The sequence below is a fragment of the Dyella sp. genome (assembly GCF_036384435.1).
GTDB lineage: Bacteria > Pseudomonadota > Gammaproteobacteria > Xanthomonadales > Rhodanobacteraceae > GSA-30.
This window is the reverse complement of record NZ_DASVMI010000030.1, coordinates 1-56,539: the sequence shown is the minus strand read 5'-3', so window position 1 is coordinate 56,539 and position 56,539 is coordinate 1. Positions and strand designations below refer to the sequence as shown.

Genomic DNA, 56,539 nt, shown 5'->3' with positions numbered 1-56,539 from the left:
GCCGAAGCTATCAGGGACGGCCATATCGCCATCGTGCCGAAGATCGCGCTGGGCAGCGGCGATGCCGGCAACACCGGTGGACTGTCGTCGCTGATCCAGTTGGCCAGCTCACTGTTGGCGGAGAAGGCTGACGCCAGCTTGCCCGATGAGTCGTCACGCGCGCTGCAACAGGGATAAGTGCGCGTGTAACCGGGTGCTGCGGCCAGGGATGGCCCGATACCGCCAGGAGGGCGGTGTCGATCCGGTGAGGAGGTGGCATGCCAGGGATGGTTTGCAGGGAGCAACTAAGCCCCGCTTCGGCGGGGCTTTTTCTTGGGGCGCATGAGATCACATAAGTACGGCCGAACCAGGGAAACACTCAGGCAGACTATCTGTCCGCTCCAAGGAGCGTGGCGACATGGGCGCAGTGGCCCATGCATGGAGCGCGTGTGATCATGCCGCCGGGTACTTGTTGAACCAGTCGCAGCGCAGGCGCGGTTGCGCCAATGCCAGCTTGCGGAATTGAGCGGCGTTGTAGAAATCAGCACAGTGCAGGGCTTTCAGCTGTTTCAGGCCGTGCAACGGTTCGAGTGACTTGTCGGCCACGCGCAGGTTGGTCAGGAACACGTATTCCAGGGCGTGCAGGGCTGCCAACGGTTGCAGAGAGGCAATACGCATCGGCGTCCACATGCTGCCTTCAATCGCCACGGCGCGCAGTTGGGGCAGGCTGGATAGGGCGTCAACGCTTTCGATGCGTTTAAGGTTTTCGAGGGCGAGCGCACGCAGTGTCGGCGTCCGGGGTAGCCAATCGAGCGTGGTGAGTTTGGTGGCGTCGATGACACTAAGCGATTGGAGCTTTGGCATGTCCCGTAATGCCGAAAGGTCGGTGGCGGTCACGCGTGTCATGTAGAGCGACTCCAGGTCGCGCAATGGCGTGATTTCGTCCAGATAGGCCTGGTCGACGTTATGCGCCCAGAGGCGGCGGATTTGCGGTTGTCCGGCGATGCCTTTATGCGAACGCTTGATACGTAGCAAGACCACGTCGGTTGCACCGGGCGGGATGTCCGCCGCCGTGTGCGCAGCAGTTGGGAGCTTGTCCCACACAAAACCCAATCCGGAGTCTATGCGTTCGCGATGGTTAACCGAAAGCTCAGTCATGGGTGGTCATCTCCTGGATCTTGCAGAATACATGTCGAGATGGCGCAGACAAGAAAAAACCCGCCGAAGCGGGTTTTTCTTGTCTGGCTGACCGCAACGGCTCAGTCGATGTCCAGGAACGAGCGCAGTTGCTCCGAACGGCTCGGGTGACGCAGCTTGCGCAGGGCCTTGGCTTCGATCTGACGGATGCGCTCGCGGGTGACGTCGAACTGCTTGCCGACTTCTTCCAGCGTGTGATCGGTGTTCATGTCGATGCCGAAGCGCATGCGCAGCACCTTGGCCTCTCGCGGGGTAAGGCCGGCAAGCACGTCGCGCACGGTTTCCATCAAGCCGGTTTCGGTGGCCGACTCGACCGGCGAGGACGCGTTGGTGTCCTCGATGAAGTCGCCCAAGTGCGAATCTTCATCGTCGCCGATCGGGGTTTCCATCGAGATCGGCTCTTTGGCGATCTTCAACACCTTGCGGATCTTGTCCTCGGGCATTTCCATTTCCTTGGCCAGTTCTTCCGGCGTCGGCTCGCGGCCGAACTGCTGCAGCATCTGGCGGGAAATGCGGTTCAACTTGTTGATCGTCTCGATCATGTGCACCGGGATACGGATGGTGCGCGCCTGGTCGGCGATCGAGCGGGTGATGGCCTGGCGAATCCACCATGTGGCGTACGTGGAGAACTTGTAGCCACGGCGATATTCGAACTTGTCCACCGCCTTCATCAGGCCGATGTTGCCTTCCTGGATCAGGTCGAGGAATTGCAGGCCGCGGTTGGTGTACTTCTTGGCGATGGAGATGACCAGGCGCAGGTTGGCCTCGACCATTTCCTTCTTGGCGCGGCGAGCCTTGGCCTCACCCACCGACATGGTGCGGTTGATTTCCTTGATGTCGGTCAGCGGCAGGAACAACTGGCGCTCGATGGCGCCGAGTTTTTCCTGCTCGGCATCGATGGCGTCCTTGAAGTTCTTGATGTTCGGCGACCACTTCTGGCGCTTGCGTCCCAGTTCGTTCGCCCATTCGAGGTTGCCCTCGTTGCTGGGGAAGGTCTTGATGAACTCGGCCTTGGGCATCTTCACCTGCTTGACGAAGATATCCATCAGCGCGCGCTCGTGGTGGCGGATGTCGCCGACCACTTCGCGCAGCTTGCGCACAAAACTGTCGATCAATGCCGAAGGCAGCTTGAGCTTGAGGAATTCCTCGGCCATTTCCTGGCGCAGCTTGGCGACCTTCTTGTCGCCCAGGTCCGTGGTCTTGGGCGCGGCCTTCTGAAACTTGCCGTAGAAGTCGCGCAGCAACTCCATGCGGCGCTTGACCTCTTCCGGATCCGGACCGCTCGGGCCCTCGTCCTCGTCACTGCTGCCGTCGCCGGATTCTTCTTCGTCGTCGTCGGACTCGACGTCGGCGTCGGAGACTTCTTCGGCCAGGGCAGCCTGGGCGGCGTCGGCGGCTTCTTCCAGGTCGGCGAAGCCGGCAAGGATTTCGCTCAGGCGGCGCTTGCCGTCCAGATGCTGGTCGTATTCCTCAAGCAGCAGCTGGATGGTCAGCGGGAAGCTGGCCAGCGCGGTCTGCACCTGGCTGAGGCCTTCCTCGATGCGCTTGGCGATGGCGATTTCGCCCTCGCGGGTCAGCAGTTCGACGGTGCCCATCTCACGCATGTACATGCGGACCGGATCGGTGGTGCGACCCACTTCGGAATCGACAGCCGACAGCAGGGCCACGGCTTCTTCGGCCGCGGCTTCGTCGTCGGTGCCGCCACCGCTGTTCTCGGCCAGCGGATCGGAGTCCGGAGCGGCGTCATGCACCTCGATGCCGACGCCCTTGAGCACCGCCATGATGTCTTCGATCTGCTCCGGATCGACGACGTCGTCGGGCAGGTGATCGTTGATCTCGGCGTAAGTCAGATAGCCCTGCTCCAGACCCTTGGAGATCAGTGCTTTAATTTCGGACTGTTGCTCAGGAGCTTTACTATTCATACCTACCGCCGCGTATGCAGGAACCGATCAGTATACCGATGTGGCGCTTTTTTGACCAGTTTTCAAGGAAAAGTTCGCGCGACCGGAACACGCAAAAATCGCGCCAAACAAGCGCTTGCGAGTGATATCGGCGAAACCGTGGGATGTTTTGAGGGCCGTATGGCTACCCGGCGCGATTCAGGGAACTTCGAGCCAGAAAGTGACCGGTCCATCATTGACCAGGTGCACTTCCATATGGGCACCGAACTGCCCGATTTCCACCCCCGGGTGCGCCGCGCGCGCCAGTTCGACCAGTCGATCGAACCATTTCCTACCCTGCTCGGGGGCGGCGGCCGACGTAAAACTCGGCCGCATGCCCGAGCGGGTGTCGGCGGCCAGGGTGAATTGGCTGACCAGCAGCAGCCCGCCGCCGGTATCGGTCAGGCTGCGGTTCATCCGACCCTGGTCGTCGCCAAAGACGCGGTACCCAAGCAGGCGCTCAAGCATGCGCCGAACCTGCGGCTCGCCATCACCGGGTTGCACCCCCACGAGGGCCAGCAGGCCAGGCCCGATGGCCCCGACGGTTTGCCCGGCGACATCGACGCGGGCGGATTGGACACGTTGGATGAGGGAGATCATTTTGCGTCAGGAGTGAGGCCGGCCGTTGCACGGCCTGTGAGGAGTAAGGGGGCAGAGTTACGCGGATATGTGGCTTCTGTTTTTACTTTATAGCCCTTCATGCCTCACCCCCAACTCGTCACGTCGCGTACCATCTCGCTTTTGCGCCTCACTCCTCACCCCTCACAGGCCGCGCAGCGGCCGGCCTACCCCCTAATGCGCCCCGACATCTACCTGCTTTACCTGCTTCTTCGCCTGTTCGGTCTGTTGCCCTTGCGTGCCCTGCATGCGATGGGTGGATGGATCGGCAAAGTGTCGCTGTGGCGGCAGGCGCGGTCGGTGCGGCATACGGCGACCAATTTGCGCATCGTGCGGCCCGACCTGGGTGCGCAGGCGCAGGCGGCGTTGTTGCGCGAGGTGATGATCGACAGTGGCAGGTCGATTACCGAGATCGCCAAGATCTGGGGTAGTGATGCCATGCGCGCCCTGGCGCTGGTGCGTGAGGTGCGTGGCGAGGCGTTGTTCGATGAAGCCCTGGCTGCGGGCAAGGGCGTGATCATCGCCGCACCGCACCTGGGTTGCTGGGAGTTGCTCAACTACTGGCTGTGCCGCAAGACGACCATGGCGATCCTGTATCGCCCGCCACGTATCGCCGCTGTCGAAGCCTTGCTGCGCAAGGCGCGCGGTGCACTGGCGCCTGAGCAGGTGCGTGCCGAGGGCGCTGGAGTGCGCACACTCTACAAGCGACTGGCCGCTGGTGGCACGGTGGGTATCCTGCCCGACCAGAAGCCGCGCTCGGGCGAGGGACAGCTCGCGCCCTTCTTCGGTCGCGATGCGGAAACCATGGTGCTACTGCCGCGCCTTGCCGCGCGCACCGGCGCCACCGTGCTGTTCGCCTTTGCCGAGCGCCTGCCACGCGGCGAAGGTTTTCGCATACACCTGATTCCCGCGCCCGAAGGCTTGGCCGACGATGACCTGGCCACCGCCTGCACCGCGCTCAATCGTGGCGTCGAGCAATGCGTGGAACTGGCATTCACGCAGTATCAATGGCATTACAAGCGATACACACGCAGCGACCGACCGAGTCCTTATTGAGGGAGGCCGGTTGCTTTGCGACCTGCGAAGTCGGTTGCTGCGCAACCAGTGAAGAGGGCAGAGCGGCGACGGCTTTTACGCTTTACCTTTAACAGCGGCCGCAGGCGCGTCTTTACAGCTCGCGCAGCGAGCGATTTCACCCGTTACCGAGTCTACGCAGGAAAACAGCCATCTCCTTCTCCGCCTGCTTGTCGCCGTGTTTGGCAGCGGCGGTGATGCCGCGTTGCCAGGCGTCGCGGGCGGTGGGGGCGTCGTCGAGGGCGAGGGCCGCTTTGCCCAGGAGCTTCCAGGCGGCGGTGTAGTGAGGGTCGAACGTCACGGCGCGGCGCAGTTCTTCGGCGGCACCGGCCGGGTCGCCAGCGCCGAGCAATGCATTGCCCAGCGCGAAGCGCAACAGGGCGCCGTCGCGTGGGCCGCCGCATTGATGGCGCAGATTGGCGATCAGCGCTTCGTTCACGGCAGATTGCGGTTGCGCCAGTCGGTGGCTTGGTAGATTCGCGTGGGCTGGGTCGGCTCCGGCGGAACCTGGCCCGCCCGCAACAGCGCCAGGGAGGTAGCCGGCCACGCGATCAACCATGACGAGCGGAATGGTTGGGCCATGATCGGGTAGCGCAGCGCATCGGCGTCGAGATGGTTTGCCGGCGTCAGAATCAGGCCGTTGGGGTGTGCGGCGGCGAAGGCCTGCACGTCCTGGTCGTCGCGCAACTCGTGGATCGGCCGGGTCAGGCGCGCGGCGAAGTTGAACTGGCCTTCGTAATTGCCCAGGTAGGCCACGTCGCGATGGTCGGCATCAGCGGCGGCGAGCAGGCGCGCGGTCGGGTTGAGATCGTACTTGGGCCAAAGCGTCAGGGTGAACAACGAATTCAGTGCCAGCGTGCCGATCAGGCCGGCGATGGCCATGCGACGTGTTTCGCCACGGCCACGTACCAGCAGCAAGGCGCCCAGCAGGACGAAGACGATGCTGAAGGCGCGGCTGTGTGAAGCTGCGCCATCGAACCATTCGCCGTGCAGGTGATTGCCATTCACCAGATTGGGTAGCACGAACAGGAAGATGGCCAGCGCGATACCGCCCACGCCGAGTATCCAGGTGCCCAGCCACGCATGATTGGCAAGATTGGGATGCTTCTCGCGCAGCACCGCGATGGCGCCGGCCAACAGCAGCGCCACGCAGGCAAACTCGGGTAGCGGGTAATACAGCTGCTTGCCGCTGATCAGCGAGAATACGATGAACGTGGGTATCAGCCAGCACAGCGCGAAGCGCAGGCCCGATTCCAGCGGCTTGCGCAGCATGCACAACGCGACCACTGTGCGCGGCCATGCGGCCAGCGGGAAGGTGAGCACCGGGATCCACATCAGGTACCACCACAGCGGTCGTGCATGGCTTTGTAGCGGTTCGGCATGTTGCAGGCCGTTGACCACGCGCCCGGCGGTCTGGGTGAAAAATAGTCGCTGGCGATAGGCCTCGCCGCCGCTGAAGCCGGCAGGCAGGGCCCAGGCCAGCAGGATGGCCAGTCCCAGCACGACGGCCAGCACGCCGCGGCCGTACCAGCGGCCACGATGCTGTGCCGCCCAGTCGTTCCACAGGGGGCCGAGCAACCAGGGGAATACCACGTGCACCAGCATCACCGGGCCCTTGGTCAGCAGGCCCAGGCCGATGCACACGCCGAACAACAGCCAGCGCGGCTCATCGCGGCCGGGCTTGGGCACCAGACACACCAGCGCGGCCAACGCCCAGACAGCCAGCAGCACGTCATACATGATCTGCAAGCCGAACAGAAACGCATAGCTGAGCGCCATCAGCATCCATGGCGCGGCGCGTGCGACCCAGGCGCGCGAGGGAAACAGGCGGCGTGCCAGGGTGGCCAGCAGCATCAGCTCGAAAGCGCCGAAAGCTACCTCCAATACGCGCGGCCAGACATCGTTGACGCCAAACACGAACCAGCCGGCGTGGATCATCCAGAACAGCAGCGGCACCTTCTCGCTATAGGGCTCGCCGTTGATATGCGGCACCAACCAGTGATGCTGGCTCCACATTTCCCAAGCTACGGCCAGGGTGCGCGTGGAATACAGTGGCATCGGGCCATGGGAAAACATGGCTATCAGCGCGACGACGATCCATAGCGGCAGCCAGGGCCAGAGGGCTCTGAGGTGTTCGGTACGGCTGTATGCGCTTGATGACACGGGTCGACTCTTCCAGGAGATGACGGGATTTTAACCCCAGGGAATTCGGTTATACCTGCAACGCGCGAGTCTGCGTACAGGTTGAGTGGACGAATCAATGACTTGGCAGGCTTTTTAGCCGCCGCGGTTTGGCTGGGGTTAGGGTTGGAGAGCCGGTCAGGCCGGTCGCCAGGCGGCCTTTAAGGAGCGGGGCGTCAGGCCCCACGAAACGACATGCAACGTATTCGGGCGCGTGCGGGCATTCGTCCTCGCCGCTTGCCCTTGCGCCTGCGATATTCAGTAGCTCGCTCGTCCCCAATACCCGATCCGCTTGCGCAGCTTGAACTTGCGCCACCAGTTCCCCGGCTTGCGCTTGCGGTTGCGGCCGCCGCGCGCGATGAAGGTGTCGATGGCGTCCAGCACCCGCTCGCTCGAATGTCCGTCGCGGTACGGGTGGATGGCGTTGCTGAAATCGGCGATGGCCTGCATCAGTTCCGGCGGGCGTGACAAGGCGCGCTCAATGGCCGGTTCGAACTGGGCCGGATCATCGATGTCGATAAGCTGCGGCCCTGGTCGCCGGTTCTTGAACGTCACCACGGGTTTGCCGGTCAACAGGAATTCGCTCAGCGCCGAGGAGGTATCCGAGCACATCATGTCGACCTGGGGAAACAGATCGAGGATGTTGTCGTTCTCGGCGAAGGTCAGGTAATCGTTTTGTAGCGCCAGGTATTTCTCGCGCGTTTGCGCGTTCATCTTGGGATGGAAGGTGACTATCCAGTGCCAGCGGCCATCGCGCGACAGTCGCTTGACCTCTTCGTATAGCGTTTCGGCTGCGCTCCAGGAGGGCGAGAATGTGGAGTGATACAGGATCACCGGCGGTTTGCGCACGGGGGGCAGGTCGCCGGCGATTTCCTTCATGAAGGGATCGAGCTTGGGCCAGCCGGTTTCGATCACGCTGAAATGCCCCAGCTCGTCGGCCAATGCCTGGAATTGCGCGGTATCGCGCGGCCCCGTGGTGCAATACAGATCGAAGAAACCGCGGATATAGATGTGCCTGGGCTTGCCGGCATCGAAGCCGTGGAAAGTTTCCACCTTGACGCCGGGAAAGAAGTGCGGCAAGTGATTGGATGAAGTAATGCAGGCGATGGGCTTCCACGCGCGAACTTCATCGACGGTGAGCAATCGTTCGCCGTCGACCAGGTCTTCTGCGCCAGGGCCGTCGAAGAACCAGGCCGCGTCGTGTCCGCGTGCGCGAATGGCCTCTTGTATCGGGCGCAAGATGGCCAGCGCGTAACGCTCCGAACCGTAGAGGAGGTAGTGCTTCTTGGTGTCGGGCATGGCTCAGCGATCGATCTTGTGGCGGGTGAGGGCAGTACGGGCAAGCGTGACCGAATCGGGATTGTGGCGCATTTCGTAGTAACGCATGCGTTTGTACAGCGCGTAGCTGGCCGCCGTCTGCGCGATCATGAAACCGCGCCAGCCATCGAGAAACGCCAGGCGCAGCCAGTAGTCCTTGACGAAGGCGAGGAAGAATACGAATGGGGCCTGCCACATGCGCACGGGCTTGCCCTTGTCCAGCCAGTCCAGGCACTTGAGCTCGGAATAACGCAACACCTTGAGCTGCTTATGCACCAGAGTGGGGTTGTTGGCGTGGTTGAAAGGTGCCTTCAGTATCGGGGCCTGGCCTTCATAGCGCAGCGATTCATGGACCCGCACGTCAGCCCAGCGCGCGCGTCCACGGTGATACAGGCGTGCCATTTTTTCGCCCATGGCAGGCCGATACCAGCGCATCGGGCGACCCATGTAGATGGTGCTGCGGCGTAGCACCACGGCGGGTGCCTGGCCAGCCATCAGCGCCGGCCATTGCTCGACCAGCTCGGCAGCCAGCTCTGGTGAGAGGTACTCGTCGGCATCCAGTGCCAGGATCCAGTCGTGGCTGCACTGGGTAGAGGCAAAGTTGCGCTGCGGGCCAAAGCCCAGCCATGCCTGATGCACCACGCGTGCGCCATGGGCCTGTGCCACGGCCACGGTATCGTCCTCGCTGCCGCTGTCGACGACCAGCTTTTCAGCGGCGAACGGCACGCTGTCCAGGCAGCGTGCGATGTTTTCGGCCTCGTTGTGCGTGATGACGACGAGTGTGATGGGGAGCGTGAGCATGCTGTGAATTCTATCCGCAGGTATGCCGAATGGTGATGTGGCGCGTTCAATCAACCGACAAGGGTAGCGCGGTCGGCTGATTTTCAGGTGGCTTCCCGCAGTATCCACGCAAGTTGGTCCCCAATAAATGAAACAATGTCCGGCCGGTGCCGGATGCCAGGATGTGGTGCACGAATGAGCGAACGGGTGCTGTTGCCGCAGGGAAGCCAGGGCGGATTGCTGGAGGCCTCGGTCGGCAAGTCATTGTCGCGACGCTCGGCGGTGCTGGCCCTGTGGCAGGCCTCGGTCGGGCAGCGCGAGACATGGCGCTACGTGCTGGGCGTGGGCATCCTCTGGATGCTCTGGGGCATGGTGGTCATGCCATCGAGCATTTCGTTCAACCCGAGCAAGACCTACCAAGCGATCCTGGTGTTGCTGATGTACCTGCCGGCCTTGTGCCTGGCGTTCGCCCAGCGTGGCAGGCTTTGGCGCGAGCTCTGGTCGCTGCCACAGTTTCGTGTGTTTCTGGCGCTGCTCGCCTGGGCGACCTTGTCTTTGGTGTGGGCGCATCTAAGGCGGCCTGGTGACGAGTTGGGCCGCCTGCTCAGCGTCATGACCTTCATCCTGGCGTGGCAATTATGGGATGCCGATGGCGAGGACTACGTCGGCATGCTGCTGTTCATCGGTGGTATGGGCGTAGCGGCCTGCGCTGCGTTTTACTGCCTTCTATTTGCCTTTCACCCCGATACGTCCGATCGCATTGCTGGCGAGGGCATCATTGCTACCACCAACTATGCCGCGGCCTTGATGGGGGCTGTCGCCATCTGGATGACCCAACTGCGCCTGCGCACGCGCCGCATGGCGCTGCTGCGATGGGGCAGCATCGTGCTGTTGCTGACTTTCGTGGCGCTGACGCAGACGCGCGGCGTATGGCTGGCGCTTGGCGTCTGCCTGGCCCTGGCGCCGCTATGGCATGGCATCGGCTGGAAGCCCTGGGCGATGGCCATGGCAGTGATGCTGCTTGCCACGGCCATCGCCCTTCCGATGCATCTGTTGACCGAGCGCGGCATGTCCTGGCGCCCCGAGCTCTTCATGCAGTCCATGCACCAGATTTACAGCCACCCGTGGCTGGGCCAGGGGCAGGGCGCACCGATCGCGCTACTGGTGGGCGGGGTGGCCTATACCCACACGCACAATTTGCTGACCCAGGTGACCATGGAGCTGGGCATCCCCGGTCTGCTGCTGACTGTAATGATGTGGTTGATGGTCGGCTGGCAGGGCTGGCGCCATCGTGACAGCATGCGTGGACGCATCCTGCTCGGGTTGTGGCTGTATGCCTCGATCGTGCTGCAACTGGACATGCCGCAGCTGCTGGACAGCCCTCGCCCCGGCTGGATCCTGATCTGGCTGCCATTCTCGCTGGCCATTGCGCTGGGGATTCGCGAGCGCGCCGGGCGGCTCGCGTTGGACATTACTGTCGAAACCCGCTGACCCAGCTTTTTAAGTCACGCGTAACTGACTGTATGATTCACCGATAACCAAGTTTTTAGCCCGCCCGTGCGATCCACGGGTTCGTAGGGGACGGTGAATGAGCAGAGTGTTGGTGACGGGCGGTGCGGGTTTTCTGGGATCGCATCTTTGCGACAGGCTGATCCGCGACGGTCATGACGTGTTGTGCCTGGACAATTTCTACACCGGCAGCAAGCAGAACATCCTGCACCTGCTCGATCACCGGTATTTCGAGTTGATGCGCCATGACGTCACCTTTCCGCTTTACGTGGAAGTGGACCGCATCTTCAACCTGGCCTGCCCGGCTTCGCCGGTGCATTACCAGCATGATCCGGTGCAGACCACCAAGACCAGCGTGCATGGCGCGATCAACATGCTCGGTCTGGCCAAGCGCTTGCGTGCGCGCATCCTGCAAGCATCGACCAGCGAAGTGTATGGTGACCCGGAAGTCCATCCGCAGCGTGAGGAATACTGGGGCCGTGTGAACCCGATCGGTATCCGAAGCTGCTACGACGAAGGCAAGCGCTGTGCCGAGACGCTGTTCTTCGACTATCACCGCCAGCACGCGCTGGATGTCAAAGTGGTGCGCATCTTCAATACCTACGGCCCGCGCATGCATCCCAATGATGGGCGCGTGGTGAGTAATTTCATCGTGCAGGCACTGCGTGGCGAAGACATCACCATCTATGGCGATGGTCAGCAGACGCGCAGTTTCTGCTACGTCGACGACCTGATCGAAGCCATGGTGCGTACGATGGAAACAGGCCCGGACTTCACCGGGCCGGTGAATATCGGCAATCCGCACGAACACACCATCCGCGAGCTGGCCGAGAAGATCATCGGCATGGTCGGAGGCAGTTCAAAGCTGGTGTTCAAGCCACTGCCACAGGATGACCCGCGCCAACGCCAGCCGGATATCTCCCTGGCCAAGGAAAAGCTGGGGTGGGAGCCGCAAGTACACGTGGACGACGGCTTGCGCGAGACGATCGCCTATTTCCGGCGATTGTTGGGCAAGTGACATGACTGGCCTGACATTCTCGGTCGTCGTCACCAATTACAACTACCGCGAATTCGTGGTCGAGGCCGTGGACAGCGCGCTGGCGCAAGGCCATCTGCCGATGGAAGTCATCGTCGTCGATGATGGCTCGACGGACGGGTCGCTGGAGCTGCTGCGGGAGCGCTATGGCGGCGATGGGCGCGTGAACCTGGTGACCGGTCCCAATGGTGGGCAGTTGACGGCATTCCAGCGTGGCCTGGCGCAGGCCTCCGGTGATGTGGTGTGCTTTCTCGATGCCGATGATCGTTGGGGCGCAGATTACCTCAGGTCATTGGCCGAGGTGTTTGCGGCGCGCGGCGATATCGATTTCGTCTTCTCCGACGTGCAACTGATCGGCAATGAATCGGGCCGGCAGGGGTATGCGACCGAACCGATGGACCTGGGCTATACGGTGCTTGGCACCTGGGTGCGCGCGCATTGGTATGGCGCGCCGACGTCGGCGCTGGCCCTGCGTCGACGCCTGGCTGAGCGGGTGCTGGACCTGCCGCCGGAATTTGTCGCGCAATGGCGTATTTCGGCCGACAACTGTCTGGTCTTCGGGGCTAGTGTGCTGGGTGCGAAGAAATATTTCCTGCCGACAGGGCAAGTCCACTATCGCATTCATGGGCGCAATGGATGGTGGCACGATCAGAAGAAAGCGCGTGAATTCCTCGCGCAGTTTCGTTCGCGTAGCCTGATCAATTTCTACGCGCAACGCATGAACCTGGATATCCACGCGCTGGATCTGGCCAAGCATGAGTTCAAGTCGCGCAGCGCGCCCACTTGGAAAGAGGCCTGCATGTACGCCGATATCGCCATGCGTGGCCCGGCTGTGTGGTGGAAGCGCCTGGAGCGCGCGCTGGCGATCCTGTCGCGCGGTGCGCGCAGCAAACAGAAGTAACGTATGAAAACCAGCCTTGTCGTGCTGACGTACAACTGGCCAGAAGCCTTGCGCCTGGTGTTGCAAAGCATCGCCGCGCAGCGCCGACTGCCCGACGAAGTGATCGTTGCCGATGATGGCTCCACGGAAGCCACCGCTGCCTGCGTGGCGTCGTTTGCCGCTGGTTTTCCCGTGCCGTTGCGCCACGTATGGCAGGAAGACAAAGGGTTTCGCGCCGCGCGTGCACGTAACCGTGGTTTTGCCGCGGCGACGGGTGAGTACATCATCCTGATCGACGGCGATATGGTACTGCACCGGGATTTCGTGGCCGATCACCTGATGCTGGCCGAGCGCGGATACTTCTTGCAGGGCGGTCGAATCAAGTCGACCGCGGAAGAGACCGGGCGATTGCTTGCCGGTGGCCGGCCGGTATTTGCCCCTTGGTCGCGCGCTGATTTCCACGTGTTCGATGGCATGCGGCGCCTGTACGCCTTTCATCAACCCGCGTTGGCGCGATGGAAGGCGAAGGGGCGTAATGGCGGGCGCGTGATGAGCTGCAACATGAGTTTCTGGCGCGATGACCTGCTGCGCGTCAATGGTTTCGACGAGCGCATGGAGGGCTACGGCGCGGAAGACCGCGAGCTGGCAGCACGCCTGGGCAATGCCGGCGTCAAACGGCGACAGTTGAAATGGTGTGCCCTGGCCGTGCACCTGGAGCATGCTTCACGCGCGCAGCCCGACGTCGACGACATGAGCCTGCCCAACAATCGCTTGTTCAAGGCCACGGTGGAACAGAAGATCGTGCGGTGCGAGCTGGGCATGGATCGGCACGCTTGATCTTCCATAAAGCCCTCAGCCGCGTTTCCGTTGGAGCGCTTCGGTGACTCGGTCGGGAAATGCTGCCCGGTTGGTTTCGAACCATGCTCTTGCCGCCTTGCCTAGATCACGGGCTTCCTCGGCGCTCATGGCCACGCAGCGCGTGACGGCGTGTTCCATGGCGATGTCGTCAAACGCATAAAGCGTGGCCAGGTCCTGTGTGCCTGCCGCATGCGCCTTGACCAGTACGCCGCGCTCTGCGGTGACCAGCTCGTTCATCGGTTCGGCATCGAGCGTGACCACCACCGCTCCGCAGCTCATGGCCTCAGCGATGTAATGACCGTATCCCTCGGTCTGCGACGGGCATAGATGAAACAGGTGTTCGTTCTGCATGCGTTGGTAATCGTCGTCATCGAGATGCTCGCGCAGCAAGGTGACGTTAGCCGGCAAGACGTCGATCTCGACGCGTTTGCGCCGCCAGGCAATGGTCAACATGGGCCATTGCGGATGCCTTGCCCACAGACGCAACAGCGCGGCTGTGCCTTTGTTGCCGCTACGCCCCGGGCCGTGGAAAAACGCGTGCTTGCGTGGAATATCAGCCAGCAGACGGTCTTCGCTGTCGAAGCCGATGAAGCGTGTGGTAGCGCCCAATGCGTCGAATAGTCGCTGCGCATGCCGCGTCTTTACCCAGGCCTCGTCCATCCGCGGCAGCGCCGCGCGATCTTCGGGGCGAAAATATTCGGGGTTGGGTATCACGATGTTCCGCCGTGCGGCCGCGATGAATTCCGGGCGAATGCGTTCGAGCATCAGGTTGACATCGAAGGCGGGTGCCTTGCCGCGCAAGCGCCAGCGAGTCAGCCACTGGGCGACGCTGCCGCGATGTGGCAACCCCAGGACATGAGCACCGTTGCCATGTGCGCGTAAGGCCTCGGCCAGCCGCTGCAAATCCCGGCTCAGGCCGGCGCCATTGTCACGTGCGATGAGCTGGCAACGCTTACTGTTCGGCATTTTCCGGGTCCACGGGCAGGTTGTCGTCCTTGGCGGGCATGCAGCCGGGTATCACCGCATCGGTCTTGAACAGCCACCACTGGCGGCGATTGGCATGGCCCAGATCGATAGCCTTGTCGCGTTGCACGCAGTCGCCGATGGCTGCGTCCTGGGCGAACAGCCAGCGCGTGGCCGGTGCCTGTGCCTGCCATTGCACGCCGGCTGCGTATTGCTTGCGCGTGGGTTGCTTGAAGCCGAAGTCGATCGCGGGACGGCCAATCATCAGCAGATTCTGTTCGGTCCAGTCGATCAGGCCAATATCATCGCCAGGTCCAAGCCTGGCGCGCACATCACGCATCAGTCCGGCCGATGAACTGGAATCGTTCAGTAGCGGATAAGCCCAGAAACTCCACACCAGCCACAGTGCCGTCATGCCACCGACCACCGCAAGCGCGGCGCGGCGCATGCCGAACAACGCCACCATCGCCAGCTGCAAGACACCGATCGTCACGCACATCCACCACAGCGCGTTCTCGCCTTCCTCGAATCCGCGCGAGGTCGCCAGGTTCATGGCGAAGCGCGGATGAGCGGCCAGCGCGTAGATGCCAAGCAGCAGCAAGATAGCGCCGAGCAGGCCCGTGAAGGCGAGGCCCGATCGACGCAGCCAGCGCGAGGTCAGTAAATCTTCCAGGAACGGCGCGGTGACCAGGGCGAGCATGGGCACGGCCGGCAGGATGTAGACATCGCGTTTGCCCGGCGAAGCGCTGAAAAACAACAGCAACAGCACCATCCATCCCAGCGGCAGCAGTACGCGCGCGTCCCTGGCCTTCAGTGCGCGCCACCAACGTGGCAGCGTGCCCGGATAGGTCAGCGACAGCGGCAGCCAACTGAACAACAGGATCGGGATGTAATAGACCGGCGAATGCACGTGATGCCACGCATGGGCGTAGCGCCCGGCGGTCTGGTGAAACAGGATGTCGTTGACGTAGGCCATATACGCCGGGTTTTCGCCGCTGCGCGCCTGGGCGGTGAGCAGCATCGGCACCAACCACAGTGCAATGGCCAGCAGGATGGCCGGCAGGCCCAGCAGCCAGCGCCACCACGCGCCTTCGCCCATCGGGGCGACGCCTTGCCAGCGCATGCGTGAGGCAAACGCATAGGGGATGAGCATCAACAGCGCCAGCACACCCACGCCTTTGGTGATGACACCAAGTCCGGCGCAGAAGCAGCCCAGCCAGTACATGCGCCAGTTCGGACCGAGCAGGGTATGTCGCAACAGGCCGTAGTTGGCCGCGGTGATGAAGAACACCACCAGGGGATCGATCTGCGCGCGCTTGACCTGATAGACGAACTGAAAGCACATCAGCAAGGCCATGCCGGCAAAAAAGCCGACACGACGGTTCCATAGCCGCCGCCCGAGGTCATACAACAGCAGCACACAGCCGAGCGCCGCGAGCAGCGACGGCAACAGGAATGCCACCCGCCAGCTGCGCAATACGGTGTAACTGGCCGCTTCCAGCCACATCAGCATCGGCGGCTTGTCCGAATACAGCTCCGAGCCCCGGTGCGGGAACAGCCAGTCGCCACTTTCGACCATCTGCTTGGCCACCAGCGTGAAACGCGGCTCATCCGACGGCCAGGGATCGCGCAGGCCAATACCGGCACCAATCACCACGAAGGCAAACAGCAGCATCAGCCAGAAGAGGCGACGGTCGGCTTGGTCGGTTGAGGTCATGCGAGGCCTTGGGTGATCGTGGCCGGGGGATTATCGCAGGGATGGCTTAGCGAGCGCTTTTGGGGGATTGGAGATGGGGAGCGGGGTCGCTGAAGCCGCGAACCAGCGGCGAGCCTCAAGGCCGCGACGGCGTGCGTTGGCCACGCTTCTAATGGCCGAGGGACACGCGCGGACTTGCGTCCCCTCATCCGCGTCCCCTCTCCGGTCTGGTCCCTCAACCGATCCTTTCCAGTACCGCGTAATACATCCCGTCCAGGTCGCCATCGCCGGGAAGCACCTGCCAGCCGATGGCCGCGGCTTGCCCGACCGGAAGCTCCAGCGACACGACGCGAGCGTCTGTGTGCTCGGCGAGCCAGCCTTGAACAACCGCTTCGTTCTCCGCACGCAACAGTGAGCAGGTGATGTAGACCAGGCGGCCGCCGGGGGCCAGGGTGGGCCACACACCGTCGAGGATGCGCTTTTGCTGCGCGGCCAGCGTGGCTACGTCCGTATCGCGACGATGCAGGCGTACGTCGGGACGGCGGCGCAGCACGCCGGTGGCGGAGCAGGGCGCATCGATCAGGATGCGATCGAACGGCTTGCCATCCCACCAGGCCGAAGGGTCGCCGGCATCGCCAGTGACCAGGCTGGCCTGGAGACCGAGGCGTTCCAGGTTCTGCCGGATGCGTGCGGTGCGCGCGGCGTCGAATTCGACAGCGGTCAATGCGACATCGGCACGTTCGAGCACGTGGCAGGCTTTGCCGCCCGGTGCCGCGCAGGCATCGAGCACACGTTGCCCATGTTGCGCATCCAGGATGTCGGCAGCAATCTGCGCCGCGCCATCCTGCACGGCGAACAGGCCTTCGGCGAAGCCGGGCATGCGGGTGACATCGGTGCTGTGAGGCAGCACGATGCCATCGCGCAGCCATGCATGCGGCTGGGCCTCGTAGCCGGCCGCGCGCAGAGCCTCGATAAGGGCGTCTCGCGTGCCGCGCCGCGCATTGGCGCGCAACATCAGCGGGGGCTCGAGGTTGTCGGCGGCCATCACGGCATCGGCCTGTTCGGGCCAATCCCTGGCGATGGCCCGAGCCAGCCACGCCGGATGCGCATGGCGCGTGCGCGGTTGTGCGTCCAGTGCGGCCAGGTGCTGCTCGCGTTCGCGTTGCCAGCGTCGCAGCACGGCGTTGACCAGTCCGGCCAATTGCGGTCGCTTGAGTTCGCGGGCGGCCTGCACCGTGGCGGCCACGGCGGCGTAAGCTGGCAATTGCAGGATTTCCAGTTGCACCAGGCCCAGCACCAGCAGGGCATGGATACGCGGTTCCTTGTCGCGCAGCGGGCGTTCGAGCAGACGATCGAGCGCGGCGTCGAAACGCAGCCACCAGCGCGAGCCATCGCTGACCAGGGCCATCAGCAGCGCGCGATCACGCGAATCGGCCAGGCGCGGCGCTTGTCGCTCCATCACCTCGCGCAACGAAGCGCCACGCAAGGCCACTTCGGCCAGCGCCTGCGCGGCCAGGGCGCGTGTATCGTTCATGCGCGACTGCGCAGCTCGGGGCGCGCGTTGAGGTAGTCGGTAGCCGTGATGCGTTTGCCGCCAGCGCGCTGCAGCGCGGTGACCCGCAAGGCGCCCTGCCCGCATGCGATGTCGATGCCGTCACGGCTGGCGCCCAGCACTGTGCCCGGCACGGCATCGGGTGAGCCATCCACGGCGTGCGCGGCCCAGATGCGCAACGCTTCGCCTGCGATGGCGCCTTCGGCGACCGGCCATGGATCGAACGCACGCACCTGGTATTCCAACGTCATGGCGGGTTTTGAGAAGTCCAGTTGCGCTTCGGCCTTGTCGAGCTTGTGCGCATAGGTCACGCCTTCTTCCGGCTGTGCCCGTGGCACCAGGACCTCACCCGTCGCGACTCGACGCAGGCCTTCAGCGAGCACGTCGGCACCGAGCGCGGACAGGCGATCGTGCAGGCTGCCGCCGGTGTCCTGGCGCGTGATGGGCGTGCGGCGCTCCAGCAATACCGGGCCCGTATCCAGGCCGGCTTCCATCTGCATCAGGTCCACGCCGCTTTCGTTGTCACCGGCGAGGATGGCGCGCTGGATGGGCGCGGCCCCGCGCCAGCGTGGCAGCAGGCTTGCATGGACGTTCCAGCAGCCAAGGCGCGGCAATGCCAGCACCTTGCGCGGCAAGATCAGGCCATAGGCCACCACCACCATCAGGTCTGCCCGGTAAGCGGCCAACGCTTGCTGGATATCGGCGGACTTGAGCGATTCGGGTTGCTCGACCGGGATGCCGGCAGCCTGCGCGGCGGCCTTGACCGGGCTGGGCGTGAGCTTGCGGCCACGGCCGGCGGGGCGATCGGGCTGGGTATAGACGGCCACGACCTCGGCACCGCTGGTGCGGCAGGCTTCCAGGCAGGGGACGGAGAATTCGGGGGTACCGGCGAAGACGACCCGCAATGGCTGCCCGCTCAAGCGCTGGCAGCCTGCTTGCGTTGCTTTTCCAGTCGCTTGAGCAGCATGGAGCGCTTGAGCGGCGAAAGGTAGTCGACGAAGACCTTGCCGGCCAGGTGATCCATTTCGTGCTGGATGCACACGGCGAGCGGACCCTCGACTTCCACCTCGATCGCTTTACCTTCGACGTCGTTGGCCTTGACCTTCACCTTCAGCGCGCGCGTCACGTCGGCATAGATGCCCGGGAACGACAGGCAGCCTTCCTGGTAGACCTGGGCGCCGTCCTTTTCCACGATCTGCGGGTTGATCAGCACCATCGGCTGGTTGCGCTCGTCGCTCATGTCGGCCACGAGCACGCGCTGGTGCACGTTGACCTGGGTCGCTGCCAGGCCCACGCCATTGGCGGCGTACATCGTTTCGAACATGTCAGCCACGAACTGCTTGAGCTCGGCGTCGAAGACGGTTACCGGCGTAGCGACAGTGCGCAGGCGCGGGTCGGGGAATTCAAGAATGGTCAGCGTCGTCATAAAGTCACCTTGTCGTCCCAAGATGCGGTCACGGGCAGGAAAAGCCAATGCCCGGGGCCATGTGGGGCATCCGGGGTGGGACATGAGAATAGGCTCCCATTGTAGCCCGTAACCCACGGTGTGGCAGGCTATTTTGCCAACTGGCTCCAGTTGCGGAGTCAGTTGGTTCGGTTACACTCGCCCAAAAATGCAGGGGGTTTGGGGGATGATAAGAAAGTCCATAGGGCTGCTGGCCGGCATGCTGGTCACGGTGGCCGTTTATGCTGCGGGAGCCCAATTGCGTGCCGATCACCCGGACACCTACACGGTGCGTCGCGGCGATACGCTCTGGTCGATTTCCTCCCGGTTCCTGTCCAAGCCCTGGCTATGGCCGGAAATCTGGCAGGCCAATCCGCAGGTCCAGAATCCGCACCTGATCTATCCGGGTGACGTGCTGAACCTGTCTTTCATGAACAACGGGCCGCGACTGGGCCTGCAGCCTCGCGTGCACACCGAGGGCGAGCCAATTCCGGCCATTCCGCTGTCGCAGTTGCAGACCTTTCTCAAGGACATGCGCGTGGTGGACTCCAACGTCGTACGCAATGCGCCGTACGTGGTTGGTTTCGAGGAAGCCCGCCTGCGCGGCGCCGTGGGCCAGAACGTCTACGTGCGCAAGCTTGACGCCGAGCCGGGCCAGCATTGGGCGATCGTGCGTCCCACCCACATCTATCGCGAATTTGGCTCCAGCAAGAAGGCAGCCAGTCACGAGGACGACATGACCGCGCATGTGCTCGACAGCGACGTGAGCATGTTCAAGGGGCCCTGGAACGAAGACTCCCGCAACGACGGTCACTATGGTCGCGGCAAGGATCTGGGCGTCGAGGTGTCGGTGATCGGCGAGGTCGAAGTGCTGCGCAAGGGCAAGGATGCCGATACGGTGCTCCTGCTCAATTCGACCCAGGAAATCCGCAAGGGCGATCGCCTGATGCCGGTGGATGACAAGCCCTACGACCCGTACTACTACCCGCACGCGCCCAAGTCGGTGCCGGGCAACGCCCACGTGTTGGCCTTCTCCGGTGCCGATGCGCTGGATGCAGCCGGTCCGACTCAGGTGGTGGCGCTGTCCGTCGGCAAACTGGACGGTGCCGAGAACGGCCAGACCCTGGCCGTCTGGGAGCCGGGCGAAACCATCGCCGACGACGTACGTAGCGACAGCTGGGATCGCGGCACGGGACACAGCGTGGATCTGCCGGAAGAGTTCGTCGGTCACGTGATGATCTTCCGCACCTTCGATCGCGTCAGTTACGGTCTGATCATGGATGGCCTGCGTCCTGTGCACATCCGCGACAACCTGCGGATGCCTGAGTAGGACAGCTGGCTTTATCGGACAAAACGGCGCGGATATTCCGCGCCGTTTTCGTTTGGGGCGCTGCGTACAGTGGCCCCATGGAAAAGCATGACACGGACGATATCGACGCCTGGCTGGTGTTGCTGCGCACGCCCGGCATGGGCGCCGCTGCACTGCGTGACCTGCTTGCCGTGTGCAATTGGGATATCCAGGCCACCCTCGCCACCGTCAAGGCGCGTGTCGATCGCCTGGACGGCGCGGCAGCGGCCTGGTTGAAGCGCCCCGATCGCGAACGCCTGCGTGCCGACCGGACCTGGCTGGACATGCCGGGACATCGGCTGCTGCGTTGCGATGAAGCCGACTTTCCCCCATTGCTGGGCCATATCGACCGTCCGCCCGCAGCCTTGTTCGTTGACGGGGATGCCTCCTTGCTGTTGCGGCCCCAGGTGGCCGTGGTGGGCTCGCGGGCGGCTGATGGCGTCGGCCGCGCGCTCGCCGCCGACTTTGCCCTGGCGCTGGCTGATGCGGGATTCGTGGTAACCAGCGGGATGGCCGATGGCATCGACGGTGCGGCGCATAGGGCGGTGCTCGATGCCGGCCATCCGACCATCGCGGTCGTGGGGACGGGAGCCGACCGGGTCTATCCGGCCAAACACGCCCGGCTGGCGCGGCGAATCGCTGGCGAGGGAGCCCTGCTGAGCGAGTTTCCGCTGGGGACGGGAGCGCGTTCGAGCCATTTTCCGCAGCGCAACCGTATCCTGTCCGGCCTGTCGGTGGGCACTGTGGTGGTTGAGGCGGACTTGAAATCCGGGTCGCTGATCACCGCCCGCCTGGCCGCCGATCAGGGACGGGAGGTATTCGCAGTCCCCGGTTCCGTTCATAATCCGCGGGCCAGGGGCTGTAACAAGCTCATCCGTGACGGCGCCCGTCTGGTCGAGGATGCTGGCGAGGTAGTGGATGTGCTGGCCCCCTTGGCGCGCGCCATGGGCCTGGAGCTGCGTGAGCGCTTGCGGTTGGCCGAGCCCGCCCAGGGTTCGACAGGGCCAGTGTCGACCAGGTTCGATCCCCTCCAGGAGCGACTGCTGGAGGCGTTGGGCCATGTTCCGGTCAGTCTGGACGAGCTGGCCGAGCGCACCGGGCTGGAAGCCGGCCAGGTGGCTTCCGGCCTGCTTCTGCTGGAACTGGATGGGGCCATCGAATCCCTGGCTGGCAACCGGTACCAGCGGCTGCCGGGCGGGTGCCGAATGTGACCGCCTGCCACTGTTTCACACGATCCAGCTTGACAGCCGTCGAGCTGCCGTGGTCTCACTAAATATAAAGCCCGCTGTCCCAGGACGGTGGTGGTCCGATTCCGGAAAAGTTGTTTCATGGCAAAAAACCTGCTCATCGTCGAGTCGCCAGCCAAGGCCAAGACGATCAATAAATACCTTGGCAAGGACTTCCAGGTGCTGGCGTCCTACGGACACGTGCGCGACCTGCGGCCGAAGGAGGGCGCCGTCGATCCGGACCATGGCTTTGCCATGGACTACGAGGTGATCGAGCGCAACGAGAAACACGTCGATGCCATCGCCAAGGCCGCCAGTCAGGCTGACGACATCTACCTGGCGACCGACTTGGATCGCGAAGGCGAGGCGATCTCCTGGCACATCAGCGAGATCCTCAAGCAGCGTGGGCTGACCAAGGGCAAGCACCTGCACCGGGTGGTGTTCTCCGAGATCACCCCGAAGGCGATCAAGGCCGCCGTGGCCCAGCCACGCCAGTTGTCACATGACATGGTCGACGCCCAGCAGGCGCGCCGTGCGCTCGATTACCTGGTGGGCTTCAACCTGTCGCCGGTGCTATGGCGCAAGGTGCAGCGTGGCTTGTCCGCCGGTCGCGTGCAAAGCCCGGCGCTGCGCATGATCGTCGAGCGGGAGGAGGAAATCGAAGCCTTCGTGCCGCGCGAATACTGGACGATCGAGGCGCAGCTGAATCATCCCGAGGCCGATTTCAGCGCCCGGCTGACCAAGCTGTACGGCAAGAAATTCGAGCAGTTCGACCTGACCAACGAGCGCGACGCCCTGGCGGCACGCGAGGCATTGGCCAAGGCCGCCGGCGGCCAGCTGACCGTCAGTGATATCGGTTCGAAGGAGCGCAAGCGCCGCCCTGCGCCGCCGTTCACCACCTCGACGTTGCAGCAGGAGGCCGCGCGCAAGCTCGGATTCTCCACCAGCCGCACGATGAAGATTGCCCAGGGGCTGTATGAGGGCGTTTCGTTGGGCAGCGAGGGCAACGTCGGCCTGATCACCTACATGCGTACCGACTCCACGGCGTTGTCCGAAGATGCCGTGGGCGAACTGCGCCAGCTGATCGCGCGCGACTTTGGCGACAAGTCGCTGCCCGATGGGCCGCAGGTCTATCGAACCAAGTCCAAGAATGCCCAGGAAGCGCACGAGGCGATCCGTCCCACCTCGGCCATGCGCACGCCGCGCGAAGTCGCCTCGTTCCTCAACGACGACCAGCGCAAGCTGTACGAACTGGTCTGGAAGCGCACCGTCGCCTGCCAGATGATCCATGCCACGCTCAACACGGTGTCGGTCGATTTTGCGCTGGCCAACGTGGCCGGCCAGGACGCAGCGTTCCGGTCCACGGGCACCACGGTGGTCGATCCGGGCTTCCTGGCGGTGTACGAGGAAGGCCGCGACCAGAAGAACGCCGATGACGATGATGAAGGTCGTCGCCTGCCCAAGCTGAAAGTTGGCGAGAAAGTGAAGCTGAAGGACATCCTGGCCGACCAGCATTTCACCGAGCCGCCGCCGCGCTATTCCGAAGCCAGTCTGGTCAAGGCGCTGGAGGAATATGGCATCGGCCGTCCGTCGACCTATGCCAGCATCATCCAGGTGCTGCTCAATCGCGAGTACGTATTCCTGGACAGCCGCCGTTTCCGTCCCACTGATGTGGGCCGTGCCGTGGGCAAGTTCCTGGCCCTGCACTTCACCCAGTACGTGGATTACGAGTTCACCGCGCGCCTGGAAGACGAACTCGATGCGGTCAGCCGTGGCGAGGAGGCCTGGGTGCCGCTGATGGAACGTTTCTGGCAGCCCTTCAAGCAGCAGGTGGATGAAAAAACCGAATCGGTCGATCGCAGCGAGGCGACAGGCGCGCGTGAGCTGGGGATCGATCCGAAGTCCGGCAAGCCGGTATCGGTACGCTTGGGGCGCTACGGGCCGTATGCGCAGATCGGCAACAAGGACACCGACGAAAAGTTGCAGTTTGCCTCCCTGCGCCAGGGCCAGAGCATGCACACCATCGCGCTGGAAGAGGCGCTGGAACTGTTCAAGCTGCCGCGTCAGCTCGGTCAGGCCGAGAACGGTGACGAGGTGAGCGTGGGCATTGGTCGCTTCGGACCCTTCGTCAAGCAGGGCAGCACCTATGCGTCGCTCAAGGCGGAAGACGATCCCTACACCATCGAATTGCCGCGTGCCTTGCAGATCGTGCAGGAAAAGCTCGAGATGCTCGCCAATCGCGTGATCAAGGATTTCGGCAACGGCGTGCAGGTGCTCAATGGCCGTTATGGTCCTTACATCACCGATGGCGAGAAGAACGCGCGCATTCCCAAGGATCAGGAGCCCAAGGACCTGACCGAGGCACAGTGCATCGAGTTGCTCGCCGCCGCGCCGGTCAAGAAGGGCCGTGGCGGTGCCAAGAAAGCTGCCGCCAAGAAGGCCGCTCCTGCCGCGAAGAAGGCGGCCACCAAGAAGGCCGCTGCGCCCAAGGCACCGGCCAAGAAGGCGACTGCCAAGAAAACCACCAAGACCGCGACCGGTAAGTCCGCCACCAAGAAGGCGCCAGCGAAGAAAACTGCCGCGAAAAAAGCCACGGCCAGCAAGCGTTCGGCGCGCGGCGAAGCATGACCCGGCATTTCGCCAGCACGAATCTCGATGCCGCCGCCGCGTTGTTGCGCGACGGCGGCGTGCTGGCGTATCCCACTGAGGCGGTTTTCGGACTCGGCTGCGATCCGCACAATCGCGAGGCTTTCGAGCGACTGTTCGCGCTCAAGGGACGCCCGCCTACCCAGGGCGTGCTGCTCATTGCCGCCGATTTCCGGCAGGTCGCGCGTTACATCGACCACGCCGAAGTGCCCGAGGAAACGCTCGACCGCATTCGCGGACAGTGGCCCGGGCCTTATACCTGGATATTCCCGCGCAGCCCGGAAGTGCCGGCGTGGGTGACTGGCGGCCATACCGGCATTGCCTTGCGCATCACCGCCCATGAGCCCGCCGCTGCCCTGTGCCGGGCCTTTGGCGGGCCGCTGGTATCGACCAGCGCCAATCCGCATGGTGAGCCGCCGGCACGCAACGCTGCCCAGGCCGAAGCCTATTTCGGCGACCGGCTCGACGGCGTGCTCAAGGGCGATGTCGGCGGGCAGGCTTCGCCGACAACCATTCGCGACGCGCTGACGGGCGCTATCATTCGCCCCTGACCTGTAGCATGACCAGCGGCGTGCCCACTGCGGTGAGGCGCGGTTCAGTGGCCATCCCGAGGATGGGGAACCTCGCGGGTCCTCGACGGCCATGCGCTGCGAGCCGTTTGCCAGGAACTTGACCGAGCCAGGAGCCGCCCTTGTCGACCGCCCATGACGCCCAGCCACGCAAGCATCCCGCGCACACGTTGCCTTTGCTGGTAGCCCATGACGCCGGCCGTCTGGTGACCTGGCGCGATGGACAGGCCATTGACGCCGCCCGCTTCCTGGCTGACGTGCACCGCGTGGCCAAGGCCTTGCCCGAGGCTGCGGCGGCGGTGAACCTGTGCGAAGACCGTTACGCCTTCCTGGTGGCGTTCGCCGCCATCGTGCTGCGTGGGCAGACCAACCTGTTGCCGTCTTCGCGCGCCCCCCGCGCCGTCGAGGACGTCATGGCCGCGCATCCGGATGGCTATGCCATCGGCGAGCAGGCGCTCGATCCGGCACCGCGTCGTTATGTGGTGCTGCCGGACCTGGACTCCCACGCCGAGGGAGTCGCGTTCGACGTGCCGATGATTCCCGCCGAACAGGTCGTGGCGATCAACTACACCTCCGGTTCCACAGGCATACCCAAGCCCAACGCCAAGACCTGGGCGCAGTTCCATGCCAGTACGGCGGGTATCGTGCGCATGTATCGGCGGCAGGTGGGCGAGCGTTTCTCGGTAGTGGCCACGGTGCCCCCGCAGCACATGTACGGCCTGGAGATGTCGGTGTTACTGCCCCTGCTGGGCGATGTCGCCGTGCATGCCGGTCGGCCGTTCTTTCCGCTGGATGTGGCCCACGCCCTGGCGCAGGTGCCCGAACCGCGCGTGCTGGTGACCACGCCGGTACACCTGCGCGCTGTGGTGGAGTCGGGTGAATCGTTGTCACCGCTGGCGGCAATCGTGTCGGCTACGGCACCCATGCCGCCGGCGTTGGCGGCACGTGCCGAGCAAACCCATGGTGCCCCGTTGCTGGAGATTTTCGGGTCCACCGAAACCTGCGTGATTGCCACGCGTCGGGCGGCATTCGATGAGGCATGGTCGCTATACGAAGGCGTGAGTCTGCATCCGCAACCTGACGGTACCCAGGTTCAGGCACCGCAACTGGATAGCCCGATGATGCTTGCCGACATCGTGGTGCTGGAAGATGGCGGCCGGCGTTTCCGCTTGCGTGGACGTCATGCCGACATGCTCGAAATTGCCGGTAAGCGTGCCTCCCTGGGTGACCTCACGCGCCGAGTGCTCGCGATACCGGGAGTGCACGACGGTGCGGTGATCCAACTGGATGAAGCCGATGCCATCGGTGTGCGCCGCATTGCCGCGCTGGTGGTGGCCCCGGGTATGGATGAACACGAGATCCTCGATCAACTGCGTCAGTCCATCGATCCGGTCTTCCTGCCGCGCCCCCTGCGCATGGTCGATGCATTGCCGCGCAATGAAACAGGCAAATTGCCACGCGCCGCATTGTTGGCATTGCTGGCGGTTTAGCAGGAAGTGGCCTGTAACAGGTAAACGGGAATAGAGACCCTGCAATGTATTGGCTCCTCTTTACCCTCTGCAGGCCCCGAGGTTCGACTTTACAGGCCGCATGGCGGTCGACCTCCTCCTCACGAAGGGCCGCAAAGCGGCCGGGCGCCCGGTACAATGCCTGTCCAGTTCGGTATCAGGAGTACGCATGAAGATCCTCGTCATCGGCAACGGCGGGCGCGAGCACGCGCTGGCTTGGAAGCTCAAGCAGTCGCCGCGGGTGAGCGAGGTGATCGTTGCGCCCGGCAACGCAGGTACCGCGCGTGAGCGTGGGTTGCGCAATGCCGATGTGGCCGTGACGGATATCGACGGGCTGCTCAAGCTGGCCCGGGACGAGAAGATCGAGTTGACCGTGGTCGGCCCGGAAGTCCCTCTGGTGGCTGGCGTGGTCGATCGTTTCCGCAAGGCGAACCTGCGTATCTTCGGGCCGCGTGCGATTGCCGCGCAGCTTGAAGGTAGCAAAGCGTTCGCCAAGGATTTCCTGCTTCGCCACAACATTCCCACCGCTCGCTACGCCGTATTCACCGAGCTCAATCCGGCGCTGGCCTATGTGCGCCAGCATGGCGCGCCTATCGTGATCAAGGCCGATGGCCTGGCAGCCGGCAAGGGTGTGGTCGTTGCCCTGACCTTGGCCGATGCCGAATTGGCACTGCATGACATGCTCGGTGCGCATGCCTTTGGCGATGCGTCCGCACGCGTGGTGATCGAGGAGTTCCTTGAGGGCGAGGAAGCCAGCTACATCGTGATGAGTGACGGCATCCATGCCCTGCCGATGGCCAGCAGCCAGGACCACAAGCGTCGCGACGATGGTGACAACGGCCCCAACACGGGGGGCATGGGCGCGTACTCGCCGGCACCCGTGGTCACGCCGGAGGTGGAAAAGCGCATCCTCAAGGAAGTGATCGAGCCCACCTTGCGCGGCATGGCCGCGGAAGGCGCGCCCTTCATCGGTTTCCTGTATGCGGGTCTGATGATCGACAAGAGCGGCGTGCCGAAAGTCATCGAATTCAACGTGCGCTTGGGTGACCCCGAGACACAGCCGATCATGCTGCGCCTGAAGTCCGACTTCGTGGAGCTGATCGAGGCCGCGCTCGATGGTCGCCTGGCCGATGTGCGGGCCCAGTGGGATCCTCGCCCGTCGCTTGGCGTCGTGCTGGCTGCGGGAGGCTATCCGGGCAAGGTGCGCCAGGGTGATGTCATCGACGGGCTTGATGCTCCGGTTGGCCCGGAGGCAAAGGTATTCCATGCCGGCACGCGGCTGGACGAACAGGGCCGTGCGGTCTCAGCGGGTGGCCGTGTGCTGACCGTCTGTGCGCTGGGCAAGGATATCGCCGCGGCACGCGAAAATGCCTATGCCGCTGCCGCCAAGCTGCGCTTCGAGGGCGTGTTCTATCGCCGCGACATCGCGCACCGCGCGCTTCATCGCAACAAATAATCCGCGATCTGTAAAAGGGGAGTAGGGATGCACTCTGTCATGAATGTCCGTGGCTGGAGGCGCGCTGGCACGCTATGCATGCTGTTGGGGCTGGCGGTTCATGCGCATGCCGCGTCGTTCGACTGCAAGAAAGCGACGACCGATATCGAGCATGCCATTTGTGCCGATGAGGCGGTGGGTAATCTGGACGAACAGATTGGCCGGCACTATCGCGACTTGCTCGATGTCAGCCCCCGGGATCAGGCGGCAACGATTCGCACGACGCAGCGCAACTGGTTGGCTACGCGCGATGTCTGCAAGGACGCGCCCGAGGGTGTGGGCAAGTGCCTGGCTCGTCTTTTTACTGCGCGCAATGATGTCCTGGTCGCCGCGACCACACCGGCCCGTCTCGCGCTAGACCATGTGATCGAGCGTATCCCTCGCGATCCGGCTGGCGCTGCCGAGGCGTTGCGCCAGTACAACGGTCCCCTGGCTTCGGCCTGGCTGGTATACCTGCATCGTTACGAACCCGGCGCTGGTGTGAGCGATGCCGAGGCGAAGTCACGCGAGGCGGCAGCGCTCAAGGGATTGAGCGACGATAGTTTTGCCAGCGACGTCTACAACGACGTCCGCAACGATCCCAGGGGCGACAGCCCATCCCTGACATTGCTGCGCATGGTAATCGAGCGATCCGATTACGATGTGGATGGGGCCCGTCCGTATGTCCATTGTTTTGTCTTTACCCGCCAGGGCGATGCCGCCTACAAGGCATTCGGGCCGCTCTACGGCTCCACGCGCGACAGCTTCGCGCCGGTCTGTGCGCCGACCGGCGATTTGTTCAAGCAGGCGGCCTGGAAAAAGCTCGATGCGGCAATGAAGCCGGCGATCGGTCGTGCCACGGACGTGGCCGGTACCATCCGGTATTCCAGCTTCGTGGCCTGGTCCATCCTGGATTTACGCGCCACCCTGACCCCGCGCGATTTGCTCAAGCCCTTGCCCAAGGAAGATGCAGGTGACGCGGAGAAGGCATTGCGCGAGGGTTACACCGAAAAGACCTGGTCCAAGACCGAGCGCGACACGGTGCTGGCCTCGGTGGCGCCAGCGCGGCAGGCCACCTCTCGGTGGCTGGTCGCCCAGCGCGGTTTTTCACCGGGGGATGCCGATAAGGCCGCGCATAACCTGGTGCAGGCGTGGCTGGCCGAGCGCATCAGCTTCATCGACGACAATATCGATAACGGCGATTGATCAACTCGCCCCGGATTTCACGCTAGGCTATTTCCGTCGCCTCACGCCAGGACCCGCATGAGTCAATTCTCCCTGCTCGGCCATCGTCGATTTGCTCCGTTCTTCTGGACACAGGCGCTGGGGGCATTCAACGACAATGCCTTTCGCAACGCGATGATCATGCTTGTGGCGTTCCAGATGGGCCTGGACGAGCACACCGTGGGGCTCTACACGAATCTGGGGCCGGCGTTGTTCATCCTGCCGTTCTTCCTGTTCTCGGCGATGGCAGGGCAACTCGCCGAAAAATACGAGAAGACGCGGATCATCCGTCTGGTGAAGCTGTTCGAAATCGGCGCCATGATCCTGGCGGCGGTGGGTTTCTATACGCATCACACCAGCTTGTTGCTGGCGGTTTTGTTTCTGATGGGCCTGCACTCGACGGTGTTCGGGCCGATCAAGTACGCCATCCTGCCCCAGGCGCTCAGGCCCGATGAACTGGTCGGTGGCAACGGTCTGGTCGAGATGGGTACGCAATTGGCGATCCTGACCGGCATGATCGCTGGCAGCAGCCTGATGCTGATTGCAGGCGTCGGCCCGATCGCGGCCTCGGTGCTGACCATCGGCGTAGCGGTGCTCGGTTACGTGGTCAGTCGTGCGGTGCCCACGGCGCCGGCCACGGCGCCTGATCTGAAATTCAGTTGGAATCCGTGGACCGAAACGGCGCGGGTGCTCAAGCTCACGCACTCCGATCGCGCGGTATTCAACGCGGTATTGGGTATTTCCTGGTTCTGGTTCTTCGGCGCGGTGTTGGTGGCGCAATTGCCCAACTACACCCAGCACACGCTTGGTGGCGATGGTTCGGTCAATACGCTGATCCTTACGCTGTTCTCGCTGGGCACCGGCCTGGGGGCCTTGTTGTGCGAGAAGCTGTCGGGCCGCAAGGTCGAGATTGGCCTGGTGCCAGTGGGTGCATTCGGGCTGACTGCCTTTGGTATCGACCTGTATTTCGCGCGGCACGGTACCAGTCCGGTGCAGGGGTTGGACTGGAAGGCCTTCATGCATGGCCCGGGCAACTGGCGCGTGATGATGGATCTCGCCTTGCTGGGCGTGTTCTCCGGGTTCTATGTCGTGCCGCTGTTTGCCTATGTGCAGGCACGTACGCCGCGCGCGCAGCTGTCGCGTGTGATTGCCGGCAACAACATCATCAATGCGCTATTTATCGTGCTGGCGTCGGGCTTTGGTCTTGGCTTGTCGATGCTGGGTTTGCAGCCGGCACAGATCTTCCTGGCGGTGGTGCTGCTCAACATCGCGGTGGCTGCATACATCTTTACCCTGGTGCCTGAGTTCATCATGCACTTCCTCACTTGGGCGATCGTCAACACGCTATATCGCACGCGTGTGGACGGCGCCGAGAAGATTCCGGAGGAAGGCGCGGTGTTGCTGGTCTGCAACCACATCAGCTTCATGGACCCGTTGATCCTGATGGGCAGCCTGCGGCGACCGATGCGCTTTGTCATGTATTACAAGATCTTCAATATCCCGGTGCTGCGTTTCGTGTTCCGTACGGCCAGGGCGATCCCGATCGCGGGCTTCAAGGAAGACCCGGCCGTGCTGGACGCCGCGTACGAGGAAATCGATGCCGCGTTGGCGGCTGGCGAAGCCGTGTGCATCTTTCCCGAGGGCGGGCTTACCCGTGATGGTGCCGTTGCGGCGTTTCGCCCTGGCGTGGAGAAGATCCTGGCGCGCCGTCCCGTGCCGGTGGTGCCGCTGGCGCTGCGTGGCCTATGGGGCAGCATGTGGAGCAGGCGCAACACGTTGCGCCTGCCGCGCCGGTTCCGCGCCCGCGTGGAACTGGTGGTCGATGCGATCCGTGCGCCGGAAGTCTCCAGCGCGGCGGAACTCGAGGCACGCGTCAAGGCGTTGCGTGGCGATCTGGCCTGAGCCAGGTCGCTTCAACGCAAGATGCAGGTTATCCGAGCCAGCTGGCCAGTACGACCAGCGCCACCACGCTGAGCCAGGCCAGCAGGGCACGCAGTAACACGCCGCGCAGGCGCAGCAGTTCGGAGAGGGGATCGGTACGGTCCTCGGCATATCCATCCCCCGCCACGATATCGACCAGGATATCCGCTCTTGCCGCGGCGCCAAGAAAACCGGGGCCTTCGCGATACCAGCTCGAAGCCACGGCCTGCTGCTGCCAGCGACGCCATGCACCAAGCACGGCATCCCAGTGACCAACCAGCGCCAGCGTGAATACGAGCAGTTGCGCGGGTAGCCAGTCCAGTACATTGGCCAGCGAAAAGGCCGCGTTCTGCGCATCGGCATCCAGCCCGAGCGTGCGATTGCGGCCGAGGGTCTGCGTCAGGTGATAGAGCAGGGCCCCGGTGGGACCAAGCAGGAAGAACCATAGCAACACGCCGAAGCGGCGGCGCAGCGCGGCGTAGACCACGGCTTCACCCAAGGCTGGCGCGGTCCAGGCGATCGGTCCGCCGTCCTCGCTGAGCACCTGCGCGGCCGCTTCCCGGCTGGGGCCATCCGGTGCCCGCAGGATGGTCTCCAGGTCATGCTCGAAGGCGTGGGGGCCCATGCAGTACAGCAGCACCACCAGGGCGAACAGCATGCGCAGCAGCCCGTCGAATGGCAGCAGGCTCAGTAGCCACTGGATCACCAGGCAGGCCAGCAAGGGAACAAGCAATGTGACCAGCAGGCGCCCGGTGCCGCTGGTGTCGCCTAGTTGCCTCACCCAGGCGCGCAGACCACCGGCGCCGCGCCAGTGCGCCAACTGCGGCAGCACATGCAGCAGGCCGAGCGCGAGAAGGGCGGTAAGCAGACTGACGGCCATCGATGTCTCCGAGGTTCTTTGCCGGTGCGATCGCCGGCATGGCCGCCGATCAGGTTCGCCCTATGGTAGCGGAGGACATGGTGGGGCTTGCTTGCGGCGGGGCGCAGGTCGGGAATTTCCGGTGTGTCGAATTCGAGGCTGGTATGCCGTTGTGGCTCGCCGGCCGGCTCGTGGCGTGAGCGGCTTCAGTCGTGATGCAAGGCGCGAGGGGGCGGGATGGAAATCTAGAGCCCCATCCGCGACTGGATCGCGGATGGCATCGCGATTGAAATCGCTCATATCAGGTGACGCGTTGAGTCAGGGGATCAGCGCGTCGAGTTCGAGATTGGCACGCAGGCGCAGCCAGCTGGCCAGCAACTGGTAGGACACGGACAACTTCGAGGGCACGCCGAAGCTGCCATGCCGAAGGCCATCCACGATCTGCTCAGGCGTAAACCAGCGGGCATCCTCCAGTTCGCGGTCGCGCAGCCGGATGGTCGGGTCGATCGCCTTGGCGGTGAAGCCGACCATCAGCGACGCGGGCATTGGCCAGGGCTGCGAAGAGTGGTAATGCACTTCGCCGACGATGACCCCCGACTCCTCGGCCACCTCGCGGCGCACGGCATCTTCCAGCGACTCGCCCGGCTCGATGAAGCCTGCCAGAGTGGAGTAGCGTCCTGGCGGCCAGCCGGCTTGCCGGCCGAGCAGGCAGGCTCCTTCGTGCTCGACGATCACGATGATGGCCGCATCCGTCCGCGGGAAATGCATGCGCCCACAAACAGTATTCGTGCACTGCGCGCGATGGCCGGACGACACCAGTTGCAACGGCGAGCCGCAATAGGCACAGAAACGCGTTTCGCGCTGCCAGTGCGCCAGGCCTTTGGCATAGGCGAAAAGGCCAGCCTCATCGGCGGGCAGCAACAGGCCGGCCTCGCGCAGGCTCAGTCGGATCGCGCCCAACTGGGTTTCCAGTTCGAGCGCCAAGTCGGCATCGTCGACGGTCAGCAGAAAGTGCGGGCGATCCTGCGCATGGCCCAAAAAGCTGGCGGGCGTATCGGCCAGCAGCTTGCGTTCCTCGGCAGAGAGCCAGCGCAGTGCGTCCCTGCCGGGCAGCAGATAGGTTTCGCCCAGACTGTCGAGCAGGATATAGCGCGCGTCAACGTCAGCGGCCTGTTCGGCCACCCAGTCCAGTTCATCGCGACGCTCGGCCAGTCGATCAAGGATCAAGCTCAGGCCAGAGAAGGTGTTGGTGCGCGGCAGGGTCATCGGAGTGTCCTTGAGTCCATGCCCCAGGCACTCATGTGGAGAATGACGAACCGCAGCCGCAGGTAGTCTTGGCATTGGGATTGCGGATCACGAACTGCGAGCCGCTCAGGCTTTCTGAGTAGTCGATCTCGGCGCCCGTGAGGTATTGCAGCGACAGCGGATCGACCAGCAGCGTGACGCCCTCGCGGCTGAGCGCGAAGTCGTCCTCTGCCTGGGCTTCATCGAAAGTGAAGCCGTACTGGAAACCCGAACAACCGCCGCCGGTGATGTACACGCGCAGTTTCAACTCAGGGTTGCCCTCTTCGAGGATCAACTCATGCACCTTGTGCGCGGCCGCTTCGGTGAAGATCAGCGGCGCGGTTGACTGGCGGTAGTCGGGAATTGAGAGCAGCGTTTCCATGAGGCGGATATGGGGGTGCGTCGAGGCTGACGCAAGCATACCGCGATCAGGCCGGTTCCGGCTCGTGCTGCTGCTCGGCCCGGGGGGAGGGAAGCTCCTGCAACAGGGCAGTGGTCTGGTGCGTGATGCGACCGTTTACCTGCGCGCCAGCGGCCATTTCCAGGGTGTTGTAGTGCACATCGCCGACGATACGCGCCTCCGGGGCCAGTTCCAGGCGGTCGGTGACATGGATGTCACCCTCCACGCGGCCGTTGATCACCGCGTGCGGCACGCGCACCTCACCCTGGATATGGCCATGCTCGCTCAAGGTGAAGACCGCCTCGGCGGTGTCGGCCAACACGGAGCCTTCGATGCGGCCGTCCAGGTGAAGGGCGCCGCTGAAACGCAGGTCGCCCCGGATCACCGTGCCGCGAGCGATCAGGCTGGTGTCGGCGCTGGGCGAGTGCGTGGGGCGCTCCGGGCGCTGCTTGTTACGGTTGAGCATCTTTGTCTCCCTGTACTGCGGTGAGATTGCCGGCCAAGGCATCGTTCCAGCCCACCGCGCGGCTGATGGCCGTGTCGCCGTTGGGCATGACCTTCACGTGCAGGCGCGTGGGCTTGAAGTCGGCCGGCAGCACGAAGGTGGCATGTAATTGTTGAAAGTATTTGAAGCGGAAGGGCAGGCCATCTTTCTGAGCGGCATCGCCGAGTGCCGGCCAATCCAGTTGCACGACCTTTTCGCCGCGCAGGCCATCGACACTGACCTGGAGCTTGCCGGTCACTTCGTCGCCGCGTTTGGCGCTCTGGGTCAGGCTGAGATTGATGTTCCAGGCGGTGGGTGAACCGCTGACCGGTACGATTTTCAGCTCCTGCACGCGCAGGCCCTGCCGTTGGGCATCGCCGCCGATCAGCCGGGAATAGAAACCCAGGTCGGCACGCAGGCCATTGATCTCTTCCTCGCGCTCGGCGAGCGTGCTGCGCACGGATTTGGTGGCAATGTCATTGACCTGCTGGGCCCGTTGCAGGTTGGCAAGCTGCTGCTTGAGATCGTCATTCTGCGCGGTGAGCGCCTTTACCTGGCGTTTGTCTACCACGGCAGGCGCATTATGCCCTGCCAAGGCGGCCACGATCAGCCCGGTGGCAAGCAGGCTTGCAGCCCAGCCACCGGCCAGCCAGTACAGCTTGCGGCGATGGGCGGTGTCGTCATGTTGGCGCACGACGAATCGCGGTGGCGGTCTCGAACCCATGCTGAGCGGTTCCGGGCAAAAGAAGACCGGTATAGCCTCCGCGTGACGCCAGCGTCAAGGAATTGCGTAGAAAACGTGGACGGGATGCACATCCCGTCCACGGATCAGGCTGCCTGGATGCTCGGAGCGATCAGCTTTCGATCTTGCTTTGCAGGTAACGCTCGGCACCAATGTCCTTGATCAGGCTCTGCTGCGTTTCGAGCCAGTCGATGTGCTCTTCCTCGTCGTGCAGGATGCCCTTGAACAGGTCGCGGCTGATGTAGTCGGCGATGCCCTCGCTGTAGGCTATGGCCTCGCGCAGGTCCTTCACTGCCGCCAGTTCAAGGTCCAGGTCGCCTTGCAGGCACTCCAGCGCGTTCTCGCCGATACGCAGCTTGCCCAGATGCTGGAGGTTCGGCAGGCCATCGAGGAACAGGATGCGCTCGATCAGGTGGTCGGCGTGCTTCATTTCCTCGATCGACTCCTTGTACTCGTGCGAAGCCAACTCGCCGTAGCCCCAGTCCTTGAACATGCGGTAATGCAAGAAGTACTGGTTGATGGCAGTCAGCTCGTTGTAGAGCACTTTATTGAGGAATTCGATGACCTTGGCGTCGCCTTTCATGGCGCGTCTCCTGATGGATGGGTGTACGACGGGCGACTATACGCACATGCGCCAGGGCATGCCGGAACGCAAATGGAAATGGTTTTCTGCTGCGAAAACAATAAGCCGCGCCCATGGCGCGGCCTTGCGGTGACTACGGCCCGCTCAAGCGATGGCGATGACCGGCAACGGGTTCAACATCTGGTTGACCGCATGTTCGAGCGTGGCGCGAGCTTCCGATTCACAGCAGCCGCAGCAATCGGAGCAGCCGGTGCGTGCCTGCAGTTGGGCAAAGCTGTGCACCCCATCGGCCGCTGCGCGGCGGATGTCGTGGTCAGTGACGGCATTGCATAGGCAGATATACATGGGTGCGTATAAGAACGCGAATGCGAATGATTGTCAACTAAGAAGCGGACGCTACCGGTTCTGGGGCGTCTGTCGGCATCCCTTAACCGCGTCGCTGTAACCTTTAACCTTGGCATTGGTCGCTAACCCTGTCGCTGGGAGCAGGGAAAGGTTCAAGCCATTGATATTACTAAGGTACTTTTCAAACGATTGGAGACTGAACTCGACATGCCCGATCAGTTCCGCCGAATAGCTGCCATTGCCATTCGCGGTTTCCTTGTGTTTCAAACACGCCGTAGAGCCAACTGCAGATTCCGGCAACCACTGACCATGTTTCCGAAAATCGTTGACACCTCGACGCTAATCGCTGACCAGTGTGTTGGTGCTGACCTGACTGCTGGTACTGACCAGCACGGCAAGTCGGCTGCTGAATGAATCCTCGTCAGATTTTCTCGTTTGCCGTTGCGACGGCAGCGTCGGCTTGAGGCGACTCCACCCGTGCCGACTTCCGATTTCATCCCCCCGCACAATTCTGGCGACGGGACACCTGCGATCCTTCGAGTGTGGCATCTGGTCGGTGGGCATTTCGTCGCAACCGTTCCGATGGGCAATGACGTATAAGGCATAATCCCTAGACCCTGATCCAGGGTTGGGATTCCGGAAACGACTTGCTCCGCAGACGCGCCAAACCGCATCGGGTTGTCGCCTGGTTGGCCATGCTGGCCATGGGCTTGATGTTGTTTGCGCCGTTGGTTTCCAGGGTTCTGGTGATGCTGTCCGTCATGCCAGCCATGACCATGGCCGACGACATGGCCATGCCGGGCATGGCTCAAAGCCACGCCCATCATGCGCCCGACAACTGCAGCCACGGCTCGCCGCATGATCCCGCGTCGCCCTCGACCGATGCCTGCGGCTACTGCTCCCTGCTGTTCCACAGTCCTGCGCTGGCGGTGACGGTCCCCGTCTTGCTTCCGGCGCTTCCCACCGCTACGGCTCTCCCGCAAGCCATGGTTTTCCGTGCCCCGGCCCTCGAACGGCTGGATCGACGCTCCCGCGGGCCGCCCCTGGCCTGATTCAGCCGTACTGCTCGGCAACAGTCGGCTCTCCCTATCGGCAATACGTGGATCCGGGCCTGCGCGACGGCGCGCTAATGGCTGCACCTGTCTCCTGCCCACAACACGGTCGCCGCCATCTCTCTTCAGAGCTCCTGGATACGGCCCGGGCACCCACGTGCTCGCCCGGCAACCGGGCGCCGTGCCTGTTGCCGTCCGCGCCAACAGGCTGATCGCCATTTTTCGGCAGGCACGTCTTGCCTTGAACGCCTCGGAAACCTCATGAAACACCACACTTCCCGCCTGGAATTTTCCATCCCGCGCCGTTTCCTCTGCTGCGCCATCGTCGCCGGATTGGCCGTGACCTGGACCTCCGCCGCTCTGGCCGCCGACAGCACCGACGGCAAGGATCCGGGTGCCCGCAAGGCCCAGACTTTTCCCCCGGTGGTGGTGACGGCCAATTTCCAGCAATCGCCGCTGATCACAGTCATCGACCCCAAGGCCCCGCAGCAGCCGATCCCGGCCAGCGACGGTGCCGATCTGCTGAAAACCGTTCCCGGCTTCTCGGTGATGCGCAAGGGTGGCAGCAACGGCGATCCCGTGTTCCGCGGCATGGCCGGCTCGCGGCTGGCCATTGTTGCCGACGGCACGCAGCTCGCTGGCGGCTGCCCCTCGCGCATGGATCCGCCGACGGCCTACGTCTCGCCGGCGCTTTACGACAAGGTCACCATCGTCAAGGGGCCGGAGTCGGTGATCTACGGCCCGGTCGGCTCGGCCGGTACCGTGCTGTTCCAGCGTGACACGCCGCACTACCTGGAACCCACCGCGTCGCTGGACGCCAGCGCCACGCTGGGGTCCTTCGGCCGCAACGACCAGACGGTCGACTTCAAGGGTGGCACGCCGCAGTTCTACGTCGACGTTGACGGCAACCGCACCCACTCGGACGACTACGAGGACGGACACGGCAACAAGATCCACTCGTTCTACAACCGTTGGAACGCCAACACGGCGATCGGCTGGACGCCGGATTCAGACACGTTGCTGGAACTGTCGGCCGGCACCGGCAACGGCAAGGCCGCCTATGCCTTCAGCGGCATGGACGGCGTGAAGTTCCTGCGCCAGAGCACGGCACTCCGGTTCGAGAAGAAACACCTCACCGAAACCTGGACCAAGCTGGAGGCCAAGGTCTATCGCAACGACATCGACCATGTGATGGACAACTACACGCTGCGCCGCCCGGACCCGGCCAGCATGATGCCGATGCCGATGGCCAGCGACCTGCAGCGCAACACCACCGGCGGACGCGTGGCCGCCACCTTCGACTGGGAAAGTCTGGACCTGGTGGTGGGTGCGGATGCCTCCACCAGCACGCACAACGTGCGAAACGGTGGCCCCGAAGGCAGCCCGATGGGCTACTACAAGGCCCTGCCGCGCGTGCGCGATGCGCGCATGGAAGACCAGGGCGTGTTTGCCCAGGCCACCTGGACCATGGCCGAACGCGACCGCCTCATCGCCGGCACGCGCCTGGACCGTGCCAGCGTACGCGGCTACGGCGTAGCCATGAGCGACAGTGGCGGCGGCATGTCGATGGACCCGATGGACGGCAGCGGGATGTCGATGGGCATGGGGAGCGGAGCCATGACGGAGGATGTGGACCGCCACGCCACCCTGCCCAGCGGTTTCGTGCGGTACGAGCACGACTTGCGCATGCCGGCGACGTTTTACGTGGGACTGGGCCATGCCGAGCGCTTCCCCGATTACTGGGAGCTGTTCGGGCAGCACGTCGACACCACGATGGGCGCGTTCCAGGACCTTCGCCCCGAACGCACCACCCAGTTGGATATCGGCCTGCAATACCACAGCGACCGCCTGAAGGCTTGGGTGTCCGGCTACGCCGGCATCATCGACGACTACATCCTGATCCACTACGGCATGACCAGCGGCTATGCCAGCAATATCGATGCCCACGTCGCCGGTGGCGAGGCGGGCGCCGAATACCGTCTCGGCGGCGACTGGAAGGCTTCCGCGACGCTAGCGTACGCCTGGGGCGAGGACCGCACGGAGCGTCGCCCGCTGCCGCAGATGCCGCCGCTGGAAACCCGGCTCGGACTGGACTGGGACAACGGCACCTGGTCGGCCGGCGCCCTGTGGCGCGTGGTCGAGCGGCAGGGCCGCGTGGCGATCGGCGAGGGCAACATCGTCGGGCAGGACCTGGGCAAGACCGGCGGCTTCGGCGTGTTCTCCCTCCATGGCGGCTGGCGCATCGACCAGCGATGGAGCCTGACCGCGGGCGTGGACAACCTGTTTGACAAGGCCTACGCCGAGCATATCAGCCCGTCCGTCGTCGCCCTGCAGGGCTTCACCACCAGCACCCGCGTGAACGAGCCGGGTCGCGTGGCCTGGATGAAGCTGGCCCTTTCGCTCTAGCCGCGGCATGGCCGGATCACCGACACGCCCGTCGCTGCCCATTCGCCCAGAGAGCCGGCTCTGCGGGCGGTGGCAAACCTTGCCGCTTCGCCCATCGGTCAGCCCGCGGCAGGTGTGCCGGAAGACAACCCTCAAAGCACTGCGCAGTTGGCGCCTACAGTCCAAGAGATCATCAAGCCCATGCCCAACCTCACGGTCAACACACCCAGAACGCGCCTCATGGTCGAACGGACGCTTTTCGCGACCCTGCTGCTTTCGACGTTCGCACCCCTCCACGCGCAAGACACCCCCGAACGCAGCGCAAAACAAGAGCGTCCAGAGATGAAAACCGCGGCGGCGGAAAACTCCGTATCTGCGGTAAAAGACCCCGTGCGCGCAGCGACTCTGCCCGCGGTCAAGGTCACCGGTACCACGCCATACACCGCGCTCGATTCCGATTCGGCGACCCGCACCGACACGCCGTTGATCGAAGTGCCGCAGTCGGTCCAGGTCATCACCCGTTCGCTGATCGAGGATCAGGACCGCCAGACGTTGGGCGATGCCCTCGTCAACGTCTCGGGTGTGATCCCCACGCGCCCGGACGAGATCCTGTTCATCCCGCCGATCGTGCGCGGATTTCCGGCCGAGGTCTATCTCGATGGCCTGCCGATCTTCGCGGGCAACCAGCAGGCCTATGACCCGGACGGCCTGGTAGGTGTCGAGCGCATCGAGGTGCTCAAGGGACCGAGCGCCACGCTCTATGGCGGTGGCCTGGGTACGCCGCTCGGCGGCGTCATCAATCTCGAATCCGAGCAGCCGAGCGACACGCCGGGTGGATACGTGGCGATGCGCACCGGCAGCTACGGAACCGTCAACCCCTCTCTCGACCTGACCGGGCCGCTGACATCGACGATCAACGGACGGTTGGCGGCCGACTATCAGAGCAACGACAGCTGGATCGACAAGGTCCATGGCAAGCGCTGGTCGATGCAGCCCAGCCTGTCGTTCCAGATCGACGATGCGACCGATCTGCTTCTGCAGGGCCAGTTCAACCACCGCAGCAATCTCGAATATTCGGGCCTGCCGGCCGACGAGGCGCTGGCCGGGGCGCTCGACCGCAGCGCCTTTCCCGGCTCGCCGATCGACCAGCCGCTGACGAAAAACGACAGCCACATGGGCGCAGCCACCCTACGCCATGCCTTTTCGGACCGCGTGAAATTGACCGTCACCGGTCGTACGTATTCGGGCAAGGTGGATGAGCGCGGAAGCTTCGTCTATCCAGGCCTGGTCTCGTCCGACTCGGTCCCGCCAGTCTATGACGTCTTTCCCATCACGATGGTCACACGCACCAGGGAGGCGACCCTCGATGCCCATCTGGTGGCCAAGGTCGACATGCTCGGCGGGACACACGAACTGCTTGGCGGCGTCAATTACGATCGGACCACTTTCTACAGCGGCATGGGTTTGTTCGTCAGCGATAGCCCTTCGGGCACGATCGACCTCGCCAACCCGGCATACGACCTGAGCTACACGGCCCAGACCCCGGTCAATTCCTACGAGGACGACCGCTACGAGACGACCGCAGCCTACGTGCAGGATCAGGCGACCTACGGTCGGTTGCACTTGACTGGTGGCTTGCGCCTGACCTCGCTCGAGTTCCTCGAGAACAGCGATGTCGGCGTGGCCAACGACAAGACCTACACCCATGTTTCGCCGCGGATCGGCGCAACGCTCGACGTAGCGCCTGGCGTTGCCCTTTACGCAGGCTACGCGACCGCGTTCCGTGCGCCCTTCGGGTTCATCGGGATGCAGGCGCCCAAGCCAGAAACCTCCCGCACTGTCGAGAGCGGGATAAAGTTGGCGCTGCCCGGTACCGGCCTTTCAGGCACGATCGCACTGTTTCGCCAGACCCACGATAATGTCGTCACCTCCGATCCCGACAACGTGGGTTATTACGTCCAGAGCGGGCGGCAACGGGCTCGCGGCGTGGAAGCCGACTTGGTGTGGGAGCCGACGCCAGCCTTCTCGATGCTCGCCAACTATGCCTACACCAACACACGCGACGATGGCGTGGCCCCGGGCGACACGCTGGCGCGCGTGCCCAGGAGCAGCGGGCGCATCGCCGCGCGCTATCGGCTGCTCAATGGCTCGGCGAAGGGACTCTCGTTCGGTGTGGGCATCACCGCATTCAGCTCGCGCGAACTGACGCTACCCAACACCATCGCCGTGCCCGGCTATGCCGCGGTCGACGCGCAGGCAGCCTATGACATCGGCCGGTTCACCCTCGGACTTTCCGTGGTCAACCTTACCGGGCGGCGGGCTTGGGATCTTTACTCCTACATGGGCTACCCGGTCGTGGCGCCCAATCAGCCGCGATCGGCCTATGTCACGCTCAAGGTGAGGTTCTGACGATGAAAAAATTCATAAGGCGCTTGGCCGCCGTGGCTGGCCTTGGCATGGCCGCCGCGTTCCTGTCGACGGCAGCGACTGCGCAGACGGCCGCAAGTCATGGAACGATCATTCCCCTCTATGCGAAAGGTCAAGTCACCTCCCTCGGCGTCCCGGAAACGCGGGAAAAGCTGAGCGAGACGGGCGAAACCATGATCTTCAACGTCAGCGATCCCGCGTTGGAATGGTTCCGGCCCGCCCCCGGGCACGCCAACGGCACGGCCGTGATCATCGCTCCGGGGGGCGGCTTCGTCGGCCTTGGGTATGAGGATGGGGGAACCGCCGTCGCGCGTCAGTTGGCGCAGCGCGGCGTGACCGCGCTAGTGCTCAAGTACCGCACGATACGCAGCCCCAACAATGCGATGCACATGCCCGAAGTCCACATGAAGGAGATGGACACGATCATGGCCCGTGCAAAGAGCGGCATGCCCGTCGAGGTGCCGCCCTTTGCCGGCGAGAAGCATGCGGTGGAGGATGGCGCGCGTGCCATGACGATCGTGCGCAGCCATGCGACGGAGTGGGGTATCGATCCCCAGCGGGTGGGCTTTATCGGCTTTTCCGCCGGAGCCTTCCTCGCCGCCGATCTTGCGATCGGAAGCAAGGTGACTCGCCCCGATTTCGTCGGCTTGCTCTACGGTGGGCTACGCACGCCCGTTCCTGCCGATGCCTCGCCTGCCTTCATCGCCGCTGCGGCCGACGACGAATATCTGCCCAACGACAGCGTGCAGCTCTACGCTGCTTGGCGCAAGGCAGGCGTGCCCGCCGAACTCCATATCTACGAGCACGGCGGCCACGGGTTCGACCTCCGGCCGAAGGGTACGACGAGCGACCACTGGTTCGACGAGCTGGTCTGGTGGATGCAGTCTCGTGGTCTCATGGGTCCGGGAAGGAATCATTCCAAGAAGAGCGCGGCCTGACCTGGCCCCGGTGAAAGCATGGCGGTCGGGAAGGTAATCGTGGGGCGTGATTTTCTCTCCCGCGGATACACGTATCCCGTCGTCGCTCAGGTCGGCGACGGTTCCCACCGCTCGGCAGCTGCGGCAGCTTCGCGAGCCGGGTCGCCACAGGCGAGTCGCGACCGTATACCGCAGGCCACGTCGGCAGCATCAGATCCCAAGCAGCCCGAGGCGCACGGACTCCGGTTCGCCGTCGAGTGAGGCAGACATTCGTTCGAACTGGTGCTTCAGAGCGTCGAATGCGTTGAACTTGAGTGAATGTGCTCGCAAATCCATGCGCATGCTCAAAGGCTCATAACCCTAGCCTTGCTCAATCGCAAGATTGTGCCCGCCGGCTCAGGGGTGAGTCGGCTGGTCAGCAAATAGCAACACGATGGCCCGCGCCATCGCATGGAACAGGGGAATATTATGACGGAATTCTTATATACACCCATCCTTCGCTGGAAACAGGGTGAGCAAGGTGCGCTGCGCAAGGTACCGCCAGCCGATCGTGAGCGTATGCTGCCGATCGCGGAAATCCAGCAATTGGAGGAAGGCGTGGCTCAGCCGAAGCTCGAGCGGCAGTTGCTCCGTAGCAGGGGAAAGACCCATCCCATCGGTCTCGATTTAGCGATGGCATACAATGGTCCCGTGCCCATCACGGATTTGGCTGACGTCGCCACGCGCATGCAAGCCGGAGGCGTGCCGGCGTGGCCGGTTCTGCGCGCGGTGCACGCGATCGCGGGGATGGCATCATTGTCTGACCTCAAGGGACAGCCGGCCGTAATCGTTCGTGCATATGGGGAAAGCACGCCGCTGGCGGATCTGCAGGCGGTCATCGCCGGGGTTCGCAAGGCGTGTGGCAAACGCATGCCTATCTATGTCCTGTTGGATCTCTACGCACTGGGCGACGTCGATGCTAGCGCCAAGGCGGCTGTGCTACTCAAAACCAGCGGGGCGTCGTGCCCACGATTAGCTCGAGTTCGTCCATCTTGCTAATTTTAGCTAGCTCAAGCTAATTCAATAGAAATAAAGCTTTAAGATCAACATGTGAACCGCCCCGGCTTTGTCGGAGGCTCCTCCTTCAACGTCAACGACGACTTCAACCGCGAATCGCTGCGGATCAAGGTCGACACCAGCCGGCCGTCGCTATGGGTGATCCGGACGTTGGACGAGTTGGTGGAACTACGCGGAGCACCCCAGCGCCTGCGCTTGGACAACGGCCCGGAGTTCATCAGCGCGGCACTGCGGCAGTGGGTGCAACGCCACGGTATCAAGCTCCCGCACATCCAGCCCGGCAAGCCGACCCAGAACGCCTACATCGAACGCTTCAACCGGACGTCCTCCCAACCTTCGAAGCGATTGCTAACCTTAGCGCTGCTAGGAGAGAAATGCTTTAACCCTGACGCTAGCCGCCTAATTCATTTGGGTGAAGTTCTACAGTGTATTGATCTTTAAGGATGTTTTGGTGGCGACATGGTTAGGGACTGCCGACAGCGTCTGCCGATTCAGACGGTGGCGCGGCCGTTGCCGGTATCCGGGCGGCAACGAGGGTCCTCGTCGCCTGGATGCTGATGGGGCTGGTTGCCCAAATGGATGCTGAGCAAAGTTTCGACGACCGGAGCGAATTGGCGCAGCGCGCGCTCGTAGACTTGCCGCTTGAAGTTCACCACGTGGGCTGCCGGATACCAGAAATCGACCCAGCGCCAGATATCGAACTCGGGTTTTTCGCAGGCGTCCAGGCGCAGGGCCTGTTCGCCGCCTACCAGCCGCAACAGAAACCAGACCTGCTTCTGGCCGATGCAGGTGGGGTGCTGGTGGTGACGCACATAGCGGTGAGGCAACTTGTAGCGCAGCCATCCTCGGGTGCTTCCCAACACCTCGACATGGTGCGGCCCGAGGCCGGTTTCCTCTTCCAGTTCGCGATACATCGCTTCCAGCGGTGTTTCATCGCTACGCATGCCGCCCTGGGGAAACTGCCAGCCGTCACGATTGACCCGGCGAGCCCAGAAGAGGCGGCCGTCTGCATTGAGCAGAACGATCCCCACATTCGGACGGTAGCCATCGATGTCGATCATGTCGTCTCCAGGGAGCCTCACGGCAGCCAACTGCTGATATGGCGCCGGCCCTGTGTCCGATTCAACCACAGCGCCGGAAGTGGCGGCAAGCCAGGCCAGCTTGGCTTCAGCGGCATCAATGCTTGAACCGGCCGGTGTCTTCCACTAAACTGCCGCGCTCTTTGGACCGGATGGCAACACCCTCCCGGCTCCACGCAAGTTTGAAGTGGCTAGGTAGCTCAGCTGGTCAGAGCGCGGCACTCATAATGCTGAGGTCGGCGGTTCGATCCCGCCTCTAGCCACCACTTCATTCCTCTATTGCGGTGTGATCCCCGACTGTTTCAGGGCGGGTCTATCGCCTCCTTCGCGATCTCGGGAAAACCCTAGCTAGGGAACGGCCTAGCTGGTCGGCTTCCGGTGCGCTTCGCATACTCACTGCCAAGCCCTGGTCCGAGTGCGGGTGTCGACTCCCGGGACAGGGCGCATGGCCGCCGCCGCAGGCGCGGCCCATCCCTTTCCAAGCTTTATTTTCAGGTCGTATCCTCGGAGGGCATCCCCATGAGCGTTACCCAGATCAGCGGCAACTCCCCGGTCATCCAGATCAACGGCGGCGGCATGGATCGCGCCACTGCTTCGGAAGTGGTGCGCAACGCGCTCAACAACTTCCAGAACGAAGCCACCGAGCCGCTGGTCTCGCTGCTGACCAGCAGCGCCGGCAAGGGCAAGGGTGGTTGGCTCGAAGCCCTGGCCAAGGCGCTTGGCGACAAGCTCAACCAGGCGGCCAATGATCTGCAAAGCTCAGCCGAAAGCGTGAACGCCAAGAGCCCGGGCGATACCACCGAACTCAGCGCCCAGGCGCAAGAATTTGCTCAGTTGATGGATGCGGTCAACAACATCATCAAGACCATGGGCCAAGCCATGGATACGATGGTGCAGAAGCAGTAATCAAAGGTTGATCCAGGGTGGAGGGCCGGGATACGTCCAGACGTGTCCCGGCTTTTTTCGTTGCCGGAGATAATCGATGCATCCATGGCGAGCGACAGGTTATGTGATGGCCATGATGATTCCGTTGTCTGCCATGGCCGCCGACCAGACGCGGGCGACATCCGCGATGCGCCTGATGTTGCTGGTCACCAGTGCGCGCACAACGACCCAGTTCTGCGCCGAACGCGCGAGCGCCTATGGTCGGCAAGATGCCGATGCAGTGCGCCGATGGCTGGATGGTTATGGCTTGCGTGATCCCGATGCGCAGCTGCAAGCCCTGGCCGGTGATGGCTATGACGTGATGAGGCAAGCGCTGGCCGATTACGGTGCCCAGTATCGCCAGCGCCTGGCTAGCAGCGGCGATCCTGCCATGTTGTGCTCGCGGCTGCCCGAGGCGCTACGCCAGCCAGCGATGGATCTCGCCGCGCGGGAGCCGGCCGGGTTGGCTGCATTGGGTGGTGTTGCCCGCGCCGCATCTGCCGCGGCTGCTGCGTCCACGGTAACCTCGTCGCTCCAGGCGCCTGCGGGCAAGGGGATCGCCAAGAGTGATATCCAGGGCGTCTACCTGCTCAAAACCATCGCCACGGGTGTAGGTGGCGCCAGTTGGCCGGTCTATGAACCTTATCTGTTGCTCAAGGATGGGACTGCGTACGAAGACCCGCGACTTGCCCCGGATAGCCTGGATGTAAGCGCGTCACGCCAGCAGGAGGCCCGGCGCTGGGGGCGCTGGTCACGTGCGGGCGGTGATTTCCAGGTGCAGATGCCGCATGGCGATCCCGTCGTGTTGTCAGACGACTTATTTGTCAAACCAGCCGATTCATCGACGCCGCTCGCTGGTAGTTACAAACATGTCGGCGGTGGCGGCAGCCTTGGTGTGGCCGGCGGTTCGTTCATGCGCATCGATCATTACCAATTTCGCGCCGATGGCAGTTACAGCACAGATGCGAGCGCCGGCCTCATCGGTGCCCATAAGAGCGTGGATGCGCAAACAGGTGGCGGTGGTCGCTATCTCATCGACGGCTACGCGATCGAACTGACCAACGACCAGGGGCACGCTGTGCGCCTGTTTTTCTATCGCGTTGGGGACAAACTGTTGCATATCGGGGGTGCGGATTATGTGCCTGGGCGTTAGCGAGCATAAGCGGCGAGTAGCGACGGCGACAGTTTGTGGGCCGCGGACGCTTGCATCGTGCGAAGGCTCACCGCCTATCCCTGGTAGCGATGGCGAAAGCTAGGGAAATCCCCAGCTTGGCATTCGGCGCGCGAAGGTCGACAGTCTCATCCATGTCATGCTGCGGTCATCTGCGAGGCTGCCTTGAATCGACTTGACTCCCATCGCCCGCCGCAGGCCGGGTCAGGGTCCGGGCATGCCGGGAATGTTGCTGCCACACTTGAAGGGCGTGCGCCAGCGGAAGACTTTTCCGGTTCCGAGCTGGCGCGCTCGCGTCGTGTGCGCCTGACCGGCCTGCGTTACGCGGACATTCCGCGAATCAGCCGTCTATACGCCCAGACTAGTCATTGTCCCCTGCTGGTCGACAGCCCGACACGATTCATCGACGTCGCGGCCCTGGTGGCCTGTGTCAATCAGCTCTATGCGCGAAGGCCAGGGTTGGGCGTCTGGCGCGGCGACACGCTGGAAGGCCAATTCCTTGGTTTGTTCTCATTGCTGCCGGTCGATGGAAGCGAAGATGTGGAAGTGCATGTGCGCCTGGCCCCTGAAGCATGGGGGCGTTGGTTTGCCGTGGAAGGCACGCACATCCTGTGCCGCCAGGCGTTCGAGCACATGGGCTTGTCCCGCGTACTCGCATTCAGCCATCCTGCGCATCGCGAAGCTCGCCGCATCATGCTGCATTTCGGGTTTCGCGACATGGGCGCCTGCGAACACCGCGGCAAGCCGGCCGTACGGTATGCGCTTGACGCGGAGGCCTGGCGGGAGTTGAGGCGGCTGTATACGTAGCGGGACGAGTTCGATGGCCTGCCGCCGATTGTATGGCCGCGAACGCACTCCCCAAGTCGCATGGTGCGACACCGTCCGGTGTCACGCCCTCGTTACGCGTTCCTCATCCCTCGCCCTGGGTTAAAGCCGATGTACGATCCATCCGGGCGGCATGGCTGTGGCGGAGAGCTCACCGCCGATCGCGGCCCGGACCACGTCCAGGGGGGTGACGCCTGGCTTTTTCCAGCGTTCGGCGAGGCGACTCAGCACTTGGCGCGTTTCGCAGCTGTACGTGCCTTCCAGTTCGTTGCCGGCTTCGCCGGCAAGTTTTTCCGCGTAGAGCTGGCGTAAGACCGGGTTCAAGTCGAACAGGCCGATAAGCTTGCCAATCGCATCGGCATACAAAGATTCTTCCAGCATGGGACGCTGTGTCTGCTGGCAGTACCACACGGTCAGGTATTCGATTGGGCCTAGCAGCCTTCGTCGCCCCATCGCGCCGCTGGCAGAGGGCGATTCGTAGGGCGATGCGGTGGCGGTATGCGAGCCGCCCCAGGCGCTCAAGGCTCCACTGGGCAGGTCCATGCGCTGGGCGGCGCTGGCGAGCAGGTCGGCGACCAGTTGCTTGGCGGCGGCGTCCTCACTTTCGGCGACAATGAGCAGCAGCTTCAGGAATACCGGGTATGCCTCATCGCCCAACTGGCGCAGGATGCGCTTGGCCAGTGCCAGGCGCAGCTCGGTGGAGCTCTCGCGTTGCAGGGTACCGATCATCCGCCGGGTGGTTTCCAGCAGCGGTTCGGCCAATGGTTGCAGTTCGGCGACGGACATGGTCGAAGCTTAGCGCTTGCCAGTGCTGTGTGGATGAGGTCGGCTAGCGTCCGAGAGGGGCCAGTACATGGGCGGCCAGCTGGTCGATTGACGTGGTCGGCGGCAGGTCGGTTCCTGCGTGCGCCTGGAGGCTGCGTTCGGCCGCGCTCGAGCCCGCCCACACGTCCAGTCCCAGCAGGCGATTGCCGCTGGCCTGCAACTGCGTGTTCACGCTCGCCGTGTCCAGGCCATGGGCGCTACTGGACGGATCGATCGGGGTCGCAAGCGTGCGGGTCTGGAGGTCGCCGAGGTTCATGGGATGTCTGTGGGGGTATCCGAGGCATGAAACAAGTCTTGGATGGGAGTCTAGGCGCCCCTGGCTGGGCAAATCAGCTGGGGAATTCCCTAGGTAGTGTGCCGCCGCGTCGCCGCGCACACTGCCGTTCATGGTTCAAGCGAACAGGTGACCGATGGCCGGGCAGAACAAGGACAGCGGCGATCGCACCGAAAAGCCCACTCCCAAGCGTTTGCGCGACGCGCGCAGGGATGGTGACGTCCACAAGAGCAAGGAGCTGACCAGTACGGCGCTCGTGCTTGCCTGGCTGCTGATGATGTTGCTGGGCATGCCAATGATGCGAGCTCGACTGCAAGGTCTGTTCGATACGGTGCTTGACGCGTTTCATCGACCCTTCGAACAGTCTTTGCATGACGTGGGTCTGGCGACGCTGGAAACCTTCTTGTGGTTGACGTTGCCGTGGCTGGTCGGCGCGATGGCGATTGCCGTGCTGGTGGAGTTTCTCCAGGTCGGGCCTGTCTTCGCGCCCAAGAAGCTCAAGCCCGATGCCAGCCGCATGAATCCGGTCGAGGGCATGAAGCGGTTGTTCTCTCAAGAAAATGTGGTCGAAGTGGTCAAGGCCATTGCCAAGAGCGCCTTGCTGATCGGTCTGTTCGCTTGGGTGCTCATGACACTGATCGGCCAGTTTGTCAAATTGCCCTACGCCCCGCCGGAAGCCATGGGCGAGGCGCACTGGATGGCGGTCAAGCGCCTTGCTGTGGGCGTGATCTTCGTGTTCTTTTTCGTCTCTGTGCTCGATGCGTTCTACCAGCGCTATGCGTACACACGAAAAATGAAGATGAGCCGGCGCGAGATCAAGCAGGAGTTGAAGGAAAACGAGGGTGATCCGATGATCAAGGGACGCCGTCGTCAATTGCACCAGGAGTGGTCGCAGCAAAACACCCTGGCCGGCGTGCGCAAGGCCAGCGTGGTCGTTACTAATCCAACGCACCTGGCCATCGCCATTCGCTACGAACAAGGTGAAGACGACCTGCCGATCGTAGTGGCCAAGGGTGAGGACTACGATGCGGCGCTGATCCGCCAGGCAGCCGAAGAAGCAGGCGTGCCGATCATGCGCAACGTCAGCCTTGCACGCAGCCTCTACGAAAAGGTCGAAGTCGACCAATACCTGCCGACCGACTTCTTTGAGGCGATCGCCGAACTGCTGCGCTGGGCGGAGTCGATGCGCGCATCGCGCGATGGGCGGTGATTTGAGGTGCGGGAGTTGGGGCGCGGGGGCGCGTTCGTTCGGCTGACGTACGCCATCACGCTGCGTGAGCTCGCCGTCCCTGTCATCCGTGGGCCCCTGCGGCCCATGTTCCATCTCCAGGATCGGACCATCAGAGCAGGCGACGCAGCACCACCAGCAAATCCCGATTCTCGTACAACTTGCGCATCACCACTTCCACCATCGCGCCCAGCGCCAGCAACAAGACCCAGCCCGATAGCCACGCCTTGATCGGCATGGCCAGGGCGAACACATTCAACTGCTGCGCATAGCGGTTGACCAGGCCCAGGGCGATATCCACCAGCGACATCACCACCAGCGCCGGTGCGGATAACACCAGCACGGCGGTCATCAGGTAATTGAATTGGCCGACGAAGAACTCCATGCCGCCGGCCTTCAAGGGCGGCAACATGCTGGCGACCGGCCATATCGTGTAGCTGGACATCAGCAGGTCCAGGAACACCGTGAATGCGCCGCTGCTCATGAAAAGCCAGGCGGCAAGCTGCATCAGGAACGTACTGGTCAGTGAACTCTGCTGGCCCGAGATCGGGTCCATGTCCATCGCCATGGAAGCGCCTACCTTGGTATCGATCACGCTGCCAGCGGCACCTAGCGCCCAGAACACGATGCCGAAGCAAAAGCCGATCAACAGGCCGATGAAGAACTCCTTGCCCAGTACCATGATCCAGGTGGCGCCCGTCATGACGGTCATGCTCGGGCTTGCGGCAGCCGCCAGCGGATAGGCGAGGATCGCCAAGCTCACGTAGAAGCTGTTGCGGACCAGCGACGGCACCGTATCGGAGGTCATCAGTGGAAGCACCAGAAAAGCCGCCACGATGCGCGGCAAGGTCAGCGCGATACCGGTGAGCTGGTTGCCGAGGTACTCGACCGGGAATGCGCTTATTGCCATGGCGCGATCAATGCAGCATGCCCGCGAAACCGCTGAACAGCCGATCGGCGAATTTGTACAGTGTGCCGCCAAGCATGGCTGCCGTGCCAAGCAGTGCGATCACCACCACGATGAACTTCACCGCATACGGGAAAGTCTGTTCCTGGATCTGCGTGGCGGCTTGAAGAAACGCCACCAGCAGGCCGGCAAGGGCCGCCGCGATGATTGGCGGTGCGGACAGCACCAGCACCAGCCAGAGCGCTTCGCGGGCAAGTTGGATTTCCTGGTCGTACATGCGCCGCTCCTATTGGTACGTCATCACCAGGCCGTGGATTAGCTTGGCCCAGCCGCTGAGAAGCACGAACAGCAACAGTTTGAACGGCAGCGACACCATGGTCGGCGAAAGCATCATCATGCCCATCGCCAGCAGAATATTCGACACGACCAGGTCGATTACCAGGAACGGCAGGAATATCAGAAAGCCGATCTGGAATGCTTCCGTCAATTCGCTGACCGTGAACGCGGGTACGACGACCAGGAAGTCGTCGGGCGTCAGCTCGGCCTGCCGGTCAGGCGGCAGCAGGCGCTTGGCGCTTTGCAGGAAGAATCCGCGTTCGCTTTCGTGACTGTGCTTGATCAGGAATTGCCGCAGCGGCTCCTTGCCGGCCTGCACCATCTGTTCAAGCTTGTCGAGCGTGAGCGGGCCGGGCGCCTGGGTGCTCGTCTGGGTCTGGATACCCTGGTAGGTGTCCATGATCACGGGATTCATGACGTAGATCGACAGGATGATCGCCAGGCCGTTGATCACCACGTTCGGGGGCACCTGCTGCAAACCCAGCGCATTGCGCAGCAGGCTCAGCACCACCACGATCTTGGTGAAGGACGTGACCATCACGGCCACGAACGGTGCCAGCGCCAATGCCACCACCAGGGTGATGACGAGCGCGGGCGAAAAGCTATTGAAATCCATGCGCGGTGTCCTTGTGCATGATGCGTGCGCCAAGCCACGAGCCAAGCGCAACGAGATGACCGTGCCCGATGTGACGATCGCCTAGACGGATGTCCACGGCGGCGTCATGCAGCGATGCGTCGCAATCGAGGACATACCCGGGTTGCAATAGGCCCACGCGATCAGCCGGCAAGCTCAACGTGGCCAGTACGCAATGAAGACGCTGCCAGTCATTGTCGTCATGCGCCGGTTGGGAGGCGATGGTCCATTGATTCTGACGCCGCAGCACCGTCCATCGATCAGGTAGTCCAAAGCTCGTGGCAGCAGTGACCGCCGTAGGCCGCAAGAAGCCATGGCAACCGTCGGCATCGCCCAGCACCAGGGTGTCGCCCACGATCAGGCTATCGATGTGGTCGGCTTCCAGATGGCGGCACGGCAGCACCAGCTCCAGTTGCAGTAATTCGACATCGCCGAGGATGGCGACGCGTGACGGATCGCGCAGCCACTGCGGATGGGCTGCCAGGGCACGGACTTGCGCTGCACCAAGTCCCAGCCATCCATGACTGCGGTTGCCATCGGCCGCATGGAAGGACAGCCCGAGCCATAGTCGCGGCAGGTCGGACGTGGGCGCAGCCTGTGCGAAGGCGCGTGGCAGGAAGGCGCCGCCGAGTACCTGTCCGAGCATGTCCACGCACGTTTCATGCGCGAGCGACCAAGCCAGCAGACGTGCGTCGCCTTCGTAGTCCTGCCAATGCAGGTCGCCCAAGCTGCTGACGCCATCCTCACGCTCCAGAGCGAGCAAGACACTGCCTTGCGCGCTCTCAAGGCACACGGAGGGTAGCGCGGCGGCGTGGGATTGGCCCAGGCGGGCGGCAATGTCCAATGCGCCCCGCTCGTCGGCGACGCGTACCAGGTTGCCGCGCGACAACAGTGCCTGCGCGCATGCGTGCAGATCTTCGCCATGAGCTGCCTGAGGCTGACGCTCCGTCCCGGTGTGAGCCTGCTCGAAGGGCGTGGTCATGCGGTCAGCTGTGGCCCAGGACGGCACGCGTCAACTCCACCACGTTGTGCGCACCAAGCTTGGCCATGAGGTTGGCCCGGTGCAGTTCCACGGTCTTGGGACTGATCTTGAGGTCATCGGCAATCACCTTATTGAGCTTCCCGTTCATGATTCCGTCCAGTACCTGGCGTTCGCGCCGCGTAAGACTGGCGAGTGCATCGGGCGCCGCGTGCGGCGCATGACTGGCCAGTGCCGTATGGATCGACTCCACCAATAGCGGAGCGTCGAAAGGCTTCTCGATGAAATTGGCTGCACCGTGGCGCATCGCCTCGACCGCCAGGGGAACGTCGCCATGCCCGGTGACGAAGATGATCGGCAAGGTCAGCGAGCGATGACCGAGCTCGGCCTGTAGCTCCATGCCGCTCATGCCGGGCATGCGGATATCGCTGACGATGCAACTGCGCGGAGGCGGCGCTTCGCGCGTGAATTCCTTGAGCAGGGATTCGGCGTTGGAGAAGTCGCGCACCTCGAATCCGGCCTGCTCGAGGATCCACACGCATGACTCGCGAAATTCCTGGTGATCATCCACCAGATAGATCCGGCCGCTTACGGTGACCGTCACCGCGACAGCCCCCTGGGCAGCGTGAACACCATGGCGCAGCCGCCACGGCCTTCATGCGCCGGCTCAGCAAACAACCGGCCCTCGTGGTATTCGATGATCGAGCGGCAAATCGCCAGGCCAATGCCCAGGCCGTCGGATTTAGTCGTGTATAACGGCGTAAATAGCCGCTGCATGCCTTCCTGGTCGATGCCGCACCCCTGGTCGGTGACGCGTATCTCGATCATGTCATCGTAGTCCAGTCGCGCGGACACGCGAATGCGCCTGCGGCTGGGCGGGGTTTCGCGCATCGCCTCGATCGCGTTCTTGATCAGGTTGAGCAGCACCTGTTCGATCATCACGCGATCGGCAAAGATCGGTGGAAGCTGTTCGGGTAGTTCATTGATGATCGATACGCGAAACTGCTCTGCCTCCAGACGTAGGAGCTCAGTCACGTTGCGCACCAGTTCCCGGGCATCGAGATTCTGGCGATGCGGCTCGCGGCTACGCACGAACTCACGAATGCTGGCGATCACCTGCGCAGCGCGTTCGGTCTGGCGACGTGCCAGTCGTATGCCCTGTACAAGGCGCGCCGAGTCGCTGCCGTCTTGGGCGATCTGTTCGCAACCGGTGAGATAGTTGACGGCGGCAGCCAGGGGTTGGTTGAGCTCGTGCGCCAGTGTACTGGCCATTTCCCCCACACTCATCATGCGTGAGGTGGAAATAAGCTGCTCGTGCTGGGCGCGATGCCGACGCAACACTTCGATGCAGTCGCTGATATTTGTCATGAAGTACGCGTCGGCATGATCGCCTACGCGCACATCGCGATGTTCCATTCGATACCAGCGTCGCGTGCTCAGCGCGTAGTACGTATGCGCGCCATCGTCTTCGTTGCCGGCCGCCTCGAACTCGGCATCGAAGGCTGCGCGCGTGAGCGTGGTTGGGAGATGCGAAAATTCATGCCGGAACGCTGCATTATTTGCCAGTACATGGCCGTCGAGGCGGTCGAATACGACGCAAGGCCACGGCAATGCCTCGATGAGCGTGTAATCACCACGCTGGGAATGACCCGGTAGTTCGCGGGAGGGGCTGCGCTTGCGCTCAATACGTGTCACAGGCATGGTCGCCTATCCTTAGGGATATCGCCGGGCTTCCCCTAGTCGCCTGGCGTCTTGTAACCGATATGCGGAACGAGTGCCGGATAATGCCATGAAGAAATTACTTCGCAATCTCCCCTGGATCGCCATGTTGCCGGCCCCCGCCTTCGCTGCGGAGTCTACTGAAAATGGCAGCTTGTGGCTTGGCTTGCTAGTGCCGCTTTTCGCCGTGACAGCAGCACTTCTGGCTATGTTGTGGTGGCTTCGCAGGGGGCAGGCGCTACGAGGCGGAACCGGCCCCATCAAGCTCGTTCAAGCCGTTGCCGTGGGAGCCAAGGAGCGCGTGGTAGTGCTTGATGCACAAGGAAGAAGGCTGGTGATCGGCGTCACGTCCAGCCATATCGAACTGATCGCCGAGCTGCGCAACGATGATGCTTCATAGTGTGAGATAGCGCACGAAATATGGCTGTGCGCGAGCGTTTGAAAAGCTGTCCTGTTTATAAATAAACGCTATCGGTTATTAATTGTACGGACCCATAAAAATTAAATCCGTCATTGGATTTTCACGCCTTTTACCTAGGGTTTTCCCTAGGTAGGGAAAACCCTAGATACCGCTTTGGGCAAAGGCTGGTACGTTCAGCTTTACCGGTTGCCGACAGGGGGCATCGGCTGAAGTAAGGCGTTGCTACGCCTTCATCGACAGCGGCTTCGGAAGGGGAGACCTGACACTTGGGTGCTCTCCATTTGGGTTTCCGAAATGGCGGGGTCGTTCGTGTCCAACAGCACCTGGATCATTGCTGGAGAGAAAGTGTCGCCGCGCATGGCGTGGCGATGCGCGGGTTATCGCCAAGGGGGTGCAGGCTGATGGCGCTCGCATCGATGTTTTCTCGATTTGGCGGCGATCAACAAAAGCGCAACTACAGCGATCTCGTGCTCGTGGCGGGCGTGGTGGCGATCATCGCATTGATGATCCTGCCGCTGCCGATGCTGTTGATCGATGCACTGGTCGCGCTGAATATGCTGATCGGCATCGGATTATTGTTGATTGCGATCTACATACCGACACCCGTGGCGTTTTCGAGCTTTCCCAGCGTGCTGCTGCTGACGACGCTATTCCGGCTCGCGCTCTCGATTGCCATCACGCGCTCGATCCTGCTCAACGCCGACGGTGGCCACATCATCGATACGTTCGGCAACCTAGTCGTCGGTGGTGACCTGATTGTCGGCCTGGTGGTATTCCTGATCATCACCGTGGTGCAGTTCATCGTGGTGGCCAAGGGCGCCGAACGCGTGGCCGAGGTGGCTGCGCGCTTTTCCCTGGATGCGATGCCAGGCAAACAGCTTTCGATCGATTCGGACCTGCGCTCGGGGCTGCTGGAAAAAGACGAGGCCCGCCGCCGCCGCCGTTTGCTGGAAATCGAAAGCCAACTGCATGGCTCGCTCGACGGTGCAATGAAGTTCGTCAAAGGTGACGCGATCGCCGGCATCGTGATCATCCTGATCAACCTGCTCGGAGGCCTTGGCGTCGGTGTGATGATGCACGACATGAGCCTCTCGGAGGCCACGCATACCTACAGCGTGCTCACTATTGGCGATGGCTTGGTGGCGCAGATACCTGCGCTGCTGGCCTCTATTTCCGCCGGACTCATTGTCACAAGGACAGCGGGTGACGAAGAAGAACGTAACCTGGGCGCCATCATTGGAAAGCAGATCTCCGGCGAGCCTCGTGTACTGATGATCATCGGCTTTATCGCCCTGGGCATGATGCTGGTACCGGGGTTTCCCGCGCTCGTGTTCCTGCCCATCGGCACCGCGCTGGTGATGGTAGCGGCATGGCGGATGCGTGAACGCGTGGGCGTGTTGCGTCGCGTGTTCAAGGTGCCGGAAAACCAGGCTGAGTTGCTACCTCCGGATGTTGCCGATACCGACGCCTTGTCGCCGCCGCCCGGCCTGTTGCTCGAAGTTCACCTGGCGGCGCTGCAATCGTTGGGCAGTACCCAGGTGCGTAATCTGTTGCGCCAGATCGTGGGCGGGCTGCGCGAAGAATATGGTGTGCCGCTACCCAGTCCGGCACTTCGCGCCGGGTTGGGATTGCCCGAGAACGGCTACGCGCTGTTCGCCTACGGGGTGCGCATCGGTTACGGCGTGTTGCGGCCCGATTCGGTGTTCCTGCCCGGTCGTGCCGCGTTGCCTGCGACCATGGATGG

53 protein-coding genes, 1 tRNA gene and 1 pseudogene (1 of these 55 cut by a window edge) are annotated in these 56,539 nt (G+C 63.1%); 27 read left to right on the top strand and 28 right to left on the bottom strand.

Features of this window, described 5'->3' with window-relative positions; translation table 11 throughout:
• Positions 1–177, top strand: the 3' portion of a protein-coding gene (locus VF436_RS02605) for an SPFH domain-containing protein (RefSeq protein WP_330902419.1). Its footprint begins 1,812 nt before the window's first position; the window shows 177 of its 1,989 coding nt (coding positions 1,813–1,989); its start codon lies off the left edge, out of view; the stop codon is at positions 175–177.
• A gap of 255 nt (positions 178–432) precedes the next feature.
• Here the strand turns inward: VF436_RS02605 and VF436_RS02600 are convergent, their stop codons facing one another.
• From VF436_RS02600 to dtd, 3 genes are all read right to left on the bottom strand, one after another.
• Complete coding sequence (locus tag VF436_RS02600; protein WP_330902418.1) at positions 433–1,137, bottom strand: hypothetical protein; 705 nt, start codon at positions 1,135–1,137, stop codon at positions 433–435.
• Positions 1,138–1,238: 101 nt separating this feature from the next.
• On the bottom strand, positions 1,239–3,098 hold the full coding sequence (gene rpoD / locus VF436_RS02595) for an RNA polymerase sigma factor RpoD (protein ID WP_330902417.1): 1,860 nt from the start codon (positions 3,096–3,098) through the stop codon (positions 1,239–1,241).
• 177 nt (positions 3,099–3,275) lie between these two features.
• On the bottom strand, positions 3,276–3,716 hold the full coding sequence (gene dtd / locus VF436_RS02590; protein ID WP_330902416.1) for a D-aminoacyl-tRNA deacylase: 441 nt from the start codon (positions 3,714–3,716) through the stop codon (positions 3,276–3,278).
• 195 nt (positions 3,717–3,911) lie between these two features.
• Between dtd and VF436_RS02585 the strand changes: the two genes are divergently transcribed.
• Complete coding sequence (locus VF436_RS02585) at positions 3,912–4,790, top strand: lipid A biosynthesis acyltransferase (protein ID WP_330902415.1); 879 nt, start codon at positions 3,912–3,914, stop codon at positions 4,788–4,790.
• A gap of 136 nt (positions 4,791–4,926) precedes the next feature.
• On the opposite strand, the gene VF436_RS02580 is transcribed toward VF436_RS02585, so the two are convergent.
• From VF436_RS02580 to VF436_RS02565, 4 genes are all read right to left on the bottom strand, one after another.
• The gene (locus VF436_RS02580; protein WP_330902414.1) at positions 4,927–5,247 is read right to left on the bottom strand and encodes a tetratricopeptide repeat protein; all 321 of its coding nucleotides are present in this window, start codon (positions 5,245–5,247) and stop codon (positions 4,927–4,929) included.
• Positions 5,244–6,971, bottom strand: coding sequence for an ArnT family glycosyltransferase (locus VF436_RS02575; protein WP_330902413.1), 1,728 nt, complete (start codon positions 6,969–6,971; stop codon positions 5,244–5,246). The genes VF436_RS02580 and VF436_RS02575 overlap by 4 nt, the downstream gene beginning before the upstream one ends.
• A gap of 276 nt (positions 6,972–7,247) precedes the next feature.
• Positions 7,248–8,288: a CDP-glycerol glycerophosphotransferase family protein gene (locus VF436_RS02570; protein WP_330902411.1), complete on the bottom strand. Its 1,041-nt coding sequence runs from the start codon at positions 8,286–8,288 to the stop codon at positions 7,248–7,250.
• A gap of 3 nt (positions 8,289–8,291) precedes the next feature.
• Positions 8,292–9,107 carry a glycosyltransferase family 2 protein gene (locus VF436_RS02565; protein WP_330902410.1) on the bottom strand — a complete coding sequence of 272 codons (816 nt, stop codon included), beginning with the start codon at positions 9,105–9,107 and terminating at the stop codon, positions 8,292–8,294.
• 174 nt (positions 9,108–9,281) lie between these two features.
• Between VF436_RS02565 and VF436_RS02560 the strand changes: the two genes are divergently transcribed.
• The 4 genes from VF436_RS02560 (at position 9,282) to VF436_RS02545 (ending at position 13,348) form a co-directional block, all read left to right on the top strand.
• On the top strand, positions 9,282–10,577 hold the full coding sequence (locus VF436_RS02560; protein ID WP_330902409.1) for an O-antigen ligase family protein: 1,296 nt from the start codon (positions 9,282–9,284) through the stop codon (positions 10,575–10,577).
• A gap of 97 nt (positions 10,578–10,674) precedes the next feature.
• A complete protein-coding gene (locus VF436_RS02555) occupies positions 10,675–11,613 on the top strand; it encodes a UDP-glucuronic acid decarboxylase family protein (RefSeq protein WP_330902408.1) in 939 nt (312 codons plus the stop codon).
• A gap of 1 nt (position 11,614) precedes the next feature.
• On the top strand, positions 11,615–12,532 hold the full coding sequence (locus VF436_RS02550) for a glycosyltransferase family 2 protein (RefSeq protein ID WP_330902407.1): 918 nt from the start codon (positions 11,615–11,617) through the stop codon (positions 12,530–12,532).
• 3 nt (positions 12,533–12,535) lie between these two features.
• Positions 12,536–13,348 (top strand): glycosyltransferase family 2 protein, encoded by an 813-nt coding sequence (locus VF436_RS02545; protein WP_330902406.1) that lies wholly within the window; start codon positions 12,536–12,538, stop codon positions 13,346–13,348.
• Between the two features lie 15 nt (positions 13,349–13,363).
• Here VF436_RS02545 and VF436_RS02540 read toward each other — a convergent pair whose 3' ends face one another.
• From VF436_RS02540 to def, 5 genes are all read right to left on the bottom strand, one after another.
• Positions 13,364–14,335 carry a glycosyltransferase gene (locus tag VF436_RS02540; RefSeq protein ID WP_330902405.1) on the bottom strand — a complete coding sequence of 324 codons (972 nt, stop codon included), beginning with the start codon at positions 14,333–14,335 and terminating at the stop codon, positions 13,364–13,366.
• Complete coding sequence (locus VF436_RS02535; protein WP_330902404.1) at positions 14,322–16,049, bottom strand: glycosyltransferase family 39 protein; 1,728 nt, start codon at positions 16,047–16,049, stop codon at positions 14,322–14,324. Before VF436_RS02535 ends, VF436_RS02540 begins: the two co-directional genes overlap by 14 nt.
• Positions 16,050–16,263: 214 nt before the next feature.
• Positions 16,264–17,562: a 16S rRNA (cytosine(967)-C(5))-methyltransferase RsmB gene (gene rsmB / locus VF436_RS02530; RefSeq protein ID WP_330902403.1), complete on the bottom strand. Its 1,299-nt coding sequence runs from the start codon at positions 17,560–17,562 to the stop codon at positions 16,264–16,266.
• Complete coding sequence (fmt, locus tag VF436_RS02525; RefSeq protein ID WP_330902402.1) at positions 17,559–18,500, bottom strand: methionyl-tRNA formyltransferase; 942 nt, start codon at positions 18,498–18,500, stop codon at positions 17,559–17,561. Before fmt ends, rsmB begins: the two co-directional genes overlap by 4 nt.
• Positions 18,497–19,006 (bottom strand): peptide deformylase, encoded by a 510-nt coding sequence (gene def / locus VF436_RS02520; RefSeq protein WP_330902401.1) that lies wholly within the window; start codon positions 19,004–19,006, stop codon positions 18,497–18,499. The genes fmt and def overlap by 4 nt, the downstream gene beginning before the upstream one ends.
• A 205-nt stretch (positions 19,007–19,211) precedes the next feature.
• On the opposite strand from def, the gene VF436_RS02515 reads away from it, so the two are divergent.
• The 8 genes from VF436_RS02515 (at position 19,212) to VF436_RS02480 (ending at position 30,921) form a co-directional block, all read left to right on the top strand.
• Positions 19,212–20,354, top strand: coding sequence for a LysM peptidoglycan-binding domain-containing protein (locus tag VF436_RS02515; RefSeq protein WP_330902400.1), 1,143 nt, complete (start codon positions 19,212–19,214; stop codon positions 20,352–20,354).
• A gap of 77 nt (positions 20,355–20,431) precedes the next feature.
• Positions 20,432–21,583 carry a DNA-processing protein DprA gene (dprA, locus tag VF436_RS02510; protein WP_330902399.1) on the top strand — a complete coding sequence of 384 codons (1,152 nt, stop codon included), beginning with the start codon at positions 20,432–20,434 and terminating at the stop codon, positions 21,581–21,583.
• A gap of 117 nt (positions 21,584–21,700) precedes the next feature.
• Positions 21,701–24,226, top strand: a complete 2,526-nt coding sequence (locus VF436_RS02505; protein ID WP_330902398.1) for a DNA topoisomerase I — start codon at positions 21,701–21,703, stop codon at positions 24,224–24,226.
• Positions 24,223–24,795 (top strand): L-threonylcarbamoyladenylate synthase, encoded by a 573-nt coding sequence (locus VF436_RS02500; RefSeq protein ID WP_330902397.1) that lies wholly within the window; start codon positions 24,223–24,225, stop codon positions 24,793–24,795. The genes VF436_RS02505 and VF436_RS02500 overlap by 4 nt, the downstream gene beginning before the upstream one ends.
• Positions 24,796–24,935: 140 nt before the next feature.
• Positions 24,936–26,303, top strand: coding sequence for an AMP-binding protein (locus tag VF436_RS02495; protein WP_330902396.1), 1,368 nt, complete (start codon positions 24,936–24,938; stop codon positions 26,301–26,303).
• 187 nt (positions 26,304–26,490) lie between these two features.
• Positions 26,491–27,777: a phosphoribosylamine--glycine ligase gene (gene purD, locus VF436_RS02490; protein WP_330902395.1), complete on the top strand. Its 1,287-nt coding sequence runs from the start codon at positions 26,491–26,493 to the stop codon at positions 27,775–27,777.
• A gap of 39 nt (positions 27,778–27,816) precedes the next feature.
• On the top strand, positions 27,817–29,001 hold the full coding sequence (locus VF436_RS02485) for a lysozyme inhibitor LprI family protein (protein ID WP_330902394.1): 1,185 nt from the start codon (positions 27,817–27,819) through the stop codon (positions 28,999–29,001).
• A 57-nt stretch (positions 29,002–29,058) separates the two neighbouring features.
• Entirely contained in the window at positions 29,059–30,921 is a 1,863-nt protein-coding gene (locus VF436_RS02480) for an MFS transporter (RefSeq protein ID WP_330902393.1), read from the top strand.
• Between the two features lie 28 nt (positions 30,922–30,949).
• Here the strand turns inward: VF436_RS02480 and ampE are convergent, their stop codons facing one another.
• From ampE to VF436_RS02445, 7 genes are all read right to left on the bottom strand, one after another.
• Positions 30,950–31,819: a regulatory signaling modulator protein AmpE gene (gene ampE, locus VF436_RS02475; protein WP_330902392.1), complete on the bottom strand. Its 870-nt coding sequence runs from the start codon at positions 31,817–31,819 to the stop codon at positions 30,950–30,952.
• Positions 31,820–32,116: 297 nt separating this feature from the next.
• Positions 32,117–33,064 carry an NAD(+) diphosphatase gene (gene nudC / locus VF436_RS02470; RefSeq protein WP_330902391.1) on the bottom strand — a complete coding sequence of 316 codons (948 nt, stop codon included), beginning with the start codon at positions 33,062–33,064 and terminating at the stop codon, positions 32,117–32,119.
• A 31-nt stretch (positions 33,065–33,095) separates the two neighbouring features.
• Positions 33,096–33,464, bottom strand: coding sequence for an iron-sulfur cluster insertion protein ErpA (gene erpA / locus VF436_RS02465; RefSeq protein ID WP_330902390.1), 369 nt, complete (start codon positions 33,462–33,464; stop codon positions 33,096–33,098).
• A gap of 46 nt (positions 33,465–33,510) precedes the next feature.
• A complete protein-coding gene (locus tag VF436_RS02460) occupies positions 33,511–33,948 on the bottom strand; it encodes a polymer-forming cytoskeletal protein (RefSeq protein ID WP_330902389.1) in 438 nt (145 codons plus the stop codon).
• Entirely contained in the window at positions 33,935–34,690 is a 756-nt protein-coding gene (locus tag VF436_RS02455; RefSeq protein ID WP_330902388.1) for a DUF6776 family protein, read from the bottom strand. Before VF436_RS02455 ends, VF436_RS02460 begins: the two co-directional genes overlap by 14 nt.
• Before the next feature lie 130 nt (positions 34,691–34,820).
• Positions 34,821–35,291: a bacterioferritin gene (gene bfr / locus VF436_RS02450; RefSeq protein WP_330902387.1), complete on the bottom strand. Its 471-nt coding sequence runs from the start codon at positions 35,289–35,291 to the stop codon at positions 34,821–34,823.
• Positions 35,292–35,435: 144 nt separating this feature from the next.
• The gene (locus VF436_RS02445) at positions 35,436–35,636 is read right to left on the bottom strand and encodes a (2Fe-2S)-binding protein (protein ID WP_330902386.1); all 201 of its coding nucleotides are present in this window, start codon (positions 35,634–35,636) and stop codon (positions 35,436–35,438) included.
• Positions 35,637–36,283: 647 nt separating this feature from the next.
• Here VF436_RS02445 and VF436_RS02440 point away from each other — a divergent pair.
• The 6 genes and pseudogenes from VF436_RS02440 to VF436_RS02415 form a co-directional block, all read left to right on the top strand.
• Positions 36,284–36,688, top strand: a complete 405-nt coding sequence (locus tag VF436_RS02440) for a DUF2946 domain-containing protein (RefSeq protein WP_330902385.1) — start codon at positions 36,284–36,286, stop codon at positions 36,686–36,688.
• 261 nt (positions 36,689–36,949) lie between these two features.
• Positions 36,950–39,094, top strand: coding sequence for a TonB-dependent copper receptor (locus tag VF436_RS02435; protein WP_330902384.1), 2,145 nt, complete (start codon positions 36,950–36,952; stop codon positions 39,092–39,094).
• A 180-nt stretch (positions 39,095–39,274) separates the two neighbouring features.
• On the top strand, positions 39,275–41,482 hold the full coding sequence (locus tag VF436_RS02430) for a TonB-dependent siderophore receptor (RefSeq protein WP_330902382.1): 2,208 nt from the start codon (positions 39,275–39,277) through the stop codon (positions 41,480–41,482).
• Between the two features lie 2 nt (positions 41,483–41,484).
• Positions 41,485–42,438 (top strand): alpha/beta hydrolase, encoded by a 954-nt coding sequence (locus VF436_RS02425; protein ID WP_330902381.1) that lies wholly within the window; start codon positions 41,485–41,487, stop codon positions 42,436–42,438.
• Positions 42,439–42,867: 429 nt separating this feature from the next.
• Positions 42,868–43,455 (top strand): beta family protein, encoded by a 588-nt coding sequence (locus VF436_RS02420; protein WP_330902380.1) that lies wholly within the window; start codon positions 42,868–42,870, stop codon positions 43,453–43,455.
• Between the two features lie 81 nt (positions 43,456–43,536).
• Positions 43,537–43,797 (top strand): annotated as a pseudogene (locus tag VF436_RS02415) (DDE-type integrase/transposase/recombinase); the annotation flags it as partial.
• Positions 43,798–43,964: 167 nt separating this feature from the next.
• Here the strand turns inward: VF436_RS02415 and VF436_RS02410 are convergent.
• Positions 43,965–44,534 carry an RNA pyrophosphohydrolase gene (locus VF436_RS02410; RefSeq protein WP_330902379.1) on the bottom strand — a complete coding sequence of 190 codons (570 nt, stop codon included), beginning with the start codon at positions 44,532–44,534 and terminating at the stop codon, positions 43,965–43,967.
• Positions 44,535–44,741: 207 nt separating this feature from the next.
• On the opposite strand from VF436_RS02410, the gene VF436_RS02405 reads away from it, so the two are divergent.
• The 4 genes from VF436_RS02405 to VF436_RS02390 all read left to right on the top strand — a co-directional run bounded on the left by VF436_RS02405 (position 44,742) and on the right by VF436_RS02390 (position 47,454).
• Positions 44,742–44,818, top strand: a tRNA-Met gene (locus VF436_RS02405).
• Positions 44,819–45,071: 253 nt separating this feature from the next.
• Positions 45,072–45,458: a hypothetical protein gene (locus VF436_RS02400; protein ID WP_330902378.1), complete on the top strand. Its 387-nt coding sequence runs from the start codon at positions 45,072–45,074 to the stop codon at positions 45,456–45,458.
• Between the two features lie 76 nt (positions 45,459–45,534).
• The gene (locus VF436_RS02395) at positions 45,535–46,629 is read left to right on the top strand and encodes a hypothetical protein (protein WP_330902377.1); all 1,095 of its coding nucleotides are present in this window, start codon (positions 45,535–45,537) and stop codon (positions 46,627–46,629) included.
• Between the two features lie 183 nt (positions 46,630–46,812).
• A complete protein-coding gene (locus VF436_RS02390) occupies positions 46,813–47,454 on the top strand; it encodes a GNAT family N-acetyltransferase (RefSeq protein WP_330902376.1) in 642 nt (213 codons plus the stop codon).
• 120 nt (positions 47,455–47,574) lie between these two features.
• Here VF436_RS02390 and VF436_RS02385 read toward each other — a convergent pair whose 3' ends face one another.
• Positions 47,575–48,258 carry a hypothetical protein gene (locus VF436_RS02385; RefSeq protein WP_330902375.1) on the bottom strand — a complete coding sequence of 228 codons (684 nt, stop codon included), beginning with the start codon at positions 48,256–48,258 and terminating at the stop codon, positions 47,575–47,577.
• Positions 48,259–48,301: 43 nt separating this feature from the next.
• A complete protein-coding gene (locus VF436_RS02380) occupies positions 48,302–48,553 on the bottom strand; it encodes a hypothetical protein (RefSeq protein ID WP_330902374.1) in 252 nt (83 codons plus the stop codon).
• 154 nt (positions 48,554–48,707) lie between these two features.
• On the opposite strand from VF436_RS02380, the gene sctU reads away from it, so the two are divergent.
• The gene (sctU, locus tag VF436_RS02375) at positions 48,708–49,781 is read left to right on the top strand and encodes a type III secretion system export apparatus subunit SctU (protein ID WP_330902373.1); all 1,074 of its coding nucleotides are present in this window, start codon (positions 48,708–48,710) and stop codon (positions 49,779–49,781) included.
• 130 nt (positions 49,782–49,911) lie between these two features.
• On the opposite strand, the gene sctT is transcribed toward sctU, so the two are convergent.
• Genes sctT through VF436_RS02345 form a run of 6 tightly spaced genes read right to left on the bottom strand, consistent with a single transcriptional unit; the run spans position 49,912 to position 54,356 of the window.
• A complete protein-coding gene (gene sctT / locus VF436_RS02370) occupies positions 49,912–50,709 on the bottom strand; it encodes a type III secretion system export apparatus subunit SctT (RefSeq protein WP_330902372.1) in 798 nt (265 codons plus the stop codon).
• 7 nt (positions 50,710–50,716) lie between these two features.
• Entirely contained in the window at positions 50,717–50,983 is a 267-nt protein-coding gene (gene sctS, locus VF436_RS02365; protein ID WP_330902371.1) for a type III secretion system export apparatus subunit SctS, read from the bottom strand.
• 9 nt (positions 50,984–50,992) lie between these two features.
• Positions 50,993–51,658 carry a type III secretion system export apparatus subunit SctR gene (gene sctR / locus VF436_RS02360; RefSeq protein WP_330902370.1) on the bottom strand — a complete coding sequence of 222 codons (666 nt, stop codon included), beginning with the start codon at positions 51,656–51,658 and terminating at the stop codon, positions 50,993–50,995.
• Positions 51,645–52,658: a FliM/FliN family flagellar motor switch protein gene (locus VF436_RS02355; RefSeq protein ID WP_330902369.1), complete on the bottom strand. Its 1,014-nt coding sequence runs from the start codon at positions 52,656–52,658 to the stop codon at positions 51,645–51,647. The genes sctR and VF436_RS02355 overlap by 14 nt, the downstream gene beginning before the upstream one ends.
• A gap of 4 nt (positions 52,659–52,662) precedes the next feature.
• A complete protein-coding gene (locus VF436_RS02350; RefSeq protein ID WP_330902368.1) occupies positions 52,663–53,259 on the bottom strand; it encodes a response regulator transcription factor in 597 nt (198 codons plus the stop codon).
• Positions 53,256–54,356, bottom strand: coding sequence for a sensor histidine kinase (locus VF436_RS02345; RefSeq protein ID WP_330902367.1), 1,101 nt, complete (start codon positions 54,354–54,356; stop codon positions 53,256–53,258). The genes VF436_RS02350 and VF436_RS02345 overlap by 4 nt, the downstream gene beginning before the upstream one ends.
• An 88-nt stretch (positions 54,357–54,444) precedes the next feature.
• Between VF436_RS02345 and VF436_RS02340 the strand changes: the two genes are divergently transcribed.
• Entirely contained in the window at positions 54,445–54,774 is a 330-nt protein-coding gene (locus tag VF436_RS02340) for a flagellar biosynthetic protein FliO (RefSeq protein ID WP_330902366.1), read from the top strand.
• Between the two features lie 437 nt (positions 54,775–55,211).
• Positions 55,212–56,539, top strand: a 1,328-nt coding sequence (locus VF436_RS02335; protein ID WP_330902365.1) for a flagellar biosynthesis protein FlhA, incomplete at its 3' end; no start/stop codon positions are given.

Excerpts from the sequence above, each read along its gene's own strand:
- VF436_RS02420 (WP_330902380.1), top strand. The coding sequence starts at position 42,868 with ATGGAACAGGGGAATATTATGACGGAATTCTTATATACACCCATCCTT.
- sctT (WP_330902372.1), bottom strand. The coding sequence starts at position 50,709 with ATGGCAATAAGCGCATTCCCGGTCGAGTACCTCGGCAACCAGCTCACC.
- VF436_RS02540 (WP_330902405.1), bottom strand. The coding sequence starts at position 14,335 with ATGCCGAACAGTAAGCGTTGCCAGCTCATCGCACGTGACAATGGCGCC.
- VF436_RS02535 (WP_330902404.1), bottom strand. The coding sequence starts at position 16,049 with ATGACCTCAACCGACCAAGCCGACCGTCGCCTCTTCTGGCTGATGCTG.
- rpoD (WP_330902417.1), bottom strand. The coding sequence starts at position 3,098 with ATGAATAGTAAAGCTCCTGAGCAACAGTCCGAAATTAAAGCACTGATC.
- VF436_RS02480 (WP_330902393.1), top strand. The coding sequence starts at position 29,059 with ATGAGTCAATTCTCCCTGCTCGGCCATCGTCGATTTGCTCCGTTCTTC.
- VF436_RS02500 (WP_330902397.1), top strand. The coding sequence starts at position 24,223 with ATGACCCGGCATTTCGCCAGCACGAATCTCGATGCCGCCGCCGCGTTG.
- VF436_RS02345 (WP_330902367.1), bottom strand. The coding sequence starts at position 54,356 with ATGCCTGTGACACGTATTGAGCGCAAGCGCAGCCCCTCCCGCGAACTA.
- VF436_RS02400 (WP_330902378.1), top strand. The coding sequence starts at position 45,072 with ATGAGCGTTACCCAGATCAGCGGCAACTCCCCGGTCATCCAGATCAAC.
- VF436_RS02435 (WP_330902384.1), top strand. The coding sequence starts at position 36,950 with ATGAAACACCACACTTCCCGCCTGGAATTTTCCATCCCGCGCCGTTTC.
- VF436_RS02455 (WP_330902388.1), bottom strand. The coding sequence starts at position 34,690 with ATGGGTTCGAGACCGCCACCGCGATTCGTCGTGCGCCAACATGACGAC.
- VF436_RS02505 (WP_330902398.1), top strand. The coding sequence starts at position 21,701 with ATGGCAAAAAACCTGCTCATCGTCGAGTCGCCAGCCAAGGCCAAGACG.
- VF436_RS02395 (WP_330902377.1), top strand. The coding sequence starts at position 45,535 with ATGCATCCATGGCGAGCGACAGGTTATGTGATGGCCATGATGATTCCG.
- rsmB (WP_330902403.1), bottom strand. The coding sequence starts at position 17,562 with ATGAACGATACACGCGCCCTGGCCGCGCAGGCGCTGGCCGAAGTGGCC.
- VF436_RS02585 (WP_330902415.1), top strand. The coding sequence starts at position 3,912 with ATGCGCCCCGACATCTACCTGCTTTACCTGCTTCTTCGCCTGTTCGGT.
- VF436_RS02385 (WP_330902375.1), bottom strand. The coding sequence starts at position 48,258 with ATGTCCGTCGCCGAACTGCAACCATTGGCCGAACCGCTGCTGGAAACC.
- VF436_RS02565 (WP_330902410.1), bottom strand. The coding sequence starts at position 9,107 with ATGCTCACGCTCCCCATCACACTCGTCGTCATCACGCACAACGAGGCC.
- VF436_RS02550 (WP_330902407.1), top strand. The coding sequence starts at position 11,615 with ATGACTGGCCTGACATTCTCGGTCGTCGTCACCAATTACAACTACCGC.
- sctS (WP_330902371.1), bottom strand. The coding sequence starts at position 50,983 with ATGTACGACCAGGAAATCCAACTTGCCCGCGAAGCGCTCTGGCTGGTG.
- VF436_RS02560 (WP_330902409.1), top strand. The coding sequence starts at position 9,282 with ATGAGCGAACGGGTGCTGTTGCCGCAGGGAAGCCAGGGCGGATTGCTG.
- VF436_RS02460 (WP_330902389.1), bottom strand. The coding sequence starts at position 33,948 with ATGCTCAACCGTAACAAGCAGCGCCCGGAGCGCCCCACGCACTCGCCC.
- VF436_RS02410 (WP_330902379.1), bottom strand. The coding sequence starts at position 44,534 with ATGATCGACATCGATGGCTACCGTCCGAATGTGGGGATCGTTCTGCTC.
- VF436_RS02570 (WP_330902411.1), bottom strand. The coding sequence starts at position 8,288 with ATGCCCGACACCAAGAAGCACTACCTCCTCTACGGTTCGGAGCGTTAC.
- VF436_RS02425 (WP_330902381.1), top strand. The coding sequence starts at position 41,485 with ATGAAAAAATTCATAAGGCGCTTGGCCGCCGTGGCTGGCCTTGGCATG.
- nudC (WP_330902391.1), bottom strand. The coding sequence starts at position 33,064 with ATGACCCTGCCGCGCACCAACACCTTCTCTGGCCTGAGCTTGATCCTT.
- VF436_RS02430 (WP_330902382.1), top strand. The coding sequence starts at position 39,275 with ATGCCCAACCTCACGGTCAACACACCCAGAACGCGCCTCATGGTCGAA.
- sctR (WP_330902370.1), bottom strand. The coding sequence starts at position 51,658 with ATGGATTTCAATAGCTTTTCGCCCGCGCTCGTCATCACCCTGGTGGTG.
- def (WP_330902401.1), bottom strand. The coding sequence starts at position 19,006 with ATGACGACGCTGACCATTCTTGAATTCCCCGACCCGCGCCTGCGCACT.
- VF436_RS02355 (WP_330902369.1), bottom strand. The coding sequence starts at position 52,658 with ATGACCACGCCCTTCGAGCAGGCTCACACCGGGACGGAGCGTCAGCCT.
- bfr (WP_330902387.1), bottom strand. The coding sequence starts at position 35,291 with ATGAAAGGCGACGCCAAGGTCATCGAATTCCTCAATAAAGTGCTCTAC.
- VF436_RS02515 (WP_330902400.1), top strand. The coding sequence starts at position 19,212 with ATGATAAGAAAGTCCATAGGGCTGCTGGCCGGCATGCTGGTCACGGTG.
- sctU (WP_330902373.1), top strand. The coding sequence starts at position 48,708 with ATGGCCGGGCAGAACAAGGACAGCGGCGATCGCACCGAAAAGCCCACT.
- dtd (WP_330902416.1), bottom strand. The coding sequence starts at position 3,716 with ATGATCTCCCTCATCCAACGTGTCCAATCCGCCCGCGTCGATGTCGCC.
- ampE (WP_330902392.1), bottom strand. The coding sequence starts at position 31,819 with ATGGCCGTCAGTCTGCTTACCGCCCTTCTCGCGCTCGGCCTGCTGCAT.
- purD (WP_330902395.1), top strand. The coding sequence starts at position 26,491 with ATGAAGATCCTCGTCATCGGCAACGGCGGGCGCGAGCACGCGCTGGCT.
- VF436_RS02340 (WP_330902366.1), top strand. The coding sequence starts at position 54,445 with ATGAAGAAATTACTTCGCAATCTCCCCTGGATCGCCATGTTGCCGGCC.
- VF436_RS02600 (WP_330902418.1), bottom strand. The coding sequence starts at position 1,137 with ATGACTGAGCTTTCGGTTAACCATCGCGAACGCATAGACTCCGGATTG.
- VF436_RS02485 (WP_330902394.1), top strand. The coding sequence starts at position 27,817 with ATGAATGTCCGTGGCTGGAGGCGCGCTGGCACGCTATGCATGCTGTTG.
- dprA (WP_330902399.1), top strand. The coding sequence starts at position 20,432 with ATGGAAAAGCATGACACGGACGATATCGACGCCTGGCTGGTGTTGCTG.
- VF436_RS02545 (WP_330902406.1), top strand. The coding sequence starts at position 12,536 with ATGAAAACCAGCCTTGTCGTGCTGACGTACAACTGGCCAGAAGCCTTG.
- VF436_RS02555 (WP_330902408.1), top strand. The coding sequence starts at position 10,675 with ATGAGCAGAGTGTTGGTGACGGGCGGTGCGGGTTTTCTGGGATCGCAT.
- VF436_RS02380 (WP_330902374.1), bottom strand. The coding sequence starts at position 48,553 with ATGAACCTCGGCGACCTCCAGACCCGCACGCTTGCGACCCCGATCGAT.
- VF436_RS02445 (WP_330902386.1), bottom strand. The coding sequence starts at position 35,636 with ATGTATATCTGCCTATGCAATGCCGTCACTGACCACGACATCCGCCGC.
- erpA (WP_330902390.1), bottom strand. The coding sequence starts at position 33,464 with ATGGAAACGCTGCTCTCAATTCCCGACTACCGCCAGTCAACCGCGCCG.